At 43.3% G+C, this 57,671-nt stretch carries 52 protein-coding genes (2 of these 52 cut by a window edge); 23 read left to right on the top strand and 29 right to left on the bottom strand.

All coding sequences use genetic code 11. From position 1 onward, the window contains the following. Window positions 1–463: the 5' portion of a mechanosensitive ion channel family protein gene (locus AB8613_RS00410; RefSeq protein ID WP_372384177.1), read on the bottom strand. The gene continues 425 nt to the left of window position 1, outside the view; only the first 463 of its 888 coding nucleotides appear in the window; the start codon lies at window positions 461–463; the stop codon falls past the left edge of the window. Window position 464: 1 nt separating this feature from the next. Next, window positions 465–2,810 carry an ATP-binding protein gene (locus AB8613_RS00405; protein WP_285954922.1) on the bottom strand — a complete coding sequence of 782 codons (2,346 nt, stop codon included), beginning with the start codon at window positions 2,808–2,810 and terminating at the stop codon, window positions 465–467. Between the two features lie 451 nt (window positions 2,811–3,261). Here AB8613_RS00405 and AB8613_RS00400 point away from each other — a divergent pair, with 451 nt between their 5' ends. Further along, entirely contained in the window at window positions 3,262–4,845 is a 1,584-nt protein-coding gene (locus AB8613_RS00400) for an ABC-F family ATPase (RefSeq protein ID WP_086711529.1), read from the top strand. A gap of 133 nt (window positions 4,846–4,978) precedes the next feature. Here the strand turns inward: AB8613_RS00400 and AB8613_RS00395 are convergent, their stop codons facing one another. Continuing rightward, a complete protein-coding gene (locus AB8613_RS00395) occupies window positions 4,979–6,868 on the bottom strand; it encodes a methyl-accepting chemotaxis protein (protein ID WP_372384176.1) in 1,890 nt (629 codons plus the stop codon). A 297-nt stretch (window positions 6,869–7,165) separates the two neighbouring features. Continuing rightward, window positions 7,166–8,005, bottom strand: coding sequence for a formate dehydrogenase accessory sulfurtransferase FdhD (gene fdhD, locus AB8613_RS00390; protein WP_285954920.1), 840 nt, complete (start codon window positions 8,003–8,005; stop codon window positions 7,166–7,168). Window positions 8,006–8,375: 370 nt separating this feature from the next. Between fdhD and AB8613_RS00385 the strand changes: the two genes are divergently transcribed. The 11 genes from AB8613_RS00385 (at window position 8,376) to cobB (ending at window position 19,979) form a co-directional block, all read left to right on the top strand. Next, window positions 8,376–8,840: a DUF3305 domain-containing protein gene (locus AB8613_RS00385; RefSeq protein ID WP_372384175.1), complete on the top strand. Its 465-nt coding sequence runs from the start codon at window positions 8,376–8,378 to the stop codon at window positions 8,838–8,840. Further along, the gene (locus tag AB8613_RS00380) at window positions 8,830–9,528 is read left to right on the top strand and encodes a DUF3306 domain-containing protein (protein ID WP_372384174.1); all 699 of its coding nucleotides are present in this window, start codon (window positions 8,830–8,832) and stop codon (window positions 9,526–9,528) included. The genes AB8613_RS00385 and AB8613_RS00380 overlap by 11 nt, the downstream gene beginning before the upstream one ends. A gap of 301 nt (window positions 9,529–9,829) precedes the next feature. Next, window positions 9,830–11,491, top strand: coding sequence for a 4Fe-4S dicluster domain-containing protein (locus tag AB8613_RS00375; protein ID WP_372384173.1), 1,662 nt, complete (start codon window positions 9,830–9,832; stop codon window positions 11,489–11,491). A 9-nt stretch (window positions 11,492–11,500) separates the two neighbouring features. Beyond that, window positions 11,501–12,139 carry a molecular chaperone gene (locus AB8613_RS00370; protein WP_372384172.1) on the top strand — a complete coding sequence of 213 codons (639 nt, stop codon included), beginning with the start codon at window positions 11,501–11,503 and terminating at the stop codon, window positions 12,137–12,139. Window positions 12,140–12,215: 76 nt separating this feature from the next. Beyond that, window positions 12,216–12,416: a twin-arginine translocation signal domain-containing protein gene (locus AB8613_RS00365; RefSeq protein ID WP_004733728.1), complete on the top strand. Its 201-nt coding sequence runs from the start codon at window positions 12,216–12,218 to the stop codon at window positions 12,414–12,416. 10 nt (window positions 12,417–12,426) lie between these two features. Then, window positions 12,427–15,282: a formate dehydrogenase subunit alpha gene (locus AB8613_RS00360; RefSeq protein WP_372384171.1), complete on the top strand. Its 2,856-nt coding sequence runs from the start codon at window positions 12,427–12,429 to the stop codon at window positions 15,280–15,282. Window positions 15,283–15,293: 11 nt separating this feature from the next. Then, entirely contained in the window at window positions 15,294–15,902 is a 609-nt protein-coding gene (fdh3B, locus tag AB8613_RS00355) for a formate dehydrogenase FDH3 subunit beta (RefSeq protein WP_048658735.1), read from the top strand. Between the two features lie 13 nt (window positions 15,903–15,915). Next, window positions 15,916–16,989 carry a formate dehydrogenase subunit gamma gene (locus tag AB8613_RS00350; RefSeq protein WP_012603931.1) on the top strand — a complete coding sequence of 358 codons (1,074 nt, stop codon included), beginning with the start codon at window positions 15,916–15,918 and terminating at the stop codon, window positions 16,987–16,989. Further along, the gene (locus AB8613_RS00345; RefSeq protein ID WP_048658737.1) at window positions 16,973–17,389 is read left to right on the top strand and encodes a hypothetical protein; all 417 of its coding nucleotides are present in this window, start codon (window positions 16,973–16,975) and stop codon (window positions 17,387–17,389) included. The genes AB8613_RS00350 and AB8613_RS00345 overlap by 17 nt, the downstream gene beginning before the upstream one ends. Window positions 17,390–17,765: 376 nt before the next feature. Then, window positions 17,766–18,986, top strand: coding sequence for an ammonium transporter (locus tag AB8613_RS00340; RefSeq protein WP_285954914.1), 1,221 nt, complete (start codon window positions 17,766–17,768; stop codon window positions 18,984–18,986). A gap of 258 nt (window positions 18,987–19,244) precedes the next feature. After that, window positions 19,245–19,979 (top strand): Sir2 family NAD+-dependent deacetylase, encoded by a 735-nt coding sequence (gene cobB, locus AB8613_RS00335; protein ID WP_372384170.1) that lies wholly within the window; start codon window positions 19,245–19,247, stop codon window positions 19,977–19,979. Window positions 19,980–20,074: 95 nt separating this feature from the next. Here the strand turns inward: cobB and AB8613_RS00330 are convergent, their stop codons facing one another. From AB8613_RS00330 to potA, 5 genes are all read right to left on the bottom strand, one after another. Further along, on the bottom strand, window positions 20,075–21,112 hold the full coding sequence (locus AB8613_RS00330) for an extracellular solute-binding protein (RefSeq protein WP_008217941.1): 1,038 nt from the start codon (window positions 21,110–21,112) through the stop codon (window positions 20,075–20,077). Between the two features lie 210 nt (window positions 21,113–21,322). Next, window positions 21,323–22,357, bottom strand: a complete 1,035-nt coding sequence (locus AB8613_RS00325; protein ID WP_372384169.1) for an extracellular solute-binding protein — start codon at window positions 22,355–22,357, stop codon at window positions 21,323–21,325. 147 nt (window positions 22,358–22,504) lie between these two features. Then, window positions 22,505–23,275 (bottom strand): spermidine/putrescine ABC transporter permease PotC, encoded by a 771-nt coding sequence (gene potC / locus AB8613_RS00320; RefSeq protein WP_004733706.1) that lies wholly within the window; start codon window positions 23,273–23,275, stop codon window positions 22,505–22,507. Further along, window positions 23,275–24,132, bottom strand: coding sequence for a spermidine/putrescine ABC transporter permease PotB (gene potB, locus AB8613_RS00315; protein WP_017059630.1), 858 nt, complete (start codon window positions 24,130–24,132; stop codon window positions 23,275–23,277). Before potB ends, potC begins: the two co-directional genes overlap by 1 nt. Continuing rightward, window positions 24,116–25,231: a spermidine/putrescine ABC transporter ATP-binding protein PotA gene (gene potA, locus AB8613_RS00310; protein ID WP_017059631.1), complete on the bottom strand. Its 1,116-nt coding sequence runs from the start codon at window positions 25,229–25,231 to the stop codon at window positions 24,116–24,118. Before potA ends, potB begins: the two co-directional genes overlap by 17 nt. A gap of 329 nt (window positions 25,232–25,560) precedes the next feature. Between potA and AB8613_RS00305 the strand changes: the two genes are divergently transcribed. The 4 genes from AB8613_RS00305 (at window position 25,561) to ttcA (ending at window position 29,167) form a co-directional block, all read left to right on the top strand. Continuing rightward, entirely contained in the window at window positions 25,561–26,388 is an 828-nt protein-coding gene (locus AB8613_RS00305) for a hypothetical protein (protein ID WP_285954913.1), read from the top strand. Continuing rightward, window positions 26,381–27,226 (top strand): glucosaminidase domain-containing protein, encoded by an 846-nt coding sequence (locus tag AB8613_RS00300; protein ID WP_372384168.1) that lies wholly within the window; start codon window positions 26,381–26,383, stop codon window positions 27,224–27,226. The genes AB8613_RS00305 and AB8613_RS00300 overlap by 8 nt, the downstream gene beginning before the upstream one ends. Before the next feature lie 122 nt (window positions 27,227–27,348). Beyond that, window positions 27,349–27,999, top strand: coding sequence for a DUF2987 domain-containing protein (locus tag AB8613_RS00295; RefSeq protein ID WP_372384167.1), 651 nt, complete (start codon window positions 27,349–27,351; stop codon window positions 27,997–27,999). A gap of 274 nt (window positions 28,000–28,273) precedes the next feature. Then, on the top strand, window positions 28,274–29,167 hold the full coding sequence (ttcA, locus tag AB8613_RS00290) for a tRNA 2-thiocytidine(32) synthetase TtcA (RefSeq protein WP_017059635.1): 894 nt from the start codon (window positions 28,274–28,276) through the stop codon (window positions 29,165–29,167). 121 nt (window positions 29,168–29,288) lie between these two features. On the opposite strand, the gene uspE is transcribed toward ttcA, so the two are convergent. The 10 genes from uspE to ccoN form a co-directional block, all read right to left on the bottom strand. Beyond that, on the bottom strand, window positions 29,289–30,239 hold the full coding sequence (uspE, locus tag AB8613_RS00285) for a universal stress protein UspE (RefSeq protein WP_372384166.1): 951 nt from the start codon (window positions 30,237–30,239) through the stop codon (window positions 29,289–29,291). A 132-nt stretch (window positions 30,240–30,371) separates the two neighbouring features. After that, the gene (locus AB8613_RS00280; RefSeq protein ID WP_017632474.1) at window positions 30,372–31,118 is read right to left on the bottom strand and encodes an FNR family transcription factor; all 747 of its coding nucleotides are present in this window, start codon (window positions 31,116–31,118) and stop codon (window positions 30,372–30,374) included. Between the two features lie 86 nt (window positions 31,119–31,204). Then, window positions 31,205–31,879 (bottom strand): sulfite exporter TauE/SafE family protein, encoded by a 675-nt coding sequence (locus AB8613_RS00275; protein WP_285954909.1) that lies wholly within the window; start codon window positions 31,877–31,879, stop codon window positions 31,205–31,207. Next, entirely contained in the window at window positions 31,869–32,105 is a 237-nt protein-coding gene (gene ccoS / locus AB8613_RS00270; RefSeq protein ID WP_017059639.1) for a cbb3-type cytochrome oxidase assembly protein CcoS, read from the bottom strand. The genes AB8613_RS00275 and ccoS overlap by 11 nt, the downstream gene beginning before the upstream one ends. Continuing rightward, on the bottom strand, window positions 32,105–34,477 hold the full coding sequence (locus AB8613_RS00265; protein ID WP_372384165.1) for a heavy metal translocating P-type ATPase: 2,373 nt from the start codon (window positions 34,475–34,477) through the stop codon (window positions 32,105–32,107). The genes ccoS and AB8613_RS00265 overlap by 1 nt, the downstream gene beginning before the upstream one ends. 5 nt (window positions 34,478–34,482) lie before the next feature. Continuing rightward, window positions 34,483–34,962: a FixH family protein gene (locus AB8613_RS00260; protein WP_248386558.1), complete on the bottom strand. Its 480-nt coding sequence runs from the start codon at window positions 34,960–34,962 to the stop codon at window positions 34,483–34,485. 85 nt (window positions 34,963–35,047) lie between these two features. Then, complete coding sequence (ccoP, locus tag AB8613_RS00255; RefSeq protein ID WP_086711456.1) at window positions 35,048–36,022, bottom strand: cytochrome-c oxidase, cbb3-type subunit III; 975 nt, start codon at window positions 36,020–36,022, stop codon at window positions 35,048–35,050. Beyond that, a complete protein-coding gene (locus AB8613_RS00250; protein ID WP_004742291.1) occupies window positions 36,022–36,198 on the bottom strand; it encodes a CcoQ/FixQ family Cbb3-type cytochrome c oxidase assembly chaperone in 177 nt (58 codons plus the stop codon). Before AB8613_RS00250 ends, ccoP begins: the two co-directional genes overlap by 1 nt. Window positions 36,199–36,207: 9 nt before the next feature. Beyond that, entirely contained in the window at window positions 36,208–36,828 is a 621-nt protein-coding gene (ccoO, locus tag AB8613_RS00245; protein WP_004742292.1) for a cytochrome-c oxidase, cbb3-type subunit II, read from the bottom strand. An 11-nt stretch (window positions 36,829–36,839) separates the two neighbouring features. Next, window positions 36,840–38,267, bottom strand: coding sequence for a cytochrome-c oxidase, cbb3-type subunit I (ccoN, locus tag AB8613_RS00240; RefSeq protein ID WP_050645360.1), 1,428 nt, complete (start codon window positions 38,265–38,267; stop codon window positions 36,840–36,842). Between the two features lie 257 nt (window positions 38,268–38,524). Between ccoN and AB8613_RS00235 the strand changes: the two genes are divergently transcribed. The 5 genes from AB8613_RS00235 (at window position 38,525) to AB8613_RS00215 (ending at window position 45,021) form a co-directional block, all read left to right on the top strand. Continuing rightward, window positions 38,525–38,890 (top strand): hypothetical protein, encoded by a 366-nt coding sequence (locus AB8613_RS00235; protein WP_372384164.1) that lies wholly within the window; start codon window positions 38,525–38,527, stop codon window positions 38,888–38,890. A 111-nt stretch (window positions 38,891–39,001) separates the two neighbouring features. Next, the gene (locus tag AB8613_RS00230) at window positions 39,002–40,186 is read left to right on the top strand and encodes an FIST signal transduction protein (protein WP_372384163.1); all 1,185 of its coding nucleotides are present in this window, start codon (window positions 39,002–39,004) and stop codon (window positions 40,184–40,186) included. Further along, on the top strand, window positions 40,186–41,910 hold the full coding sequence (locus AB8613_RS00225; protein WP_327783802.1) for an ATP-binding protein: 1,725 nt from the start codon (window positions 40,186–40,188) through the stop codon (window positions 41,908–41,910). The genes AB8613_RS00230 and AB8613_RS00225 overlap by 1 nt, the downstream gene beginning before the upstream one ends. A 282-nt stretch (window positions 41,911–42,192) precedes the next feature. Then, window positions 42,193–43,539, top strand: a complete 1,347-nt coding sequence (locus tag AB8613_RS00220) for an ISNCY family transposase (RefSeq protein ID WP_372384832.1) — start codon at window positions 42,193–42,195, stop codon at window positions 43,537–43,539. A gap of 879 nt (window positions 43,540–44,418) precedes the next feature. Next, on the top strand, window positions 44,419–45,021 hold the full coding sequence (locus AB8613_RS00215; RefSeq protein WP_146489729.1) for a DUF2971 domain-containing protein: 603 nt from the start codon (window positions 44,419–44,421) through the stop codon (window positions 45,019–45,021). A 95-nt stretch (window positions 45,022–45,116) separates the two neighbouring features. Here the strand turns inward: AB8613_RS00215 and AB8613_RS00210 are convergent, their stop codons facing one another. The 4 genes from AB8613_RS00210 to matP form a co-directional block, all read right to left on the bottom strand. Further along, complete coding sequence (locus AB8613_RS00210; RefSeq protein ID WP_146489728.1) at window positions 45,117–46,337, bottom strand: hypothetical protein; 1,221 nt, start codon at window positions 46,335–46,337, stop codon at window positions 45,117–45,119. Between the two features lie 141 nt (window positions 46,338–46,478). Beyond that, a complete protein-coding gene (locus AB8613_RS00205) occupies window positions 46,479–46,790 on the bottom strand; it encodes a hypothetical protein (RefSeq protein WP_146489727.1) in 312 nt (103 codons plus the stop codon). A 104-nt stretch (window positions 46,791–46,894) separates the two neighbouring features. Next, a complete protein-coding gene (locus AB8613_RS00200) occupies window positions 46,895–47,203 on the bottom strand; it encodes a DUF3634 family protein (RefSeq protein WP_017059672.1) in 309 nt (102 codons plus the stop codon). Window positions 47,204–47,226: 23 nt separating this feature from the next. Continuing rightward, on the bottom strand, window positions 47,227–47,682 hold the full coding sequence (gene matP, locus AB8613_RS00195; protein ID WP_372384162.1) for a macrodomain Ter protein MatP: 456 nt from the start codon (window positions 47,680–47,682) through the stop codon (window positions 47,227–47,229). 189 nt (window positions 47,683–47,871) lie between these two features. Here matP and AB8613_RS00190 point away from each other — a divergent pair, with 189 nt between their 5' ends. Together AB8613_RS00190 and fabA are read left to right on the top strand one after the other, a co-directional pair. Beyond that, window positions 47,872–49,524 carry an AAA family ATPase gene (locus tag AB8613_RS00190; protein WP_372384161.1) on the top strand — a complete coding sequence of 551 codons (1,653 nt, stop codon included), beginning with the start codon at window positions 47,872–47,874 and terminating at the stop codon, window positions 49,522–49,524. Window positions 49,525–49,594: 70 nt separating this feature from the next. Beyond that, window positions 49,595–50,110 (top strand): bifunctional 3-hydroxydecanoyl-ACP dehydratase/trans-2-decenoyl-ACP isomerase, encoded by a 516-nt coding sequence (fabA, locus tag AB8613_RS00185; protein WP_017059675.1) that lies wholly within the window; start codon window positions 49,595–49,597, stop codon window positions 50,108–50,110. A gap of 250 nt (window positions 50,111–50,360) precedes the next feature. On the opposite strand, the gene rmf is transcribed toward fabA, so the two are convergent. The 6 genes from rmf to AB8613_RS00155 form a co-directional block, all read right to left on the bottom strand. Further along, window positions 50,361–50,534, bottom strand: a complete 174-nt coding sequence (gene rmf / locus AB8613_RS00180; protein ID WP_017059676.1) for a ribosome modulation factor — start codon at window positions 50,532–50,534, stop codon at window positions 50,361–50,363. A gap of 161 nt (window positions 50,535–50,695) precedes the next feature. Beyond that, window positions 50,696–52,432 carry a DUF3466 family protein gene (locus AB8613_RS00175; protein ID WP_372384160.1) on the bottom strand — a complete coding sequence of 579 codons (1,737 nt, stop codon included), beginning with the start codon at window positions 52,430–52,432 and terminating at the stop codon, window positions 50,696–50,698. A 9-nt stretch (window positions 52,433–52,441) separates the two neighbouring features. Then, window positions 52,442–54,358: an ABC transporter ATP-binding protein gene (locus AB8613_RS00170; protein ID WP_372384159.1), complete on the bottom strand. Its 1,917-nt coding sequence runs from the start codon at window positions 54,356–54,358 to the stop codon at window positions 52,442–52,444. Next, entirely contained in the window at window positions 54,336–54,554 is a 219-nt protein-coding gene (locus AB8613_RS00165) for a glutaredoxin family protein (protein ID WP_017057231.1), read from the bottom strand. Before AB8613_RS00165 ends, AB8613_RS00170 begins: the two co-directional genes overlap by 23 nt. Window positions 54,555–54,621: 67 nt before the next feature. Continuing rightward, the gene (rlmKL, locus tag AB8613_RS00160) at window positions 54,622–56,742 is read right to left on the bottom strand and encodes a bifunctional 23S rRNA (guanine(2069)-N(7))-methyltransferase RlmK/23S rRNA (guanine(2445)-N(2))-methyltransferase RlmL (protein WP_372384158.1); all 2,121 of its coding nucleotides are present in this window, start codon (window positions 56,740–56,742) and stop codon (window positions 54,622–54,624) included. Between the two features lie 507 nt (window positions 56,743–57,249). Next, window positions 57,250–57,671: the 3' portion of a cell division protein ZapC gene (locus tag AB8613_RS00155; protein WP_285955041.1), read on the bottom strand. 127 nt of this gene lie beyond the right edge of the window; the window shows 422 of its 549 coding nt (coding positions 128–549); the start codon falls outside the window, past its right edge — the gene reads right to left on this strand; its stop codon occupies window positions 57,250–57,252.

Raw genomic sequence — 57,671 nt, 5'->3', positions numbered from 1 at the left:
TACCTTCGAACGTGACGCGGTCACCAACTTGGAAAGGTCTATCGATCATCACGGTGATACCTGCGATGAATGACGCTGCCAAGTCTTTAAGCGCAAAGCCAACGGATACAGCGAGGGTACCACCAATCAAAGCCAGAATTTGATCGTTGATTCTAAAACTCATCATGAACACGATAAGACCGGTGCTCACGTAAATGAAGAACTGAGTAAACGACTGCAGTTTCTGTAGCAACATTCGATATTGCACAAACTGACTACCAAAACTGGTCACCATTGAGTTGATGAACTTGAGCAATAACCACATTGCAGCAATAACAATCATGGAGAAGAACACGCCGCTCCACCGCACAAGGCTAGCTATCTTTGAGATGTTTTCCACATTGGCTAACTCTTCCGTCGCAAAGGTCGGGAAGCTGACAGCACTTACCAAGCCAACAAATAGTAGGATAAATAACTTCTTCATTTTACTTCACCAGTAGATGTTGACGGTCGAGAACGTTCGTAATATGGCGGAACCAGTGCTCAGAAATCCGAGCCTTTTCTTCATGCCAACCAATATAACCACGGCTTTCAAAGTAACGCAGAATCCCCGTTATTTCTGCCGTGCTCAGTTGTGTACATTCAGATAAAACTTCCGGAGATGCGATTTCCAATTGCACGATAGAGCGCAATACAGCCAACATCGGTTTCGGCATATTCTCCAGTTCCTGCGCTTCCGGAACATGGAACAAACGCACCACGGCTTGATCTGTCTCTTTATTTCGGTTCAAAGAGAGTCGGAAGAAACGCAACGCAACGGTAGGGTTACCATCAGAGTAGTGCCACAAGATTCGATAGAAACCTTGGCGTGCACGTTCTTCTTCACTCATATCATCTTGGTCCCATTGCTTAGGAACCACTAAGCCATCAAACGACAACGGCTTTTCAAGCTCCTTGTTAATACGGCTATTCAAAAGCTCACCAACTTGTTTTTCTGTCCAACGAGGAAGGAAACACACCAAGTCAAACAACAGGCGTTCGCCACGCGCTCTATCAACAAACCGCCAGCTCGATTTGGCAATCGATATCACGACACGGTGGTTCTTTTTTGAGCGACGCAGAAGGTTGGTTAAACGAATCAAATCCGACAAGCCACCGACCATTGGTTTCACCAGTCGTTGTGCGTTATCAATCGCAATAAGGTAAGTCGTATTGCTCTTACGCAAATGCGCCAAGATCTGAATCTCAGTGGCTTCTTCTTCCAAACCAATACTAACGGCAAGATGCGCTAAAAGTTCTTGGTAACCGGCATAAGGACAGCTCACATAAACGGGCTCTGCGTTAGAGACTTTGTGCAATAAAGTATAAAGCAGCGTCGTCGCGCCAACACCACGTTCGCCTGACACAATACAGATAGCAGGGCTGTCCGACATCAAGTAGCGAGACAGTTGCTTAATTTCGTCACCCGCATAATCAATTAGCGTGCTGTCGATATTACCCGGCAGAATGTATTCATAGGTTTGATCGCCTTTGATTCGAACCAAGTTTTGCTGATTTTTATCAAGATCAGACTGCTTAGCCACTTCGATTCTAAACAGATACGCCAAGGCTTGGCTAAACAGCGTGTAATTGGATAGCAATGCCATGATGCGGTGTTGGAAGTTGTAAACACTCAACCATACGATGCCAATTGCTGTCGCGAGTATATTCAGTAGGAAGGTATCTTTTCGGTTCACCGCCCAATTCACCCATACCGGACGATCGGAGATGTGTTGCAGAGTATCAAAGACTTTCGCTCGCCATAATCTGAGTACCGAAATGGTAACCAGTACAAACCAGAAAAACAGAGCGCTGTAGATCCAACTATAGATAGTGCCTTTGCCTAACGTAATACTCGAAATTTGCAGAGTCACACCCGCAACAATGAAGCTCCATACATAACGGCGAATAGTCGATAGACGAAGCGCTATCACTTCTTTATTAGATGTACGACCCAAGCGGTAGGCCAGTTCAAGAATAAAGCTGATGGCAATCGAACCACCTAGAATCCACCACGTGAAGATCTCGAGGAAAATCAGATGCTGTAGACTAGGGATACTCGAAAGTACCCTGAGTGAAAGGGTAATCGCAATGAGCCAAGCAATCGCACGATCAGCGCGACTGATATACCAGATTACCCTTACTAAAAAAGGAGGGTTCGTTTTCGCTTCAAGAAAATTAATTCTAAACAACTCGATCAAACGGGTGCTGTTGGCAAGCCACCACACTAAACCAAAGTAGATGAATAGCACTTTTAACGATGCACCAATCACAGGCACTGGCGAAATGAAGATGTCTTTAACAAGCGCTTTAAAGCTACGAATTTGGAAGTAAACAAGATACTCAATATTGAGCTTGGTTAATTCCCACTCTTGCTTAAATTGGGTGACACCATAAGGGCCAAAACCTGTTAAGCGATCTTTGTTTGCAGAGTTTGTCTGTTCTAACAGGTGCTGCTTACTCACGTTCAAGCTATTCAAAGTGACGTAACTGGTTTGAACGGCAAACCATTGATCGACGTCGCTGTTATCTCGGTAAGCTTTTATCTGTTGCTCGAAGGTTTTGATCTCTTGCTTTTGGACTCGCAGAACTTCGGCAAGCAAAATGTTGACCTGACGTCTATCCGACGCTTCCATAAATAGAGGGTCGGGTAACGAATCAATTCGCTCATCAAGGGCAACAGCAGAATCGGATACCTGCGGCTGAGATTGTAAGTCATATTCCAAGTTGGCATGACTAGGCCAAGAGAGAATGGCCAAAGTGAGGATTAAGAAGCGCGATAGTGAACGCATAAAAGTCTCTTAGAATTATGAGGTTAGGATTACTATAGTTAGTTAATCTGACTTTGTGAAATCCAATCCGGTATCGGGGGCGAGTACTTTATTCCTGTTTCGACCGATTTTGTCATGAAATTGTCAGGGATTAGGCTAGTCTTGCCTATGTCTGCTGTTGCTTTGGTCAGGTTAGTTTCACTGCGACCAATCAGCATACGATATATTCAATGGTTGGCATGATTTAGGACGTTATATACCGCCCATTATAGGTCGCTGTTCGATATTTTGTTTCCCCTGAAAATCGACGGATTTTAGGCAGCAAATTGAAAATCAAAAGTGTGAGTTAGCTCAAACTATGATTTGGCTGGGTTATCACTCACTTAATAGCGGGTAAATGCAATCAATACTTGCAGTTAAAGCCCTGAACAAGTAACGTTGCGACGTTTTTCACATTAAGAAGGTAATGGCATTGATCTCCACAGCAAATATCACCCAACAATTCGGCGCTAAGCCACTTTTCGAAAATATTTCAGTTAAGTTCGGCGAAGGCAACCGCTACGGTTTAATCGGCGCGAATGGCTGTGGTAAATCGACGTTCATGAAGATCCTATCGGGTGAACTAGAGCCGACTTCTGGTAACGTAAGCTACGATCCAAACGAGCGCGTCGCTAAGCTAAACCAAGACCAATTTGCTTACGAAGAATTCACGGTAATTGATACGGTTATCATGGGTCACAAAGAGCTTTGGGCTATTAAGCAAGAGCGTGACCGCATTTACTCTTTGCCAGAAATGAGCGAAGAAGACGGCATGAAGGTGGCTGACCTTGAAGTTCAGTTCGCTGAAATGGACGGCTACATGGCAGAAGCTAAAGCCGGTGAGCTTCTTCTTGCTGTAGGTATTGAAGAGTCAATGCACTTCGGTCTGATGAGCGAAGTGGCACCGGGTTGGAAACTTCGTGTTCTATTGTCTCAAGTACTGTTTGCAGACCCGCATATCATGCTTCTTGACGAACCAACGAACAACTTGGACATGGACACCATCAAGTGGTTGGAAGATACGCTAAACCAACGTAACTGCACAATGATCATCATTTCGCACGACCGTCACTTCCTAAACTCGGTTTGTACACACATGGCTGACCTTGATTACGGCGAACTTCGTCTATTCCCAGGTAACTACGATGAGTACATGACGGCTGCGACTCAAGCTCGTGAACGTCTACTGTCTGACAACGCTAAGAAGAAAGCACAAATTGCTGAACTTCAAACGTTCGTTTCTCGTTTCTCTGCTAACGCATCTAAAGCGAAGCAAGCAACGTCTCGTGCTAAGCAAATCGACAAGATTCAACTAGACGAAGTTAAAGCGTCTAGCCGTCAAAACCCATTCATCCGTTTCGAACAGTCTAAAGAGCTATTCCGTAACGCACTTGTGGTTGAAAACCTATCTCAAGGTTTTGAAGAAGATCTTTACAACAAGTTCGATGCCATCTTCGAAGTAGGTGAGCGTGTTGCTATCATCGGTGAAAACGGTGTAGGTAAAACAACACTACTTAACACACTAGCTGGCGCACTAGAACCTCGCACTGGTGAGTACAAGTGGTCTGAAAACTCAAACATCGGTTACTACGCTCAAGATCACGCACACGATTTCGAGACAGACATGAACCTGTTTGATTGGATGAGCCAATGGCGCCAAGAAGGCGAAGACGAGCAAGTTGTTCGTGGCTTCCTAGGTCGTATGCTGTTTGGCCAAGACGACATCAAGAAATCTGTAAAGGTTATCTCTGGTGGTGAGCAAGGTCGTATGCTTCTTGGCAAGATCATGATGCACAAGCCAAACATCCTTCTTATGGATGAACCAACGAACCACATGGATATGGAATCTATCGAAGCGCTTAACTTGGCTCTTGAGAACTACAAAGGCACATTGTTCTTCGTATCTCACGACCGTGTATTCGTAGACTCTCTAGCAACTCGTATCCTTGAAATCAAAGATGGCAAGATCAACGATTTCCGCGGTACTTACGCTGAATTCTTAAAAGCACGCGGCTAATGTCGTGTAGCGAGAGTTAATACGTAGCAACACGTTAGTACGTATTCAAAATTAGAAAGGCCTCTATCTTAGCAATAAGAGAGAGGCCTTTTGTTTTTTCATACTACATAAATTAACTAGTTTGCGCTAATCACTAGTACTTAAACTGCGCGACAATCTTCTCTAGCTTCACACTCACACTCGAGACTTGTTCACTACAACGCACGGATCCAGAAACCACGGTATAGGTATCACTGGCAAGATGAGCGATATCCGTAATGTTTCGGTCAATCTCTACTGAAACCATCGATTGCTCTTCGGACGCTGTTGAGATCTGACTGTTTAAGTCGAACATCTCGCCAACTTGGAAGTGTATGCCTTCTATCGCATTCACCACGTCTTTGGTTTGGCTTTTCACCAGCTCAGTTTGCTCTAAGCTCGCTGTCATCTTGGCGACGGTCTTGTCTATTCCAGTGGTTAAACCATGAATCGTGGATTCTATTTGATGGGTTGAGTCGTTGGTCATTAGTGAAAGCTCTCTGACTTCGGATGCAACCACAGCGAAACCTCGTCCATGATCGCCAGCACGCGCCGCTTCAATCGCAGCATTGAGTGCTAATAGGTTAGTTTGCTCAGCAATACCTTGAATGGTAGTGACCACCTGATTGATTTCACGACTCTGTTCTTCAAGTTGAACGATGAGATCCTGAGATTCTGCAATGTTTTCTACCAAGACATGAATACTATCGTTGGTTGACTGTGTCTTTTGCAGCGCTTGATGGGCGTTCTCTTTTATCTTCTCGGCATTGGTTGCCGCATTTTCGATGTTCGCCGTCACTTCATTACTCGTCATGACTAATTCATTGACTGCCGTCGCTACCGATTCAGATTGCTGCTTTTGTTTCTCGGCATTGCTCATGCTTTTAATTGCCGCTTCTTCAGAGCTGCATGAGCTGTCGGTCAACACAGTCATCACGCCAGACAGCTCTTTAATATTGCCATGCAGTTTATTGATGAAGGTATCGAAGGAGTGCGCCAACTGAGCAAGTTCATCATTGCCTTTTGCGTTCATACGCACGGTTAAGTCGCCATCTCCATTCGCAATCGACTCCATCATCACGTTTATCGCTTTGATTCGCGCAAGTATGTTGCGACCGATGAATACCAACAACAAAGAGAGCAGAGCAACGATAGCCGCACCAAAAAGATGCAGCATATTTTTGGTGTGTGTACTTGCCGCTGTAATCGCTTGGCTTATCTGACTTTGTACTTCTTCAATTGCTTGTTCCGTTTGATGAACATTGCTACGCAAGGCGCCTCTAAGCCCCAATTCTGACGACAACCCTAAATTGCTATTAGCAATCAGTAGAGTTTCAACCGCGGCCTTATATTCGGAATACGCTTGCTCTATTGAAATCGATGTTTGGGAGTAGGGTTCAAACTCAACAAGAGCACTAATTAATGCCGCATTTGTTTGGCTATTAATATGTGCAAGATAATGAAAGTCTTTTTCGATCAGTTCTAGCAGCGCAAGTTCCAGTGCCAAACTAGATTCTGATTCGATTGCTGATTTCAGTGCCGTTCTTTTTCCATCGAGTGCCGCCACAAACCCCAAAGGTGCGGTTGTGCGTTCGATGTCGTTAACTTGATTGACGATCTGGTGGAACTGTTTCTGGTACTGATGAAGGGTATCGGAGATCTTAGTCATTTGCTCGGACAGATGAAGATTGTGCGAAGCTAGTGTTTGATTCAAAGTTACCAGCCTCTGATTCAATGTGTCGGCGGTTTTGTCGAAACGCTCTGCGTATTTTTGATCGTGACGGGATAAGAAATCTTTCTCATGCCGTCTCAGAGTTAACAAATCGACCGAGCTTCTAAGGTTTTCGGTCGCAGAACGCTCTAGCGATTCCAATTTATCTAAGCTGAACTGCTCGTAGATCGCATATATCAAAACAGACACAAACAGGGTGAGGTTGATTAAAATAAACTTACTACGAATAGAAAGAGACAGCACACGTTGCTGAGGTTCCAGTGGATTGTTCATGGTTAACTCCCTTTAGCCGATGACGTTTTATATCCATCAATGCTTAATAGTTATTAGATATATTTAAATGATGAATATGTAACTAATAGCTTATAGGGCTCGTAAAGCAAGATTGGTTTCGTATTGAAAGTTAAGGAGATGTAATTGTGTAAAGAAACGGAATTAATAGCCTTATGCGCTTAACTTAAATTGGGCATCATCGTTTCGCGAACCAACGACTTATCCCTACTTAAATAAAAATGCCGTTCATCAACCTTAATGAACGGCATTGTTTATTCACTCGTAGCAGGGGGAGATCTAGTCTTCTGACGACGCTTGCTCACCCTTTACATCAAAATCGATCTTGTCTGCGCCCGTGAAGACTTGGAAGCGTAGACCTTTAGCACGAGCAATCGTGGTGATACCGAACTTCTGCGCCAAATCTAAGCCCATTTGGGTCACGCCAGAACGTGATAGAAGAACAGGGATACCCATCTGCGCAACCTTAATCACCATCTCAGAAGTCAAACGACCTGTAGTGTAAAAGATTTTGTCTTCACCTGACTCCTTGTTAAGCCACATCTCACCAGCCAATGTGTCAACGGCATTGTGACGGCCTACATCCTCCACAAACGACAACACTTGGTCGTCTTTGCAAACAGCACAACCGTGCACCGCGCCTGCTTTCTTGTAGGTATCGTTGTAATGAGTCAACGCTTCAAGCGCTGTGTAGATTTCAGATTGCTTAATCTTGTTTTGAGGCACCTGGTAATCTTCCAACTGCTTCATCACGTTGCCATACATGGTACCTTGACCGCAGCCAGAGGTTACTGTTTTCTTCTTAAGCGCTTGCTCAAGTTGGCTTGTATCTTCTTTGGTGATAACCGCTGCAGAGCTGGTTTCCCAATCGATGATAATAGATTCAACCGCTTCTGGGTCGGAAAGGAAGCTTTGGTTTTTCAAATAGCCCAATACTAATGACTCCGGACGAGAGCCCAATGTCATTAACGTTACGATCTCTTTCCAGTTCAACATAACGGTAAGAGGGCGTTCACAAGCGATCTGTTTGGTTAGCTTCTCACCATATTCATCAAACACTTCAACTTCGATTGTTTGAAGTGGGTTTTCGCTAGTTTTTATTATGTTTGGTTTTACCACAGTCACGTCCTACTTAATGAGATAGCGATTTTAAGAGATAAGAAGTTAACAAGAGGGTCTAATGCCGTTCTTGTTCATCGATTCTTTAACTCATGCTTAAAGCAAATCTTATTCCAAAATAACGGGTATTCAGGAAAACATGAAGCATTCGATTAAAATAGCGCAAAATATGAGAGTTCACCGAGTGGAGTTGTCTGAAATAACCAGTATCGACTAACGTTATAGTGACAACTTGATAACGAACGCTATAGATACGCTCTCGTAGTTAATCCGTATTGGCGTGTTTATTGCTTTATGGGATGTATATGATTGCGCACAGTACAAAATGTCCTAAGTGCATTCAGACCAAAGAAAATCAATTGGGTGAAGTATGTCTGAGATAAAAGAATTCAAAGAACAATATGAAAAAACAGAAGCAGCTTGGCCAATCGGTGTCCAAAGAATAGAAAAAGAGATCAAAACAGGTATCTGGGTAATGACGCAATGGGAATTGACGGGGTTTGAACTGTCGCCAGAAGATGATGCCCAAGACGTTTGTTTACTCCAATTACATAAAGACGAGCGTACAGACTATCGTTTCAACCTAAGCTCTCAGCAACCTAAGCTTTTCTTAGTGATGGATAATGTCGATTCTGGTGTTAAGCCAGTTATTCAGTTACTTACAGCATCACAAACCGTTGCAGGGCAATACATGGACGGTGACAATCAAGTCCTTTCATACGACATTCCTTTGCCCGTACAGGCTTGGATGGAAGCATTCATCGGTCGTCATGGCGAACTACTAGAAGCAAGACGTAAAAAACGTAAAGGCGCGGGTCGATCAAATGGCAACTAACTTTTTTAGCCGTTGGTCTCAACGAAAGCTTGATGAATCAACTGATAAAGCACTTGAAGCGGAACAAACACTTGAGGATACCGAACTTACTTCCTCAAAGGCTTCTTCTGCTGCTTCATCTATAGACGTAGAAACATCGGAATCACTAGAACGTGGGACTTTAGAAAATGAGTCTCCAGAACACAATGAAGATGCTCATGCTGTCGATTCTCAAGCTATCGACTCTCAGGAGATAGCATCAGAAACGACTGAAGACTTGTCTGTTGCTCAATTATTGGTGTCAGAAGCCTCAGAAAGCGTAAAAAAAGCCGCATTGCGTAAATTATTCCTTTCAGAAGAATTCAATGTTCGTGATGGTTTAGATGATTACGACGACGATTACAGTAATTTAAAGTCTCTTTCTGAAGGGGTTGCGGAAACCCTGCGTGATTGGGTTAAAGACAAAACGGAAGAAGAAACCACACTAGAAGAAGAGCAAGTTATTGATAATAAAGATGAAGGTGAAGTTTTAGGGAATTCTGAAAGCGATTTTGAGGTATCTGATAATGAACTTGAAACGTCAGAAAGTGCCGAAATAACCGAACAAGAAAAAGAACTGTATAAAAAAACAGTACCAGATATTAACACTACAATGTCAGACGAAGATGACCTAAAAGAGATGGGACAAAATATACCACACAAAGAATAGGTACATTTTGACTAAACACTCAATGAGCCGCTTGCGACAAAATGTCCCAAGCGGCTTTTTTGTAAGCTTAACAAACTAAAAAACACGCTAATTCATTGAAAATAATGAATTATTAAATTGGCATGGCATTTGCTAAATATCGTTCATTATCGACTTTTTTGTAGATAGCCAGAGTAAAGTTGACTAGATAACGAATAGCTAATGAAACCATTAGTTGTTAACCGATTACTCAGCAAGTTCTCTAACGCTAACTACAATGAAGATTGAACAGATTATCCATGTCCAAAGATGGAACTGAGCAATGCTTAAACAATTATTAAAACAAGCAACTTCAAATAACGCTAAAGCAAGACTGTATGCATTTGAAAATACAGTTGAGTTAACAAATCTGATTCCACCGACAGTAAGTTATGAAAGTGGTGGTAATACGCTAATTATTGGTCCAACTGCGATCATTGAAAGTGCTGCGGCTCAATTACCTCAATTGACGAGCTTAACCTTATTGTCGACAGACGGCGAAAAGGGCAAAAACCCAGAACTGTACTTCGCGAATTCGGTTCAAGTATCCGGTTTCCTTGGTACGTTTGAAGTTGTGATTGAGAGTAAAGGCACATCAAGCAACTTGGCGAAAATCGCGATTAATCACGATTGTTTCGATGTTGTTCTAGACCTATGTCTGAATAGCTGCATGACAGAAGAAGTGCCTGTACCGGGTTATTACCCAGTGGGCCGAGGCTATCCAAAACTGGCCGAAGCACTGGAAGAGATTCCAACGCTAATGGGTACATTTGATAAGCCTAAGTTCTTCCGTTTAGACACTGACCTTTGTGCGCACAGTTCTCGTGGCGTAAAAGGGTGTGAACGTTGTGTTGACGCTTGTCCTGCTGGCGCACTATCAAGTGAAGGCTCAGACAAAACAGGTCACAAGATCGAGATTAACCCTTATCTATGTCAAGGCGTAGGAACTTGTGCAACAAGCTGTCCTACCGAAGCAATTACCTATGCGCTTCCAAACCCTGACGATACTCAAAAGTTCATTGAACGTACGCTAGCTAACTATGAACATGCGGGCGGTCTGGATCCAATCGTACTTATCTGTAGCTCTCGTCATGAGACTTACAATGTAATGGCGCTAAAAGCACTACCAGATAACGTTATTCCAATCGTGGTTGAAGAACTGCCTTCTATTGGTATTGATACTTGGTTTGCAGCGCTAGTGAATGGGGCGACTCAGGTTCTGTTTGCTGCTTCTCGTTTTATGCCAGAGACGATCATTCGTGTTCTGAATAACGAAGTAGGGATTGCTCAAGAGCTACTAGACCAAATCGGTGTTCCAAAAGAAACCATCGATGTCCTGTATTTAGAGTCTCTACGTGAAGGGCCTCCAACACTGTGCGTTGATTCTTTCGACCTTGCACTTGGCGATCTTCAAGGCAACAAACGTCAACGTCTATTCACTGCACTCGATGCTATGTCTTCATCTCGCATTCCTGTCGAGAATATCGTTGAACTTCCTTCGAATGCACCATACGGCACGGTTTCGTGTGAAAGCAAAGATTGTACGTTATGCATGAGTTGTGTTGCGGTTTGTCCTACACGTGCTCTTCATACCGACGGTGCTTCTCCATCACTTAAGTTTGTAGAACAAGACTGTATTCAATGTGGTCTGTGTGAAAAGGCATGCCCTGAGAATGTTCTGACTCTAACGCCTCGTATGAATTGGGTGAAAGAAGAACGTCAACAAGCAGTTGTGATTCATGAGGAGAAAGCAGCGGAATGTTTACGTTGCCATAAGCCATTCGCTCCACAGTCTATGATTGACATGTTACAGAACAAGTTACGCGGTCACTCTCATTTTTCAGATGAAACTGCGATTAATCGTATTGCGATGTGTGAAGACTGTCGTGTAGTGGACATGTTCGACTCAATGGCTCAAGACCCATTGAATCAATTGAAATACTAGGAGTTGGCATTGGAAACTAATTTAGATCAAGAACAAGAACAGACACTAAGAACTGAAATCTATTTGGTTCTTTCTGCATTGTTCCGTAGCGCACCTTCTGAAGAGGTCATTGATTTCCTAAAGACGTTAGACATTGAAGCGTCTGAGAGTGCAATGCAAAAAGCTTGGATTGCCATTCAACAAGCGGCAACGGAATCAAATCGCGAAGCGTTAGAAGATGAATATCAAGATCTGTTCATTGGCATTGGCCGTGGAGAGATTGTTCCATTTGGTTCATGGCATAGAACTGGCGCCATGATGGAAAAACCATTGGCAGAGATTCGTCATGACCTAGAGCTTTTAGGCATTGAGCGTGATGAGCAAGTGAAAGAGCCAGAAGATCACATCGCGGCGCTTTGTGAAGTGATGGCGATGCTAACGGCTGAGGAAGAAGCGCTGCAACAAGCGGTATTCAATAAGCACCTTGGCCCTTGGTTTAACTCTTTCACGCGTCAGCTTGAAGGGGCAGAAAGCGCGAACTTCTACAAATCGGCCGCTCAGCTTTGTGAAGCATTCTTAACGTTAGAACAAGTGCGTTTTAGCGTGAATACAAAAAGCAGTAAGCATAAATTAAAGATTGATGTGAAAAACGTCACTGATTACGAGTAATCGAGCAGTACGCGATTATATCGATAGAGGGGCATTAAGCCTCCAAAAAGATCTACCGTAAGGTAAGGAAGCAATGATGAAAGATAATAAAGAAATAAACACAAGCCGTAGGGACTTACTCAAAGGCTTAACGACTGCAGCCGTAGCTGGTGCCGTTGTCGCTGGTACAACGAAAGTGGCGACTGCTTCAGAAACGGTTGAAATGCCAAAAGAAGACATGAAGAAGACGGGCTATCGTGAAACGCAACATATTCGCGATTACTACGACACGCTTTAGGAGATAACGGATGAAACTTGTCAAACGCTCCGATAGTGTGAGCAAAGAAACCAATCAGCTAGGTGTGTCTCGACGTGCCTTCATGAAAAATACTTCATTAGCCGCTGGTGGCGCAGTGGTAGGCGCAAGTCTATTTGCACCTGGCATGATGAAGAAAGCACAGGCTAAATCAGTCGATCCAGAAGCGAAAACAGAAGTGAAACGTACTATCTGTTCTCACTGTTCTGTGGGTTGTGGTATCTACGCTGAAGTTCAAAACGGTGTTTGGACGGGTCAAGAGCCTGCATTCGATCACCCATTCAACGCTGGTGGACACTGTGCGAAAGGTGCAGCACTTCGTGAGCACGGCCACGGTGAACGTCGTCTTAAGTACCCAATGAAATTGGAAGGCGGTAAGTGGAAGAAGCTTTCTTGGGAACAAGCGATTGAAGAGATCGGTAACAAAGCGCTAGAACTTCGTAAAGAGTCTGGCCCTGATTCGGTTTACTTCCTAGGTAGTGCAAAACACAGTAACGAGCAAGCTTACGCATTCCGTAAGATGGCGTCGCTTTGGGGCACCAACAACGTTGACCACCAGGCGCGTATTTGTCACTCAACCACAGTTGCCGGTGTTGCAAACACTTGGGGTTATGGTGCGATGACAAACTCGTTCAATGACATGCACAACTGTAAATCGATGCTGTTCATTGGTTCAAACCCTGCAGAAGCTCACCCAGTAGCGATGCAGCACATCCTTATCGCGAAAGAGAAGAACAACTGTAAGATCGTTGTTGCGGATCCTCGTCGTACGCGTACTGCTGCGAAATCAGATCACTACGTTTCTCTTCGTCCAGGTTCTGACGTTGCGTTTATCTGGGGTGTGTTATGGCACGTCTTTGCAAACCAATGGGAAGACAAAGAGTTCATTAAACAACGTGTATTCGGCATGGACGAGATCCGTGAAGAAGTAGCGAAATGGAACCCAGCAGAAGTTGAACGTGTAACGGGTGTTAGTGAAAAAGACGTATACCACACAGCGAAACTACTTTCTGAAAACCGTCCGGGTTGTATCGTTTGGTGTATGGGTGGTACTCAGCACACGACTGGTAACAACAACACACGCGCTTACTGTGTACTTGAGCTTGCGCTAGGTAACATCGGTAAATCAGGCGGCGGTGCAAACATCTTCCGTGGTCACGATAACGTACAGGGCGCAACTGACCTTGGCGTACTTTCTGACACACTTCCAGGCTACTACGGCTTGTCTGAAGGTTCTTGGCGTCACTGGTCAAAAGTTTGGGATATCGACTTTGACTGGGTAAAAGGCCGTTTCGACGACAACGCATACGCTGGTCAAAAACCAATGAACAGTGCAGGTATTCCTGTATCTCGTTGGGTAGATGGCGTACTTGAAGACAAAGACAAGATTCGTCAACGCGAAAACATCCGCGCGATGTTCTACTGGGGTCACGCAGTGAACTCTCAGACTCGTGGTCCAGAGATGAAGAAGGCGATGCAGAAGCTGGATATGATGGTTATTGTTGACCCATACCCAACGGTTGCAGCAGTAATGAACGATCGTACCGACGGCGTTTACCTGCTACCAGCAACGACTCAATTTGAAACCTACGGCAGTGTAACGGCATCAAACCGTTCTCTACAATGGCGTGACAAAGTCGTTGAGCCTCTGTTCGAATCTAAACCTGACCACGAAATCATGTACCTGCTTTCTAAGAAGCTTGGTTTCTCTGATCAGCTGTTCAAAAACATTCGAGTTGAGAACAACCAACCTCTGATTGAAGACATTACACGTGAATTCAACAAAGGTATGTGGACGATTGGTTACACAGGTCAAAGCCCTGAACGCTTGAAAGAGCACCAACAGAACTGGCATACGTTCCACAAAACGTCTCTAGAAGCAGAAGGCGGTCCTGCAAATGGCGAGACTTACGGTCTACCTTGGCCATGTTGGGGCACACCAGAGATGAAACACCCTGGTACACACATCCTTTACGATACGTCTAAGACGGTTGCTGAAGGTGGTGGTAACTTCCGTACTCGTTTCGGTGTTGAGTTTGAAGGTCAAAGCCTACTTGCTGAAGACAGCTACTCGAAAGGCTGTGAGATCAAAGATGGTTACCCAGAGTTCAGCGACAAACTACTGAAACAACTGGGTTGGTGGGATGATCTAACTGCAGAAGAGAAAGCGTCTGCTGAAGGCAAAAACTGGAAGACTGACGTTTCAGGTGGTATCCAACGTGTGGCAATTAAACACGGTTGTATCCCATTTGGTAATGCGAAAGCACGTGCGATTGTTTGGACATTCCCAGACCGTGTACCACTGCACCGTGAGCCGCTTTACACGCCACGTCGTGACCTAGTTGCTGATTACCCAACGTGGGATGACAAAGAAGCGATCTTCCGTGTTCCTACGCTTTACAAGTCGATTCAAGAGCAAGACAAATCTGGCGAATACCCGATTATCCTGACCTCTGGTCGTCTGGTTGAGTACGAAGGTGGTGGTGAAGAGACTCGTTCAAACCCATGGCTAGCTGAACTTCAACAAGAAATGTTCGTTGAAGTGAACCCGAAAGACGCAAACGACATTGGCTTTAAAGACGGTGATGATGTTTGGGTTGAAGGTGCAGAGAAGGGCCGTATTAAGGTGAAAGCGATGGTAACACGTCGTGTTAAACCTGGTTTGGCGTTCATCCCATTCCACTTCGGTGGTAAGTTCCAAGGTGAAGATTTGCGTTCTAAGTACCCAGAAGGCACTGATCCTTACGTTATTGGTGAAGCTGCTAACACAGCAACCACCTATGGTTACGACCCTGTCACCTTGATGCAGGAAACGAAAGTAACCCTTTGTAATATTCGTAAAGCGTAAGGAGTCTTAAAATGGCTAGAATGAAATTTCTTTGTGACACCAAGCGTTGTATCGAATGTAACGGTTGTGTCACTGCATGTAAGAATGAAAATGATGATGCTCTGGAATGGGGTATTCAACGTCGTCGCGTTGTAACATTAAACGATGGCGAACCGGGTGAAAACTCAATCTCAGTAGCGTGTATGCACTGTACTGATGCACCATGTATGGCAGTTTGTCCTGCAGACTGTTTTGAACATACAGAAGACGGCATCGTGCTTCACAACAAAGATCTTTGTATCGGTTGTGGTTACTGCTTGTTTGCTTGCCCATTTGGCGCACCTCAATTCCCTAAACAGGAAGCATTTGGTGAGCGCGGTAAGATGGACAAATGTACCTTCTGTGCTGGCGGCCCTGAAACAGAACCAGGTTCTATAGAAGAGCGTCAGAAATACGGTGCGAACCGTATTGCTGAAGGTAAGCTTCCAATGTGTGCTTCGCTTTGTTCAACTAAAGCACTGCTAGCGGGTGACGCAGAGAAAGTTTCTGATGTTTTCCGTCAGCGTGTAGTTGAACGTGGTGCGAAAGGTGCAGGTTGGACAGACGGCAACGACCTTTCTTACGATGCGACTAAGAGCTAAGTAGGAGAGACATATGCTTACAATGTTTAAGCGTCTCTTCCTTGTTGTGCTGCCGATGTTGGCAGCACTAACAATGCTTTCTCCTATGAGTCATGCATCTGAGACGAACTCATCACAAACTCAATCGAGCTCTGCTCAACGAGAAATCACTCAGCTTGCTGGTGCCGATTTTTGGCGACAAGTAAGAAATGGTGAGGAAGGTTACACCACATCTCAATCGGCTGAGCACGGTGTGTTAATCAGTACTCCAGGTCAAACGTGGTACATATTGAAAGAGAAGTGGATGTCACCAGCCGGTGCGGTCGCTATCTTTGGCAGTATTGCTTTTGTGACTTTGATGTACGTTGTGATTGGCCCGCTAATGCTAAGTGCACCAAGAACAGGCCGTAAGATCAAACGTTGGTCTCGACTTGATCGTGCATTGCACTGGAGCATGGCGTTTACCTTCTTAACACTGGCGTTCAGTGGTTTGATGTTGGTTTACGGTAAACACTTCTTGAAACCTTATATCCCAACGGATCTATGGGGCTTCATCGTTCTACTGGCTAAGCAATACCATAACTACATCGGCCCGATTTTCTACGTGCTGTTGATGGCTGTTCTTATCAAGTGGTGGCGCAAGTCTATCTTCAAGATGGTCGATATCCAGTGGTTCATGAAACTGGGTGGTATGGTCGGAAAACATAAAGGTTCTCATCCATCTGCAGAGTTTTCGAACGCAGGTGAAAAAGCACTGTTCTGGCTATTGATTGTTATGGGTAGTGTGGCTGCGATCAGTGGCTTGGTTTTAGACTTCCCAATCTTCGGTCAAACGCGTCGAGATATGGAGCTTTCAAACCTAGTCCACATGTTGGCTGCTTTGATCCTTATCTGTGGTTTCGTGTTCCACATCTACATCGGCTTGTTCGGTATGGAAGGCGCACTTGAAGGCATGGTAACAGGCGAAGTTGATGAGACTTGGGCTAAAGAGCACCATGACCTTTGGTACAAAGAAGTGATGGAACAAGAGAAAAACGGCGTTGAACAAAGCGCAAACGCAGCAACAGAGAAAACGGAAGGGGTGAATAAGAATGAACAAACCTCATAAAGGTATTTGGGTTGCTTACATATTAAGCTGCTTTACGCCATTTACTTGTCTTCTCTCTGGTGTAGTTGCCATCATCTACGCGGGTTATCGTTTGGATAAAGGCGAAGACGGCGAAGTCGTTGATACGCATTACTATGGTTTAATCCGCTCGTTCTTCTTGAACCTAACCTTCTTTGTGGTTCTTATCGTAACGGTAGCAACCTCAAACGGCGTGTTAATCGGTGTGAACGATTATTGGTATCAGAACCATATTATCGATGATATCGCTTACTACATTCCATATGTAGGTATGTTATTCGGTGGTGTTGCGATTGTGGTTTGGTTTATCCGTATGTATCAAGGTATGCAACGTTTAAGTCAAAATCTACCGCAAAACCCGTCTACAGGACCAAACCTGTAACGCAAGTACGCTAGCTAAAGCTCAAAAGCAAAGCCCAGTGATCGATTCACTGGGCTTTTTGTTTTAAGTCTCTCGAACCGTAAATAGTCGCAGCCACTCTCTGGATCAGAACCTAATTATTGACCGCTTCAATATGGTGCAACTCCCTCATTTGGTGCAATTGTCGGTGTGATTTTTTCGATTTTCAAGATCCATAAAAGTGCACCTAAATATTTAGTCGCTAATAATCAGTAACTTAAAAACAAAATCTGTTGCACGAAAATTACCGTTCGCACTTGGAACACATCTTGCGTTCACTGTTGAGTCTTTAATTAATTACGATATTGAATCGCACGATATCAGTGCAAATCAGATAAAGCGAAAGGAGAATGCTTTAATGAGTGAAACGGTGACTCAAGTTCATAGTGCAGTACAAACCCTTACCCAAAGTTCAGACACTTTATTCCTATTACTCGGCGCAATCATGGTCTTCTTGATGCACGCTGGCTTTGCGTTTCTCGAAGTCGGTACCGTTCGAAAGAAGAACCAAGTTAACGCGCTGGTTAAGATCCTTTCCGACTTTGGTGTCTCCGCCATCGCTTATTTCTTTATCGGTTATTGGGTTGCTTACGGCGCTCACTTTTTTGCTGATGCAGAAACATTGTCCCAAGGTAATGGGTACGAATTGGTTAAGTTCTTTTTCTTAATGACCTTCGCAGCAGCAATACCTGCAATCGTTTCTGGTGGTATCGCAGAGCGTGCACGTTTCTATCCAATCCTAATTGCAACGTTATTTACCGTTGGTTTTGTCTACCCATTTTTCGAAGGCATCATTTGGAACGGTAACTTTGGCTTCCAAGATTGGCTAGAAGGTCAATTTGGTTATGGATTCCATGACTTTGCGGGTTCTGTCGTGGTTCACGGCGTTGGTGGTTGGATTGCATTGGTTGCAGTTTACTTCCTCGGCATGCGTAAAGGCCGTATCCGTGCTGGCAAACACACTAACTTCGCGCCATCTAACATTCCTTTCTTAGCGCTTGGTTCGTGGATCTTATGTGTTGGTTGGTTTGGCTTCAACGTGATGTCTGCTCAAGCTATCAATGGCATCAGCGGCCTAGTTGCGATGAACTCACTAATGGCTATGGTCGGCGGTATTCTAGCGGCGCTTGTTGCAGGTAAGAATGACCCGGGCTTTATCCATAATGGTCCTTTGGCTGGCTTAGTAGCGATTTGTGCAGGTTCAGACTTAATGCACCCATTAGGCGCGTTAGTGACTGGCGGCGTGGCAGGCGCATTGTTTGTTTACCTGTTCACGTACATGCAAAACAAAACACAGATTGATGATGTATTAGGTGTGTGGCCTCTACACGGCGTATGTGGGGCTTGGGGTGGCATTGCAGCTGGTATCTTCGGTCAACAAGCTTTCTGGGGCCTAGGCGGCGTGAGCTTTGCTTCTCAGGTAGTTGGTACGTTGGCGGGTATCACCGTGGCTCTAGTTGGTGCACTCATTGTTTATGGTGTATTGAGCAAAATGACTGGCTTGCGTTTAAGCGAAGAAGACGAATTTAATGGTGCAGATCTTTCAATCCATAAGATCTCTTCTATCAATGAAGATTAACACTGGGCACTGCCATTAGTTTTAAGCTCTTCAGTACACATCAGTTAAATCAATACTAGGCGGCTTCGGCCGCTTTTTTGTGTTTATTGAAAGTCAGTCGGAGAGTTTTATTGAAAAGTTAAGTAAACGACTAGCGAGTTATGTCACAAATAGCCAATGAATTCAGTTGCCTAAGACTATGGTCTAATCCCTAAAACTATTGTTGGAATTTGAACAGTGCTAAGCTGTTACAAAGTGACATATTGAAAAGGACGTTGTATGCATTTCCCATATCGAAATATCGTAATTCTTACTGGCGCTGGCATCTCTGCGGAGTCGGGGATACAAACATTCCGAGCACAAGACGGGCTATGGGAAAACCATAAAATCGAAGATGTCGCGACGCCTGAAGGGTTCGTAAAAGATCCAGACCTAGTGCAAGCTTTCTACAACAAACGTCGTCACGGCTTACAAAGCGAAAGTATATTACCTAATGCGGCTCACAAAGCCCTAGGAGAGCTTGAAGACAAACTTGATGGCAACGTTACTATCATCACGCAAAACATCGACAACCTGCACGAGAGAGGCGGTAGCAACAACATTATTCACATGCATGGCGAACTTTTGAAAGCACGTTGCAGTGAATCCAATCAAGTTATCGAGCATAAAGGTGACATCGAAACAGGTGAACTTTGTCACTGCTGCCAAATCCCTGCTCAAATGCGTCCACACATTGTTTGGTTTGGTGAAATGCCATTGAGAATGGGTGACATCTATTCAGCACTCGAAGAAGCCGATCTGTTTATCTCAATAGGTACATCTGGTGTGGTGTATCCAGCAGCTGGCTTTGTTCATGATGCGAGAATGCATGGTGCACATACTATCGAAATAAACCTCGAACCAAGCGCGGTTGAAAGTGAGTTTGAAGAGAAACGTTACGGTAAGGCGAGTATCGAGGTGCCTAAACTCGTCGGGGAATTGTTATGTTCAGAGAAAGGTTCTTTAACGGCCTAAGCCTTGTCTTTAATAAAGCACGTCAGTTTCTGAATCTGAAAAAAATAAAGCGGCTTACGCCGCTTTATTTACTTAACTGATTAACTAACAATAACTTAGTTGTTTACTTTAAGTTTTTGGAAGTACTCGTCATAAATGACGCTCGCTTCGCCAACTTCATCTTGCCAAACGCCGTTATCCATCACTGATTGTGGTGGGAAAACGTTCTTGTCTTCAGCAAATTCTTTTGGAAGAAGAGGGTAAGCGGTTTTCACCGGAGTCGGGTAGCCGATCTCTAGAGCAATTTTCGCTGCGTTCTCTGGGCGAAGAAGGAAATCGATCATCTTATGTGCGGCTTCGATGTTCTTAGCTCCTGATGGAATCGCTAGGCTGTCCATCCAGAAGATAGCGCCTTTCTCTGGCCAGATAATGTCAATCGTTGCGCCTTCTTGGCGTGCCATGTAAGCAGAGCCATTCCAAAGCATACCAAGAGACACTTCACCTGCAAGGTAAGGGTTCGCTGGGAAATCTGAGTTAAATACCAATACGTTTGGCATTAGCTTACGAAGTTCTTCGTAGGCTTCTTTGATCTCTTCAGGGTTAGTTGTGTTTGGAGAGTAACCCAATTTAGATAGTGCGATATGGAAAACCTCACGAGAGTCGTCCATCATCATCAGCTGACCTTCCCACTGTGTATCCCACAGGTCGCCCCAGTTTTTCACTGAAGATTTGTCTAGCATGTCTGAGTTGATACCAATACCCGTCGCACCCCAAATGTATGGGATAGAGTAGTTGTTACTTGGGTCAAATGGCTTATCCAAGTAGTTTGGATCCAAATCAGCAAAGTGGCTTAGCTTGGTTTTATCAAGCTCTTGAAGCATGCCTTCTTTACGCATCTTAGAAACGAAGTAAGTAGAAGGAACAACTAGGTCATAACCCGTACCTTGAGTTTTTAACTTAGCGTACATGCTTTCGTTAGACTCATAAGTAGAGTAATAAACTTTAATGCCCGTCTCTTTTGTGAAGTCTTCTAGCACTTCATTTGGAATATATTCAGACCAGTTGTAAAAATACAATTCTTGGTCAGCTGCGAAAGAGGGTGTAGAAAGTAAAGTAGCAGCACACAATGCGCCGGTATACAGTGTTTTTTTCATTACTGTTCCGTTCATTTGTTTGATTTGGAGCTGGGTAGTGACCCAAAGTAAAAGGATTTCGAAAAATCGCGCTATATTATAGCAGTGAAAAAATAAAATAGGCAGCCTAAGCTGCCTATTCATTGATATTCTTATTTTTAACTTGTTGATTATCTACATCGTCTTGTTAAGTAAACCTGCTACTTACTCGCGGTTAGATAATAAGCTAAGTTACTGGCCTGCTTTAAGTTTCATGAAGTAATCTTCGTACTTCACTGTCTTATCACCAACCGCGGCTTGCCATTCAACACGGTCAAGATCTTCTTGCGATGGGAACAGCGCTGGGCTGTCTTTAAACTTCTTATTAGACGCTTTAACTGCAGTTAGGTAGCCTGTGTCACGAGAAATTTGCTCAGCGATTTCAGGGCGAAGTAGGAAGTCGATCATCTTGTGAGCCGCTTCTACGTTTGTTGCGCCAGAGCTGATTGCAAAGTTATCAACCCAACCGATGCCGCCTTCTTTAGGGAACACCAGTTTAATTGGTAAACCTTCGTTTTGAGCCGCTGCTGCAGAACCGTTCCAAAGCATACCAAGACCGACTTCACCAGACATGTATGGCGCGCCTGGGTTGTCTGAGTTAAATACTAGAACGTTAGGCATTAGCTTTTGTAGCTCAGCGTACGCTTCGTCGATCTCTTTCTCATTGGTTGTGTTACCTGAGTAACCTAACTTACGTAGAGCAATGTGGAACACTTCACGGGTGTCATCCATCATCATTAGTTGACCTTCGAGCTCAGGCTTCCATAGGTCAGCCCAGCTTTGAAAATCTTCTGGATCGTACATGTCAGTGTTAACAGCAAGACCTGTGATCGCAACTACGTGTGGAATAGAGTAGTCGTTACTTGGGTCGTACGGCTTATCCAGGTAGTTAGTATCTAAATTCTTGAAGTTGTCCAACTTAGTTTTGTCGATCTTTTGTAGCATACCTTCGTCGCGCATCTTAGATACGAAGTAAGTCGACGGAACAACCAGGTCATAACCTTTGTTGTGTGTTTTTAGCTTTGCGTACAAGGTTTCGTTCGACTCGTAAGTTGAGTAAATCACCTTGATGCCAGTTTCATCGGTGAACTGTTCTAGGATCTCACTATTGATGTAAGGTCCCCAGTTCATAAATACCAACTCTTTGTTATCTTTTGCAAAAGATGGTGCAGATAACATTGAAAGCGCACATGCACTACCAGCTAATAGAGTAGCCCATTTTTTCATTGACGTTAGCTCCAAACTAAACGTTGCCCGAAGGCAGTAGATAGAAAAACAGAATGGCAATTTACCATTCTGTTTATGATTAACACTTTTTTGAACTTGAAGTTTCTTAACTTCTAATCAAGTCTGTCTCTTTATAGAGTAGGAGACTTACTTGATTTTTTCTCTCGCTAATAACTGAGAAATAATCACCAGTATTAACGACACCACTAACATCACTGTTGCTAGGGCGTTGACCTCAGGAGAGATACCCACTTTAACCATTGAGTAAATCTTCAGTGGTAAGATTTCATACGTTGGCCCTGTTACGAAAGAGCTGATGATCACATCGTCCAAAGACAGAGTGAAGCTCAATAACCAACCCGCAGCAACCGCAGGCTTAGCAAGAGGAAGAATGATCTGTTTTAGAATCGTCCATTCACTTGCACCCAAGTCTTTTGCAGCTTCAAGCATTTTCACATCAAAGCCATTCAAGCGACTGTAAACCGTTACCACAACGAACGGTAGACAGAAGGTAATGTGAGCAGCCAGTAGGGTAAAGAACCCCAGTTGAACACCCATTACCAAGAATAGCGCAAGAAGCGAAATTGCCATTACGATATCTGGTGACATCATTACGATGAACAGCATGCCATTGACGATGCCTTTACCTTTGAATTGGTAACGGAATAGGGCTACTGCTGTTAGGCTGCCGACGATCGTTGCAGCTGTTGCTGAGAACACCGCTACGTTGATCGAGTGCCACGCAGCCTGCATTAGGCTGTCGTTGTTAATAAGCGCGTCATACCATTTAGTGGTGAAACCACCCCATTTCATACCAAACTTATTGGCATTAAACGAGTTCGCAATCAATACGATAATAGGTAGGTATAGAAAGGCGTATACCAACGCCATAAAGCTGAACTTAACTGTGCGACCCATTAGTCTAGCTCCACTTTCTTGTTCAATAGCTTACCTGCTCGGTAGTAGGCATACAGCATCACAGCCATTGCCATGGTCAGTGCGATACTCGTCGCTGCACCAAATGGCCAGTCTCGAGCGTTGAGCACCTGGCTCTTAATCACGTTACCAATCAATAGGTTCTTAGCTCCACCTAATAGGTCAGAGATGTAGAACATGCCCAACGCAGGCAATAGCACCAACAGACAGCCGCCGATAATGCCTGGCATTGTTAGGGGCAGTACGACTTTCAATAGCGTTTGCAGTTTGTTCGCACCTAAATCTTTAGCCGCTTCTAAGTACGTATCGTCCAGTTTTTCAATCGCTGAATACAGCGGAAGAATCATGAACGGAAGTAGGATGTATACCAAACCGATCATTACAGCGGTTTCTGAGTACATGATACGTAGCGGTTTATCAATGATATCTAGCGCTAACAAACTTTTGTTTAAGACACCTTGAGTACCCAGTACAATTTTCAACCCGTAAGTACGAATCAAAGAGTTAGTCCAAAATGGGACAATCACTAGGAACAACATGATTGGACGCCACTTCGCTGGCATTTTTGCCACGATGTAAGCGAACGGGTAACCAATAATTAAACAAAGTAGGGTTGCGACAATTGCCATATAGAAAGAGTGCATCAACACTTTAAAATACAGCGGGTCAGCCAAACGCACGTAGTTATCGAGAGTGAAGGTCATCTCGATCAAGTTCGCTTCATCACGAGTTAAAAAGCTAGTACCGATGATCATGATGTTTGGAATCATCACGAACAGCACTAACCAACCTGTGATTAAAGCAACAATTGCGTTTTGTAAATTAAACTTCTTGCTCATCTTCTAATACCACTTCCCAGCTCTCAACCCAAGTTACTGCAACTTTTTGGCCCAGTGAGTGATCAACATCAGGGTCATCTTCGTTGAAGAATTCGCTAACCATGACACGCATACCAGATTCAAGTTCTACGACTGAATCTAATGTCATACCTTTATAGGTTCGCTCGACAATATGGCCAACAATACCGCGTTGCTCAGACTCTTTAATTTCTTCGATACGAAGATCTTCAGGGCGAAGCAATACTTGCAGTTTTTGACCCGGTGTTACGTCTTTATCATGATAGATAATGGACTCTTCACCTTCGATTGTCGCAACAATGCGTTTTTCATCTTGACGAGATTTCGCTGTCGCTTCGAATACGTTAATTTCACCAATGAAACGCGCTACAAATAGGTTCTTAGGCTCTTCGTAGATCTCTCTTGGTGTTCCATCTTGTTCAATCACGCCATCACGCATAACGATAATGCGGTCAGACATAGACAGCGCTTCTTCTTGGTCATGCGTTACAAAAATGAACGTGATACCAAGTTGGCGTTGTAATTGTTTCAGCTCGATTTGCATCTGTTTACGTAACTTGTAATCAAGAGCAGATAGAGATTCATCCAATAGAAGAACTTTTGGCTTATTAACGACAGCACGAGCGATTGCGATACGTTGCTGTTGGCCACCAGATAGCTGGTGTGGTTTTCGTTGTGCCATTTGTTCTAAGCGCACCATTTTTAAAGCATCCATTACACGAGGCTCAATCTCGCTGTTTGGAACTTTCTGCATGCGTAAGCCAAATGCCACATTGTCGAAAACGGTCATATGTGGGAATAGGGCATAGCTTTGGAATACAGTGTTTACATGCCTTTGTTCAGCAGGAACTTGGGTTACGTTTTGTTCAGCTAATAGTATTTGACCACTATCTGCCGTTTCAAAACCCGCAATCATTCTTAGTACGGTTGTTTTACCACAACCTGATGGGCCTAAGATCGTGAGAAACTCACCATGATTTACGTTTAAATCCAGATTGCCGATGACTTCCTTACCATCGAAACTTTTACTGATGCCAGTTAGCTGTACTACTGGCTTTCCTACTGATTTTTTAGCGTTCAACGTCTGTTTTTCTCCACCTTGGTTCTATTTGAGACCTGTTGCTATACACCTTTAAGGCGCGCATCATAATCACCAAAAACGTGAATTCAAAGCATTTTTTACCTTTCGAAGATAAAAAATTTCGCAGGTAAAAGTAAACATCCTTTACCATACTGTTATTTACTGGGTTTACACCCCGACAAGTGTCTAATTATTAACCATTAAGACGCAAAAGCAAGCCTTGTTACAGATTCATATTTTAGTTTGTATCCGACATATGAGTATAATGAAGGTAATTTTTTATCAATAAGTTAGGTCGCTTAGTTTAATTGGCGCACCTAGGTATCAATATGAACAACGACATCGAAAAAGATTTTAATTTGGGCGGTAGTATCAACCGTGCACTTTCTGGCGATTATGAGCTCAAAGCAACGGCTGTATTCCAAGAAGCTTGGAAACATACGATAAGTCACTTTCTTTCGTTTTCCCCTGCGATTATTGCTTTGATGTTCGTGCAACTGGCCATCTTTTATATCGCACTTAAACTGCAGCTTGGTGATCCCGCGGTTATCTTGGATGCGGTTATTGACCCAGAGTCATTCACGCCACAAATTGTTGAATCGATTTTTATTGCGAACTTTAGCTATGAGGTGATCAGCGCGCCGATCTATGCCGGTATTTGTTTAATGGCAATGAGTCACGCTGCTGGTCTACAAACTAAGGTTCGTCACATCGGAAAAGGTTTGCAGTTTACGGTTCCCGTTATTCTAGTGACTTTGTTTAGCCTAATGCTTCAAGGCATCGCAGGGATGATTCTCCCATTCTTGTCTATCTACTTCTCACTTGCGTTCAGCCATTCGATTCTGCTGATTTGTGATAAGAAAGTGCCGCCAATGCAATCGCTACTGCTTTCATTAAGAGCGGTAAACAAGAAGATCTTCGTAGTCGCGTCTATCTACCTAATGGTTATGTTGATGTTCATCGTGGCTGCAATGATGTATGGCATTGGCTTAATCTTTGTTCTTCCATTCTTCTTCCACGTGAAAGGTATCCTTTACCGTGAGATGTTTGGCATCAAGTTAAAACTGATTGCTTCAGATCGTCCAAAGGGCGATGACGATAACAACGACAGCAATAACGACGACAATAACAAAAACCCACAGGTGTTCGATGCATAAAAACACACAGGCAGGCGCAAGCAAATCACTTGCGCTTAAAGTGACTGCACTGGCTCTTGTTGGCTCTATTTCACTGATTGGTCCTTATATTTACCAAGAAGAACGACGACGTACGACAGAGCAGAGTGCCAATTCAACTGATCAATTTGGCGACTTGACGGCTTCTTCGAGCACACCAAACTTCGCGGCCATCGAAGATGTGAACGAGAAAAAAGAGACGTTCTTTTCGTTCCTACGTCCAAGTATCAATATTGAAAACAAACGTATCAGCAAAGAACGCGCGTTTTTAACTAAGCTCTCTGAATCTGGTTTAAACAGTATTGATTCTGAAGACGCGTCTTATGCGAAAAGGTTAGGGAAGTTATATAGCTTACCGGTGCCGAGTGAAGGTTTGGATCAGGCATGGCTGACAGAGATGCTTAACCGCGTCAATGTACTGCCAGAAGCGCTTGTACTGACACAGGCCGCGAATGAGTCAGCTTGGGGAACGTCGCGTTTCGCCACCAAAGCCAACAACTATTTCGGACACTGGTGTTATACCAAAGGTTGTGGCCTTGTTCCGCTACAACGTAACGAAGGCAGTTCGCATGAAGTCGCTACATTCTCTTCAAGCCAAGAATCCGTTCATCGTTACTTCATGAACCTGAACCGTAATCGTGCTTATGCCGATTTAAGAGCGATTCGAGCAAAACTGGCTGCACAGGGCGACGATTTGTTAACGACCGCATCTGCGACAGAGCTCACCAACGGCTTGCTAAAATATTCTGAGCGAGGTTCCGACTATGTGACTGATTTACAAGCCATGATCCGTCACAACAAGGTATACTGGAAAAAGTAACTCATTTTGATACCAACTTGGTTGCCTTCGATAGTCGGCTTACACCAAGTAATATCACACAAAGAGCAGCTAATGGCTGCTCTTTTTAATTATGAACGCTCAACTTCGACAAGATTATAATAATGAAAAAGACAGTACTCGCTCTATTAGCCTCATTCAGCCTTGGGGTTTCTCTTCCGGCTTCAGCTCAAGAATACATGTTCACGTATTCCAAGCTCTACACACAGCTTAAAAACAACACCAAAGAAGGGCATGATGACGTCAAAGTTGCGGTCTTCTTTGTGGATCAACAAGCTCAAACAATCTGTCACATCAGCAAAGCGTGGATGGAGAAGGAAGAACATTATGAAGAGCTAAAAGTCTCTCCAGCCAATGAACTGCTTCTACCGGTAGATCAAAATCTGCGTTCAGCAAACCCTCTTATCTTTGTACAAACACAAGAACAAGAGTGTGCGTATTCTTTAGTTGTGATGACGCAAGAGCCTTTAGTTGGAACTGTTGAAGTTGCACAGCTAGAAAGCCTATTACCACAGATGCAGGCGATGCTTGAAGATGTCAGCGGTATGTTCTCTGGCTGGTTCACACCAGATATCCAAGGGTTAACGCTGGAGTTCGCTAATAAGCTTGAAAGCAACATCGAGCTTTCAAACGGCAAGCAAATACCAATCAAAAAAGGGCGAGCGAAATTCACCTTAGCGGAGTTGAATGGAAGTGACAGCATCACGTTACCAGAAGCAACAGTGCGCGTATTGCCGTACATTCCCGCGCAATAATTCCCCTAAGTTTTCATGACATGTCTTAAAGCAGCCTCGTCGAATAAGATCAGGCTGCTTTTCATTATCTGCGATACCAACCGAGAGCTTGCGAAGCTGCGTTTCTCTACCGCTTAGGGAGCTTATCGCACAATAAAAGCAGAATCTTTCTAATACTCAGCTTGTTTATCCTACCGTTACTATTTCAACATGAAATAAAAATCCGTATAATCCACGCCCTAAAACAGTCCCACTAGCAATCTACAGTCGGTAATACGACGGTGTGAGAGTCGCAATGAACCAAAACGATAATAGAAAAGAAACACTTGAATTCAACAAACTTCAGAAACGTCTGAGAAGAAATGTTGGAAATGCCATCATCGACTACAACATGATCGAAGAGAATGATGTGGTAATGGCATGTATTAGTGGCGGTAAAGATTCATTTGCGATGCTAGATATTTTGCTACGTTTGCGTGAAGCAGCACCAATCAAATTTGATGTTGTTGCGGTAAACCTAGACCAAAAACAACCTGGGTTCCCTGAGCACATTCTTCCTGAGTACTTTGAAACGCTGAACATTCCTTACTACATCGTAGATAAAGACACGTACTCGGTGGTTAAAGAGAAAGTGCCAGAAGGCAAAACAACGTGTGGCCTATGTTCTCGTCTTCGTCGTGGTACTTTGTACTCATTCGCAGAGAAGATTGGCGCAACTAAGATCGCACTTGGTCACCACCTAGACGACATCGTTGAGACCATGTTCCTTAACATGTTCCACGGCGCTCGTCTTAAGGCTATGCCACCTAAGCTTCGTTCAGATGATGGTCGTAACGTTGTTATTCGTCCACTGACTTACTGCCGTGAAACGGACCTAATCAAATACGCTGAGCACAAAGAGTTCCCAATCATTCCTTGTAACCTATGTGGGTCACAAGAGAATCTACAGCGTCAGAACATTAAAGCGATGCTAATTGATTGGGATAAGAAAACGCCTGGTCGAGTTGAGAAGATCTTCAAGTCAATCCAGAATGTAAGCCCAAGCCAACTGGCTGACCGCGAGCTGTTTGACTTCGTGAACCTTCCTCTAGACCGTAGTGAAGACCGCAAAGCATACGAATTCGAAGAAGCTGAAATCTCATCTTCAAACATTGATGAGTCAATGTTCATCGACGTGACGAATGTTTAGCCATTTGAGTGGATAAAGATGATATTAGCCATTCTGTATTTGGAATGGCGTTACTCTAGATAAACAAAAACGCCTCAAGCAATGTTTGAGGCGTTTTTTATAAGTTAAACTTTTCGCTGACTTAACCTTTCGAAAGGTTAGGGTCTAATGGGCTCACGTAACCAGATGGCTTAAGAGCCAACACATCACAGTTAATCTTGTCGATAACATGTTCCGCTGTATTGCCAATAAACACGGCAGACAAGCCAGTACGACCCGTTGTCCCTAGGATCACCATCGCTGCGTTATTTTCAGAAGCTACACGAGGAATAACATCTTCAGGTAAGCCTTGCTCAACCACAGTTTGCTCTTCACACATACCGTGCTTCTGGCGCAACGCTTTCATGGCTGTTAAGTGATGGCCACGAACCGCGTCGGTATAAGACGTTGGATCAAACTCTGGTAGTTCAATAGTAATATTTGCAGGGGTTACTGGGTAGGCATTGACCAATAACGGTTCAGCATCTAAACGACTCGTGATCTCTAGTAACCTATCGACTATTGTATCGTTAAGCTCTAAGTGAGCTTCTGTTTCCGAACCAACATGAACTGAAGCAAAAATCTTCGCGTGATCTGGCCAGAAATCGTTTTTAACTAATAGTACTGGGCTAGGGCACTTTCTCAACAGATGCCAATCGGTTGGAGTGAAGATGACAGATTCCAAGGTATCGTGCTTGCGCGTACCTTTGATCAAGATATCATGCTCGCCACTATAAACTTCGGCAATGATCGCTTCGTATGGGCGGTTATGCCAAACCACTTGTACATTAAATTCAATAGAATCATCTAGGTAAGGTTCTGCGACTTTATTCATCCAGATTTCACGCTGGTGAATCACGCCTTTACGCATTGCGTCTCTCTCATCGACAGAGAGCATAGATGTCATTTCATACGAGAAGTCGTATATCGACAAAAAGAAAGTGATGTGGCTTGTTGAGGTGCTTTTCTTGGCAAGTTGGATAGCACGAACTAGAGCAGGTTGCTCATCGTGATTAATGTCTGCGACAACTAAAATTTTGTTATAGATACTCATAACTAAGCCTACTTTTCAGACCGAACATATAAATAATGTAGCGTAGTTATGGAGAGATTAAGAGAAATATAAGAGGTTTTAAGAGAGAAACATGATGTAGCTCATTATTGAACTACATCATTGATATCTAGACTATTCTTTTGAAACGCCAGCAAGTTCCATCAACGCATCGTGATCTTCGATAGTGATGTATTTACCTTTAACGCTCAAGATGTCTGCTTTTTGGAAACGACCTAAAAGACGACTAATTGTTTCAACAGTCAACCCAAGGTAGTTACCAATATCGCCACGAGTCATCGTTAGACGGAACTCACGCGGGCTGAAACCACGTTGAGAGAAGCGAGTAGAAAGGTTGTAAAGGAATGCAGCAAGACGCTCTTCCGCGTTCTTCTTTGAAAGAAGCAGAATCATTTCTTGGTCACCTTTAATCTCGTTGCTCATCAGGCGCATGATTTGCTGACGCAATTTAGGCATTTTTCCTGATAGGTCATCAAGAATCTCATATGGAATTTCACATACCATAGAAGTTTCTAGCGCTTGTGCGAAACTAGGGTGTAGGTCACCAGTAATCGCATCGAAGCCAACAAGATCGCCCGCTAGGTGGAATGCAGTAATTTGCTCATCACCTTGCTCGGTAATCGTGTAGCTCTTGATCGTTCCAGAGCGAATAGCATATAGAGATTTAAGCTCGTCACCGGCTTTAAATAACTCTTGGCCTTTTTGAATAGGCTTTTTTCTCTCAATGATCTGATCAAGTTGATCGAGTTCAGATTCATTCAAAGTAAACGGAATACAGAGCTGGCTAATACTACAATCCTGGCAATGGATCGCACAGCCACCAGACTGAACACGTTTCGTCACAGGCTTTTCAGAAATCATAACAATCTTTCACTATTTGATATACGTCAATATTTTAGCATTCCTTAATCCTAAAGGGTAGTAAAAAAACCGGATTTAAAGAACAGCTATACGGTATAAATAATGAGCTGCAATGCCATATAACCAGTATAGAAACCGTAAATGAGGATTAAAATTGCGCCTAATTGACGAAATAAGTCAGCTTGTTGCAGTTTTTTGAGGATATTAGCGCCCATACCCACTGTGAGCATTGCTGGAAGCGTACCTAAACCGAAAGCAAGCATGATACCAGCACCGTTGTACCAACTCCCTGATACTGCTGCCCATGTAAGCATCGAATAAACGAGACCACACGGAAGCCAACCCCAGATAAAGCCAAACGGCAAAGCGTGGCTAGGGTGCTTCAATGGTAAAAATGATTTACCTAAAGGAGAGATATAACGCCATAGTTTCTGTCCGACTTTTTCAAAGAACAGCAAGCCAAACCACCATTTACCAATATACAAACCTAGTATGATCATAAAGCCAGCAGCAAACAAACGCAGCCAACCCAGCAGAGCATTAAAATCGCTGAGCTGGCCAATCGAAGAAATTGCACCACCAATCACGCCGCCAATCACGGCATAACTGAGCAAGCGCCCTAGGTTATAAAGTAGGGGAATAACAGGGGAAGGTTTACTGTTGCCAATTGACAGAAGCGACGCAATACCACCACACATTCCCATGCAGTGGCCTGCGCCGATCAATCCAACAACAAAGGCTCCGATCCAATCAGGCGTCATCGTTCTTTTTGTCTACGTTAGTTTGGCTTTCGCTGTTAGCTTTCTCATTCTTAACAGGTTTGCTATCAGAATGGTTGTGAGCCTTTTCGTCTTCATCAAACAGAATATTGTGACCTTGGCGTTCGAGGTCTTCAAACTGTTCGCTCTTAACGGCCCATAGAAAGATACCGACAGCGATACACACAAGTACGATCGCGATTGGAATGAGTATGTATAAACTTTCCATTATTTACCTTGCTCTTTTAAAAGCCTTAACGAGTTAGACACAACAATAATAGAGCTAGCAGACATGCCAACAACGGCAATGTAAGGAGCAACCAAACCTGCGACAGCCAATGGAAGAATAAGTAAGTTATATCCTAATGACCACGCCAAGTTTTCACGGATTATCTTACGCGTTTTTAGCGCCAATGTACGGGACTTAAGTAATCTATCAAGCTTATCACCCAGTAACACCATATCTGCAGAGGCTTTCGCCACATCGGTACCGCCGCCCATAGCAACGGAAAGGTGGGCACCCGCAAGAATAGGAGCATCATTAATGCCATCGCCAACCATCATGGTAATGTCACTTGCATCTCGAGAGTTCAGGTAAGCAAGCTTATCTTCAGGTTTCGCGTTAGCAACAATGTCTGTAATACCGATCTCTTCAGCAACAGGCTTCGCGTTAATCAAAGAATCGCCAGTAAGCAGTGTCGTTTTGATTCCCGCATCTTTAAATTGCTTAATAAACTCGATGCTTTCTTTGCGAATGGGATCTTCATATGTAAACGTTGCAATATGACGGCCCGCCATCGACAAGTAAATACCGTTACTTTCCGATCGTTGAGCTTGACCTAAAATGAATTCACTACTACCGATAGCGACTTCATCGCCATTCCATTCACCAGTGATGCCTGAACCAATCACGTTATTGACTGATTCTACTTGGATATCATCAGAAATATGAGTCTTGAACGCTTTCGCAATAGGGTGGTTAGCATGTTGTTCTAAGCTCGCCGCTACTTTGAGACAGGTGTCTTTATCAAGTTCAGCGAAGGTTTCAACTTGGCTGATACGAATATCACCCTCAGTCAATGTGCCAGTTTTATCAATGATCAAGTGATTCACTTTGCACAAGGTTTCGAATACATGGCCTTTGCGCAGCAAAATACCGAAGTTACCCATGCGAGAAGTTGAACAGGTTATTGCAGTCGGTGTTGCAAGCGATAGAGCACAAGGACATGTCGCAACAAGTACCGAAAGCATAATCCAGAAAGCATCTTCTGGGCGTGTTTGGTGCCAGTAGAACCAAGTACCAAAAGAAATGATCAGGATAACCGCAACAAAGTATCGAGCCACCACATCAGCGATTTCAGCAATTCTAGGCTTAGAAAGTTGCGCTTCATCTTGCAGACGAACGATATTGGAAATCACCGAATCCGCTTTTGATGTCATCACTTCCAGTTCAAACGACTCGTCACCATTCAATGTACCAGCGAAGACAGTATCACCCTCGTTTTTCACTACGTGGATAGATTCACCAGTCAGCATCGATTCATCAATATGAACTCGACCAGACAATACTTTGCCATCGGCAGGAATGTGTTCACCAGGAAGAACGCGTATTTGGTCGCCAACTTTTAAGGTCTTTACCGGAACTTGTTCGCCATCTAACGTTGTTGCCATCGCAGGAACAAGCTTAAGCAGATTACCGCTAGCGGCGGCTGCTTTACGACGAGCACGCATTTCAAGAAAGCGACCAAGCAATAGGAAGAAAGTGAACATCGAGATAGACTCAAAGAACACTTCACCTTTCTCTGTGACCGTCGCCACCAAACTAGCAACGTAAGCAAACAACAGAGCAATCGAAACGGGCACATCCATGCCTAATGTTCGACCTTTGATACTTCGCCACGCATTAATATAGAAAGGCAATGCAGAGTAGAGCAGAACCGGCGTCGCGAAGATCAAGCTGACCCAACGGAAGTAGTTTTTAAACTCAGGCTCAAGGTTACCAAACACTTCAAGATATAGAGCCACTGCAAGCATCATGACTTGCATAGTCGCTAGGCCAGCGACACCAAGGCGATACAAGTAGTTCTTCATTGAGCGGTGGTAGGCCGCTTCTTGTTGGTCAGCCTCGAAAGGCGCTGCTTTATAGCCAAGGGTATGGATTGCCGATAACAACTCGCTCAGTTTAACTTGCGTGTTGTCCCAGCTAAGTAGGGCACGGTTAGTAGTGGTATTCACACGAATGCTACCAACACCTTGTTTTGAAGAGACTTGCTTCTCAATAAGCCATGCACAGGCGGCACAAGAAACACCTTCTAGTGACAATGTCACTTCAGAGGTGTTTTCAGAGTTACGAACGAACTCTAATTGAACATCTTCATTGTCGTAATGACTGAGTGCCAGCAGTTGCTCTGGCACTAGATCAGCTTTTTCAGCAGGAGCGGTGCGATATTGGTAGTAAGAAACCAAACCGCTATCAACGATTGTCTGGGCTACGGTTTCGCAACCCGGACAACACATCTTACGAGTCGATCCTAAGATCTCTACTTTAAAATCCGTTTCCGCTGGTACATCTTCACCGCAGTGATAACAGGATTCACACATAAGCTTTAGTTCGTTAGTTGAGTAGGAGTTTCAATAGGGAAGTTCATACGACCTTGCACTAGCCATTCTGAATCGTGCGGAGAAAGCTCGATAAACCATGGACCTTGCATTTCGTGGTCTAGAGTCAAGGTGTAGTTGCCTCTCGCATCTGCAGTCAGCAGTTGAGTGAAATCACGGTCAGGCAGCGTTCTGTGAACGAACATCGCGTTAATAGCAGGAAAGTGCTCAAGTTTACCTTTATCTAGAGTAATGATAACCGAGTTACCTTTTTCGTTAACTAAAGCTGACAGACCTAATTCTTTAGCGATGTTTACTTTCGAAATATCGACATTAATGCCTTTTCCTTTTTTATAGTAATCCTCAGTCACTAGGTCTACAGAGTTCTGCGTAAACACAATAACCGTCATGATGGTCCAAATAACTACTGTAGCTGGCAACGCGATTAAGAACCACGGCCAAAACTGTTTATACCAAGGCTTTACCATAAAAAATATCTCAAAAAAGAATAAAAAGAAGGGGTTCTAAAATAAAGGAAAGACAGCCTCTTAGAAAGAGGCTGTTATTGAAATGTTACTTATTATCTGAGTTGCTTAAGCTCCACACGTAAGATGAAACTAGCTGTACTTTGTCTTCGCCTAGAATGTCTTTCCAAGCAGGCATTACACCAGAACGTCCGTACATAACTGTTTCAGTTACATCTGCGCGAGAATCGCCAAACAACCAATCGCGGTCAGTTAGGTCAGGAGCGCCAACAGCAGGGTTACCCTTACCATCAGTACCGTGACACGCAGCACACACTACGAAACGAGCTTTACCAGCTTCTGCTTCACGTGCGTTTACGCTACGACCAGAAAGGCTAAGCGTGTAGCTAACTACTTCTTTTACGCCTTCTTCGCCAAGCGCGTCTTTCCAACCAGGCATTTGACCAACACGACCGTGCATAACTGTTGTTACGATAGCCTCAGGCTCACCGCCATATAGCCATGCATCGTCAGTTAGGTTAGGGAAACCTTTCTGACCACGTGCATCAGAGCCGTGACACTGAGAACAGTTTTGCAAGAATAAACGTTGACCCACTTTGATTGCGTCAGCATCTGATGCAATGTCAGGGATTGAACGTAAACCGTTTTCGTCGTGAGCAAGCTTTCTGAATGCTTCACCGAAGTAGGTGTCTGCATCATCAAGCTCTTTCGCGTACGCATCTAACTGTTTGTTTGCTTGCGCAGCAGCAATTGCAGAGCGAGACTCTTCAATGCTACGCACTTCTTGGTTTGAACTTGTCCAACCTAGTAGACCTTTAAAGTTGCCAAGGCCTGGGTATAGAGCAAGATAAACCGCTGCAAAAACAATCGTACTGATGAAAAGGTATGTCCACCATTTTGGTAGTGGGTTGTTAAGCTCACGAATACCATCGTATTCATGGCCCATATCATGACCTTCTTCAACGCCTGTTTTATCTTTAAAACACCAACGAAGTAAGACAGCACAACCAATTAGGGTACCAATCGTAATCGCACTAACCCAGATACTCCAGAATGTACTCATTACTTTGTCACTCCTTCATTTTTAGAACTTGTTGCTGGCTCGTCGTCAGCAAACACTAGGTTCGCGTCTTCGTCGAAACGTGATTTACGGTTCTTGCCGTATGCCCACCAAACGATGCCGATGAAGCAAGCAAAAACAGTCACAGTCCAAACACTTTGAAATGTAATAATGTCCATAATTATTCCTTATTTCATTGCGTGGCCAAGCGATTGAAGGTAAGCGATGATTGCATCCATCTCTGTTTTTCCTTCAACATCTTGTTTAGCGTTAGCAATTTGTTCATCTGTGTAAGGAACACCAAATTGATTACGGAAGAGTTCAAGCTTCTGTTGAGTCAATTTGCCATCAAGTACATTCTCAGCAAGCCATGGGAAACCAGGCATGTTTGATTCAGGAACAAGTTCACGAGGGTCGATAAGGTGAACACGGTGCCACTCATCAGAGTAACGATCACCAACACGCGCTAGATCAGGACCAGTACGCTTAGAACCCCATAGGAATGGATGTTCCCAAACGCTTTCGCCAGCTACAGAGTAGTGACCGTAACGTTCAGTCTCGGAGCGGAAAGGACGAATCATTTGGCTGTGACATACGTTACAACCTTCACGAATGTAGATATCACGACCTTCCATTTCGAGAGCAGAGTAAACACGTAGGTTTTCTACGGGTTCAGTTGTCTGCTTTTGGAAAATAAGAGGGGTAATTTCTACTAACGCACCAAAACTGATAGCAATAACGATCAAGATCGCTAGTAGGCCAACGTTCTTCTCTACCAACTCATGGCGATTATTTGAATTTGAGCTCATTCTAAATCTCCTTAAGCCGGTTGAGCGATAGCTTTAAGGCTATCTTTAGGTGCAGAAACAGTTTTGTACGTGTTGTATGCCATTAAGAACATACCAGATAGGAAGATGAAACCACCTAAGAAACGTACAAAGTAGAACGGGTAAGACGCTTCTACAGATTCAACGAAGCTGTAAGTTAATGTACCGTCAGAGTTAACTGCACGCCACATCAGACCTTGCATCACACCAGAGATCCACATTGCAACAATGTAGAAAACCGTACCAATCGTTGCCAACCAGAAGTGAACATTGATTAGAGATACAGAGTACATACGCTCTTGACCAAATAGTTTAGGAACTAAGTGGTAAACCGAACCGATAGAAACCATTGCAACCCAACCTAACGCACCAGAGTGAACGTGACCGATAGTCCAGTCCGTGTAGTGAGATAGTGCGTTAACCGTTTTGATTGCCATCATTGGGCCTTCGAAAGTCGACATGCCGTAGAATGATAGAGAAACAATTAGGAAACGTAGGATTGGGTCGTAGCGAAGCTTATGCCACGCACCAGATAGAGTCATAATACCGTTGATCATGCCACCCCAAGATGGAGCAAACAGAACCAAAGACATAACCATACCTAGAGATTGAGTCCAGTCAGGAAGTGCAGTGTAGTGTAGGTGGTGAGGACCAGCCCAGATATACAAAGACACTAGAGCCCAGAAGTGAACAATCGACAAACGGTAAGAGTAAACAGGGCGACCAGCTTGTTTAGGAACGAAGTAATACATCATACCTAGGAAACCAGCTGTCAATAGGAAGCCTACCGCATTGTGTCCGTACCACCATTGCACCATTGCATCGATCGCACCGGAATAAATCGAGTACGATTTAAACGCAGATACAGGAACAGCAAGGCTGTTAACGATGTGCAACACGGCAACCGTGATGATGAAGGCTCCGAAGAACCAGTTTGCTACATAAATGTGCGATGTCTTACGCTTTATCATTGTTCCGAAGAACACGACCGCATAAGCTACCCACACAAGAGTAATAGCAATATCGATTGGCCATTCAAGTTCCGCATATTCTTTACCAGAGGTTAAACCTAACGGTAAAGTAATTGCAGCGGACAGGATAATCGCTTGCCAACCCCAAAAGGTAAAGGCTACGAGAGGGCCACCAAAGAGACGCGTCTGACAGGTACGTTGTACAACATAATATGATGTTGCAAACAGCGCACTTGTACCGAACGCAAAAATAACCGCATTAGTATGCAGGGGACGTAAACGACTGTACGTCAACCACGGCGTATCAAAGTTTAGCTGTGGCCAAACTAATTGAGCGGCAATCAAAACACCAACGCCCATACCGACAATACCCCACAAAATTGTAACTAGGGTAAATTGACGGACGACCGTATAGTTGTAGTTTTGTTCAAGCTGCTTTTCTTGGCTCATTTGCATGCTTCCAATTTCTTATTTACTACACTTTACTTCCAACACGACTCACGTCGTAATGCCACCCAAATTAGAAAAGGAAATTCAGCCTATTCAGGGCTTTATTTCCACTTGCTGATTTTAAAAAAAGTGGCATTTTCAACGCGACACTATACTTGAATTAACAAATCAATGACAGAGTAGTAACCTTACGCTTGGTCTGGAATTGGATTTTTATTTAAAAACTTTGAACTTTGTAACAAGGAGTAAAGATTATAATGGCGGCACAAAAGCTAACAAAAGGCAGGCTTGTTCAAATTATCGTCATGTTGATTATTTTAATAGCTGCATTTACTTGGAGAACAGTAACATACGATAATAACGAAACAATAAGCTGTATAGTTTCAAAACCTTGTGAATTTGGTATTGATAATAATAATGTTTCGATTTCGGGCAATAGTCAGGGGTATTCAATTGAAACATCTAAAACTGGCAAATTTATCATTAACTATGATGGAAGCGGAGTTTTAGAATCGAAAGGGGCTTCATCTTGGCTTTTACAAACCAATGATAAGACTTCCTCAATAACGGTTACATTTCCACAACAGGTCATGACGTATACAGTAAATCTCTCAAAAGAATAAAACTCAAAACTGAGCAACACCTCGCTCTTTAATAGAAATATTGACTAAATCAGTGAAACCTTGCGCATTAAAGTGTTATAAAGACAACATTAATAAAGTTTCCAGAACTCTATGAAATTTCTATCAAAAGTCTCTTATTCTCTAGATGATAAAATCGCCGTAGATGAACTTCTTCTTGGGGTAGAAAACCCCGAGGATATCGCTTGTCTTATTTGCTACTGCACAGAAGAGTACTCGACACTCGCTGTGCAGAGATATTTCGTAGATGCTCTCCCTAATATTCCAATACATGGATGCACGACATGCCATGGGATTATGACTGAAACTGGATTCCATTCAGGGCCTGTGATCGGTGTGCTCATCATTTATGATTCAGGCATCAACGCTTACGGCACGGGCATTGAGCACTTCGGTGACTCCATAGACGCCAGCACCTTCAGCGCGATCGATAAAGCACTCAAGAACGCCAACCGAGAAGGTGAAATTCCCGACCTTATCTTGCTTCATTCCACTCCTGGTAATGAAGAGAAAGTGATGGCGGCTATCGATAAGAAATTCGGCACTGAGGTTCCAATTATCGGTGGCAGTGCTGCAGACAATCAGGTTTCTGGAAATTGGAGTATCTTTACCGAAGAGTCACTCTCAATTAATGGCGTCTCATTAACCGTCTTTTTCTCCTCTCAGTCTATCTATTCATCATTCAGTGCAGGGCACACGCCTACGCGATACTTAGGAACCGTGACCAAAGTAAGAAATAGAATCTTGCTTGAGATAGATCACAGGCCAGCCGCCACGGTTTACAATGAATGGACTAATTTCCATTTAGGTGGCAGTGACGACGGCTATATCTTTGAAAAGTCATCTGTCTATCCACTAGGCAGAAAAGTCGGTACATCTTACAACTATCCGTATTTCAAACTATCTCACTCAATTCGCGAAACGGAGTGCAACGGTATCGAGCTCTTTACGGATATCAGTGAAGGCGACACCATTTATTTGATGCAAGGCTCCAAGCAGCAATTGATCAGCCGCGCCGCGAACATCATTCACTCCTCGTACTACAACGATATGGATCTTGAAGAGAAATTAGGGGCGATCAATATATTTTGTGCCGGTCCAATGTTGAATCTAAAACAAGACATGGAGGAGGTTTGTGAGCAAATAAATCAAGCACTTAACGGGCTTCCTTACATATGTCCATTCACGTTTGGTGAGCAAGGTAGGCTATCTGGCGGTGAGAATGCACACGGGAATTTAATGGTATCGTCTGCAACGTTTTATAGGTTGAGAAAGTAATGGGGTCTGAAGGTCAAGAAGCGCTGCAAGAAGCTCGTATTGAACTGCAAAAACTAAAAGCCCGTGAGCGAAAACTGGCTGAAGAGAACAGGGTGATCTTATCAACCATCTCAGCGATCAGTAAGGCGAGTAATATATCTGAGATATTCTCCAGCCTTGAGTTCGTACTCAAAAAATACATTAAATTTGATGACTTTATAGTGGTATCAAGGGTAGGGAACGAAGGTAGCTTCAAAACTTTGCTAACCAATAACAAAGTCTTCGAACAGATGAATTGGAGTGATTGTGGCAAACTATCGCGAGTCATTAATGGTGAATGTGCCATCCTTTTCGAACCCAAATCTCTTGGGGAATTTAACTCTCTGCATCCCATTATTCTCGACCAAATCAATTCAGTGCTGATTACTGGGATAGATAGTGGTCTAACACAGTCCGTTATCATTTTTATCCACTCAAATACTAAGCACTTTAGTATTGAAACCAAAGCCACACTAAACCGTTTCCGCCCGCTAATAGAGCGCGCTGTTTTCGATATTGAGAACAAAGAAAAGCTTGAAGCGACAGTTAGAGAACGTACTGCAGAACTAGTCACGGCAAGAAAAGACGCAGAAAGAGCTAACAAGGCCAAGTCTGAATTCCTCGCGATGATGAGTCACGAGTTGAGAACACCGCTAAATGCTATCATTGGCTTAATCGACACACTAAAATCCACGTCACTCAACGAAGAACAACAGTCTATAGTTCTTAATATGAGCACGTCATCAGAGCTTCTATTAGCAATTATCAGTGACGTGTTGGACTTTTCTAAAATTGAATCTGGATGTTTCTCTCTAACACCTCAATGGAGCAATGTAAGAGACACTGTAACTTTTGTATTATCTGAACAAAAGAAGACAGCAGACGATAAAGGTTTGGCGCTAACAGTAACAAGCGATATCCCTGAAGGCGAACTTCATTACATAGATCCAAGTCGCCTAGCACAAATCCTATTTAATCTGATTGGCAACGCGATTAAGTTCACTGAACGTGGGCATGTCCACGTTTCTATCAAGTACCAGCAGAGCTCTTTCTATATAACGGTAGAAGACACCGGTATTGGCATTAGCTCGCAACAACTTTCGTCGCTATTCAGTCCATTTGTACAAGCTGATAGCACAATCACACGCAGATTTGGTGGCACTGGTTTAGGTTTGGCAATAACCAAAAGACTAGTTGAGCTGATGCGTGGACGTATATCGGTAGAGAGTGAGCCAGGAAAAGGTTCAAAATTCGAAGTACAGTTGCCAGTGCTTACCAGAGTTAAGAACAATCTGGCCAATAATGAAGACAATAAATGTTCACCCGAGTTAAGAAGCCGTTATTCGGTGTTAGTTGTCGAAGACAATCCAACGAATCAAATGGTCATTAAGTTAATCCTGACGCGACAAGGCCACAAAGTTTTCATCGCCAGCAACGGTGAAGAAGCTATTGGTTTTGTTGAAAAAGCCATTGACTCGATAGACATTATTTTAATGGATATGTCGATGCCAGTGATGGATGGACTAACCACAACCAAGCACATGAGAGATGCCAACATCAAAATACCAATCGTCGCACTAACGGCACACACATCAGTAGAAGACAAATGTTCGTGCTTAGACGTCGGCATGAATGATTTCGTGACCAAGCCAGTAAGAACCAAAGAGATCACAGAAGCAATTGATCGATTAATGCTTGAAGTCTAATAAACGTATTCTTAATCAAAGATTAGGAAATATGTTTATTAGGTATTTTATGGTAAATAGCTTTACTGTTAAATAGAACGTCAATTTGGTAGATAAACAAAAGACAGGGCATCATAGAATGGTACCCGCCTTATAAACATCAAATCCAATTTAACATAACGTACATAATACGCACTTAGGCTGTTAGAGCAATTTAGTAATGTCCGGTTTGAGCCATTTTAAAATGTCCTCCTAAGCTTACCTATATTGGTCTGCTTAGGAGTTATCCGGATGCTTATTACTATGAGTGAAAAAGATATTCATCGATTCAAGGTGCTTACTGACGTACGTGAAAAACGACTACGCCAAGTTGACGCTGCTATCATTTTGAATCTGTCTGCCCGTCATATCCGACGTTTGGTAAACAAACTTGTCTCTCTTGGCGCTCAAAGTCTTACACACGCAGCGCGTGGACGCCCAAGTAATCGACGCTACTCAGAACATTTCAGAATTGAAATACTGAAACTTATCCGTGAGCATTACTCTGACTTCTCACCAACGTTCGCTCTGGAAAAACTGACTGAACGACACAATCTATCCGTCTCTAAAGAAACACTCCGTCAATGGATGATCGCCGACGGACTGTGGCTTCCACATTCACAACGCAAACCTCGAGTCTATCAGCCTCGTTACCGTCGTGATTGCTTGGGGGAACTTATCCAAATTGACGGCTCCCATCATGACTGGTTTGAAGGCCGCAGCGACAAATGCTGCCTATTGGTGTTCATTGATGATGCGACTGGCCGTTTGATGAACCTAAGATTCAGTGAGACAGAATCCGCATTTGACTACATGTTGACCACGCGTGAATACCTCAATGAGCACGGTAAACCCATCGCATTTTACAGCGACAAACACTCCATATTTCGAGTGAATCAGGAGAAACACAAACAAGTTGGCCAAACCCAATACGGGCGCGTGCTGAAAGAGCTGGCGATAGAACTCATTTGTGCCAACAGCTCCCAAGCCAAAAGCCGTGTTGAGCGAGCCAATCTCACGTTGCAAGACCGGCTGGTTAAAGAGATGCGCTTACAAGGCATCAACACCATCGAGCAAGCCAACGCCTGGCTTCCCTACTTCATCGCCGATTTTAACCACCGCTTTGCTAAGCCCGCTCAATACCCGAAAAACATGCATCGTCCGGTTCGAGAGTCCAAGCAAGAACTCAACGATATTTTCAGTTGGCAAGAAACCCGCAAGCTCTCAAAGTCGCTGACATTTCAATACGATAAAGTGGTTTATCTCATTGAACCTACTGAAGAAAACAGCCGACTAGCGCACGAACATGTCAAGATACTCGACTACCCAAACGGTGAAATTGCCATCCAATACGGGCATCGAAAACTCGAATTCAAAACCTTCGACAAACTCGAGCACGTTCAACAAGCCCAAATCGTCGACAACAAACGCCTCGGCCAAGTTTTAAAATTTGCTCAGCAACAACAAGAAGAATTCGAACAACAACAGCAACGAACCCGCAGTAAGAAAGCCCCCAAGCGCCGTGCACAACAAAGAGCCCTTCAAACAGCACCTCGAGCCATCAACCCTGTCCTCACCGAACCATTCAAAGCTTCCAGTCGAAAGACCTAACAAGGGGACATTTCTATTTGGGACAAATGAGGACATTTTAAAATGGGATTGACATAGGCTGTTAGAGCAATTTAGTAATGTCCGGTTTGAGCCACTTTAAAATGTCCGCCTAATCTAACCTGTATTGGTCTACTTAAGCGTTCACCAGCGTTCTCTTAAGATCACAAAAAACAAATAGCTATATATGTGTCCAACGTCTGTACCGTCGAATTTGGTCTCCATTCACACAAACTTTATCAACAGAAAGCTTTTCTCTTCTCGTTTACTGATTCATGCTCTTGTTTGTAGTCATTTTTGCTGTGTTGTGTGTGAATCTTGTGGGCATGCTGTTGTTTTCTTTTCAGATTTCACACAGGCGACCATCTTTATTGATAACACCAAAACGACACCTTTATCAATAGCCAATCAAATTGAGTTATTTTACCTACAACCGTCACCAACTTTTCATGTGGCTTTTCTTCTGACGCCAATGTTCGTGCTAGCATCTAAAACAATTAACATGCGCACGCGTTTCACATGGGTACTTTACGTCACACTTAGTTTACTGGGATATCGTTGGAATCGATCTAGAGAATATATCCGATAGCTTTAAGATATTGACACGAAGCTTATTAAACACAGCAGTCCCTGTTTACCAACCTCATCCTGACAAACTCGAAGTTACGTTGTATCTTATTTTCAACAAGCGAACACTAGCTCGCTATCGCTCAACCACCAGATAAACCACTTAAACAGGCTGCTATTTCGTGTTTAAATTTCGACCTATCAAGCAGTTATATGAATAAATTTGGTGATTAAGCAATCAAATGCAATGCATTCAAGCTATAAAAGCAAATTAAAGTGTTAACATCAGGCAATTTTGTAAACTAGGTGTTTGATATGTTGCCTAAACTTTATAAGTTCAGATCTCTCCATGATAGAAACATACAGTCGATTGCCGAGTGTTCGTTGTGGTTCGACTACGCTAAAACTTTCAATAATCCTTTTGAATCTAACCATATATTCAAGAATGAACTTCAGAACAATTTCAAGGTTATGTGTTTTTCTCAATCTAGCGACCACCCAATACTATGGTCTCAATATGGCGACAACTTTAAAGGCATGTGTATCGAGTATGATCTCAACTGCTATAGCGGCGAGGCCAACCTCAACTGTTTTGAGGTTCAATATGAAGATGAGTTAAACATGTCCCACTTAGAATCATTGAGTGGATTGCAGGCATTAGGGTTAGGTTCCGAAATATTCAAGCTCAAGCATTCTAATTGGCGTTATGAAAAGGAATATCGCTGGGTGTTACCTGATGAGGAGATAACGGGTAATAAGCTCTACCTTAATAGAGAGTGCCTAAGTTCGGTGATCCTCTCTGAGCACGCTCCGGCCGACAGAAAACTGAAAGTTCTGATGACTTGCCAGCGCTTTGGTATACCCGTTAAGCACGCAATAGCCAAACAAGAGTCGTTTACATTCGAAGTCGTCTGTTAAACGGGATAAAGCAAGATTATAACAATAAGTCAGGCTCTCGCATTAAGTTACAGTGCAACAAAAAAGGGGAGCCACATTTAATGTGGCTCCCCTTTTTACATGTTCGTCGTCAGTTTTCCAGGCACCCTATCCTGCATTTGTTCAATTGTCGTTATAGACATTTGAACTGTAGAAAACCAATAAGGTCGATGCTTAACGTTAAATAGTTCGCTGTTATCTAACGCTTCGAAAATAGAAAACTTTCGACCTTGGGCCAGAGCAGCACCATAAACTGTTCGCTCAAGCACGGGGGTATCATTCACTTCCTCTAGAAGAGCCCTCTTTATAAACTGATTACTTGGGCTCCAATCTACAAATTCAACGAGGTTTTTTAGTAACTTCAGCTCTAATTTCTCTACCATCGTTTCGAGAAACTGGGTGTTTGGGAGCACTTCTGCACAAGCATAATATTCATCATGCTTGTCACTGGCATCTCGGTAACCGAGCATAGTTTTTACTAATGCATCTTCAAATATAGAAGAAAAGTGGTTACAAATCAAAAACAAAGGGAGAGTTCTCAATACGCCAAGTAGAATACCAACATTAGGGTCTTTTACCGATGTTTCTTGAAGTCGAATTCGAGTCGCATTTGACGTCACGACCAGGTGCTGCCAAACCTTAGGTGTGATGTGTTTAATGTTGCCATCATTCCATTTAATTAGCTGCTGGCTCATTAACAATGGGAACAATAAACGACAGTTCTCGATACCTATTTGGCGTGCTGCAATTTTTGGATCGAGAATTACCTTGGACTTCTTGCCGTACTTTTCTGTGAACTCACGATTAGAAACAAACTCGATTAAACTTGAGCTCAATGGCCTGCTTTTCGCTGATATTTCATGGAGTTTGGAAAAGTTTAAGGATGGCGAATACGCAGCACTAGCGAATTCATTGTAATCTGGCAGTTCCGAGAACAAAGAACTTATTAGCGTTCCTTGTAGTTTCTCAAGCATAAGCGCAGAAGCGGCATTGCTGACATCGTCTATCACATACCGTAATGTTTGCTGTTTTGCATTTACCTTCTCGCGATGAGCATTGACTCGATCCTGCTCACAGCGCAATAAAATACGTTGGTTGTGAGAGATACGGTCGGATTCATCAAATATGACGCTATCACAATACCTATTTTCCAAACTTAGTAACGTATCTACTGTCGATTGCGCAAGCTTATATTCTGGTGAGATTAACCATCGATTAAAGCGAGCTTCAACATTGATTGTGACCTTCCTTGAGATCTCAATAACTTCGGGGGAGTAACTTTTATTTGCTAACAACAACCGTAACTTTCCTTTGCCCTAATTGCCTTTATCGGCATATGCTGCCTTTATAATAAAACTAATATTAATAGAAATTAGAGATTGGTTCACGAAATTGTTTCAATAAAATTGAGGTTATTTAGTTATAGTGCACTAAACCCGTTAATTTGCGATATGGAGACGAATATACTTTTCTGGGAAACTGTATTTGAACTTTCTCTCCTTTGGTAGGTGCTTTTTAGCCTGTTTACAAACCTTACTATCGCCCGATGTTCTCACCCTCTTAATTCTTGTATAGCCTTTAGAGTGCTTCATCTCAATCATTAGATCGCAATAGCCATCGAAATCAACTTTACTCTTGTTGAAGCCTTTCATAACAGTGACTTTGATCTTTTTGGCTACAGGGTTGACCAATGCATCATCAGGAAATGCGAATGGGGATACAAAACACAACAAGAATATTAGATATCTCATACTGATCTCTCTGTTAGGAAGTGAGAACAGTATGCAGATAGTTAAGGAAAGTGAAGGATTAACTAAGTATGAGGGTTTACCAAGTAAGGCGTATTTCTCAACAATTACGCTTTCTTTGAGCCTTTAGACTTAAAACCATTATGCGGGAACACGTTACGAATACGTTGCTGTACGTTTTTAGGCACATCTTTAGTGAACTTGAGATTATAGCCAGAGCGTTTTGCATACACTTTTAGCTCACCTTTAAAGGTATTATTATGACCAATCTCTTGAAGGTTGTGCTTAAAGCTTGGTGGAAGATGCCCTTTAACTTGTTCGATCGCCCCGTCGCTAAATTTAATTTTCAATACCGGTCGATCGACTGCTACTAACCAAAAAACTAATACCGCACCGATTAAGATTACGTACATCATAATGTCACCACTACTGTTGATGGTTATTTATCGTCAGAAAGGAGTTTGCTTAAGTCTTCTTTAAGACTAGTCACTGTCTTGCTGGCCTGTTCACTACGAGACGCTTCGCTAACCAAATACTCGATGGCGTCAGAAAGCGTACAACCTAGCTCGTTCGCTCGTTGAGATAGCTTTTCCCATACACGATAATCAAGGTCGATTGATTTCTTTTTGGTGTGAACTTGTTCAGCATTGAAGTGGCGTTTTCGCTTAGCTCTGATCGCTTGTTTAAGCTTGTTATCGAGCTCAAGAGACATGTTGTTAGAGATCCACTCAAGAACACCCGTAGGCTGGTGTTCCAGCTTCAATAAGGCTTGAACAGCAACGTCAGCTTCACTTGAATCAATATGGCAAGTAATCGATTCACCTTCTTTCCACTTTTTGACCAGATAGTTCCATTTCCAACCACATTCCAAGTTTTCAAGTTGCTGATATTTCATGTCTAATCTCGAGAGTTAATCCTAGTGACAGCGTAACCCAGAATGGGTTATTTCACAATTATTGTCTTGAAAGAATAGACCAAGATCATACTTATATTAGCTTAGTGATTAGTAACTACCACATAGAGCTACAAGCGAGATCGGTTTTTCTATATACTCCCTACCTCATTATCATAATCAGAAACTTAAATGACTCAAGTAGATTGGCGACATGTTACGCCTCAGTACGACGAATATAGCGCTCAATTAGAGCAATTCCCTGACATCTCGCCTTTCCCGTTTTCAGATATTCAACATAGATTCAAAGATGCGCTAACCCGCTTTGTTCGCTTGTCTAACCTTTCGCGCGTTTTACTGGTAAATGCTCCGGACAATTCAATCTATCGTCAAATGATTGTTGAACCTCTAGTCACTGCTTTAGATGATCACACTCTGCCGGTTATCAAAACTGAGTCTTTAAATGCTGCCTCTCTGTTTGACCAAGTTCAATCGAAAGACGGTAAGGTTATTGCGACAAAACCTGGCCTACTGGCTAGAGCAAACAACGGTTATCTGATCGTTTCAGCAAGCCTGATCTTGGCAAACCCAGGAAGCTGGTTACTGCTTAAATCTGCGCTGCTTGGTGAAGCTGTAGAGCCTATCAGCAGTAACCCTGAACACTTGAATCAGTCGCCAACCTTACCTCTTACTTACAATATTAAGTTAATTGTAGTTGGAGACAGAGCTCAACTAGGTGACCTTGATTACCTAGACAGCGATATTCAAACCGGTTTTTGCCTATTCAGCGAAATTGAACAGGACATTAAGCTCTCAGAAGACACTCTGACTCAATATCTTGGTTACCTTAAGTGGCTTCAACAACGCTATGAATTACCAAACATCACGCAACAAGCGTTGACTGGCATTCTTACTGCCGGAGCAAGAGAAACCGAAGATCAAAGCTATATCCCACTGTGCCCTATTTGGCACAATGCGTTATTGAACGAAGCTTTGATTGAAGCCGACAATGGTGAGATTGATATTCACCATATCCAGCAAGCTCAACAGCACAAATACAACCGTGAATCTTATCTACCAGAACGCGCCCTTGATGATATTCGTGATGGCCAAGTCATTATCGAAACTGAAGGTGAACAAGTTGGTCAAGTTAATGGATTGACGGTCATCGATGTACCGGGACACCCAATATCGTATGGTGAACCTGCACGAATTTCCTGTGTTATTCACTTTGGTGATGGTGATATTGCCGATGTTGAGCGCAAAGCCGAGCTGGGTGGTAATCTTCATGCTAAAGGCATGATGATCATGCAAGCATTTGTGAGCAGCGCACTAAACCTTGAAGATCCATTACCATACGCAGCTTCCGTAGTATTTGAGCAGTCTTACTGCGAAGTAGATGGCGATAGTGCTTCTCTTGCGGAGTTGTGTTCTCTGGTTAGTGCTTTGTCTGAATACCCTATCAATCAACAAATTGCGGTTACTGGTGCAGTGGACCAATTTGGTCGTGTACAAGCGGTTGGTGGGCTAAACGAAAAAATCGAAGGCTTCTACCATGTGTGTAAGCACAATGGCTTAACTGGCGAACAAGGCGTGATCCTTCCAAGATCGAATTTAAGGCACCTTGCACTGAAGCCAGACCTTATTGAAAGCATTAAAAATGAAGAATTCCATATTTGGTCTGTGTCTAATGTAGATGAAGCAATTCCTCTCATTATGAACAAGCCATTTAGAGACGATGAACAAGAAAGCGTTCTGAGCAAAATCGCGGAACGTATTGAAAACTTTGAAAGACATGAGCACCCTATTGGAATTGTTGGACGCATTAAAAACTGGTTTGTCTAGTACTGATCGGACTTGTTTAGCGTACACCTGTTCACTAATATGCACCTATCAAAAATCGGAGTAATTGATAATGCAAAACAAACGTGATTCTTACACTCGCGAAGAGCTTCTAGCATCAAGCCAAGGCGAACTATGGCCACAAGGCCCTCAACTACCAGCACCGAACATGCTAATGATGGATCGCATCACTAAGATGTCTGAAACTGAAGGTGATTACGGTAAAGGTTTAGTTCTTGCTGAGCTGGATATTACTCCTGACCTATGGTTCTTCGATTGTCACTTCCCAGGTGACCCTGTAATGCCGGGTTGTCTAGGCCTTGATGCTATGTGGCAGCTTGTTGGCTTCTACCTTGGTTGGGTTGGCGGCGAAGGTAAAGGTCGTGCTCTAGGGGTTGGCGAAGTGAAATTCACTGGTCAAATTCTGCCTACAGCGAAAAAAGTAACTTACGAGATCCACATGAAGCGTGTTGTTAACCGCCGCCTAGTTATGGGCCTTGCGGATGGTCGCGTACTTGTTGATGGCAAAGAGATCTACGTTGCTAAAGATTTGAAAGTTGGCCTTTTCCAAGATACGTCAGCATTCTAATCTGTTAGTTAGATTTTTAATAAAGCAGCCCATGGCTGCTTTATTTTCACTCCAATAAATTTAGTTATAGTGCATTAAAGTATCACATCTTTATTTGAAACAGAATAAATCCACCAGCGATACGCTTATAATAGCGAAACTAGAATGCTAAAAAGCTCTGGTAATCTTTGTATTGTTCTGAAACTAACAAGGCTCCAGCTGTTGTATCAACAAACAATGGAGCCCTGACCTTTAATTCTTTGCGGCCTATCTATTTATAGAGACCAGATTGCTTATCATCTTTGGCATCACGCCAACCACCTAACCAATAAGACCGAGAATCCATTTGGCTATATGGGCAAGCTTCTTGCGACCTACCATTTAAACCAGCTTTGTAGCCTTGAGATTGTGCTCGTTCTAGTCGATCACGCTTTTGTCTCTTCATAGTGCAGTCCTCATACGGGCGTTCCATTTACTAACATACAATGATTACAACTTTGCGGAGTTTTTGTGACTCCAACTTTAAGAATCGATCAGATTTTCACTTTTCTCAAGGCGAAAAAAAGCCCGAGTTCAGAATTGTGAACTCGGGCTCAAGAGATAAAATTATTTAAATTTTCTGCGGAACCCTAACAGACCAAGCACAGTCAAAGTTAACCAACCTAGGCTACCACCTTGGCGATCAACTTTTTCTGAATCGGCACTACGAGCTTGGATATCAGCTTTAGTAGCACCAGCAATTGGAACCAGTTTAACGGCTACCACCTCTTCTACCGCGTTAGACGCAGCGCCACCACAGTATGAGTTGTGAGAAGTTGTGTCATATGCTTGTGCCTTGCCACCAACCGTACACTTAATTGCGGTTGCAGAGATTACACCAGCATCATTAATATCTGTCGCATCAATAACACGGAAATAGTTGTTAGCATCAGAGTAATCTTGCCCATCTACGTTTGCACCATTTGTTAGATCATCTAGCCACCAAGCCTGACCATTAAAGATGTCTACACGACGAGCTTCAGTTGATGAAGATACGTTATAAGGATATATAAAGCCTCTGTGTCTTCTTTCACTACCATCAACCTCACGAGTGGTTTCTGCATCTATTTGGCCAACAAACTCATTAAAGTTGTTAACTGCTTTAGCTTCACCGCTCGAACCGCCGAAGAAGATACCACCAGACAAATACGTTGCTGTCGGGTTTTTAGCATCAGTTACAACAAAAATCTTGTTACCCGCACTACCACTTTCTGGCACATAACCATTACGCTTAGAATAACCAACAGCAAACAAATTCTGGTTAATATCAGTCGCAACGGAGTTACTGTATCTAGCATCGTCATTCGATGAACCAGACTTAACCTCTGCACCGCTAATCTGTCTAGTTGTCCATGTGTTATTGCTATCAGCTAGGTCCAAAGATTTACTGATGAATACAGAGGCATTCATATCTTGTAGATCACCATTACCATCTGCTGTGTTATAGCCTACACCGTAAAAAACAGAGTTCGACTCGACAATTGAGCGCATACTTCCTTGAGCAAAGTAGTCTCCCTGTTGAGCATTGCCGCTTCGTATCCAATCGATTTGTTTTGTTGTGGTGCCATCCCAAATAGCGGCTTTAGAAGCAAAGGCCTTATCTGGTTCAGATGTATCAGTCGGATCAAACTCTTCAGAGACACTACCTACATTGTAAACTTTGCCGTCACTCGCTTTTATCGCACGCCATGCACGAGTTTCCGAAGAGCCTGCAGGAGCTACTGAATCTGTATGAAGGGCATTATTACGGATACCGCCTTCTGATTTAACACCCAAAGGCTCAACTTCTGTCGCAGATTTGGCATATAGTGAGTTAATGACAGTATTTCGAGTCGTAAATGTCTCACCACCTTCAACAAAGGCTTTGGCATTTACGTAACTCAAGTCATTTCTTTCCTTGCTCCACGTATCATTCCAACGATTTTGAGCCCAACTCTCACAAGTAGAATATCTTAACTCTCGGTAACAATAGTTTTCGAAATCATCAAACTCTTGAATATATTGGAACGGTGCGTCCATTGCGAAAGGAACTTCTTCACGATAACTTACAGCTTCAAGAGTATCGCGAGTTTCACCAGCCAGTTTAAAGTCACCACATGCAACATTACCAACAGTGCCGGTAGTAAAACAACTTTCTGTTCCGGTTACCGTCGCTGGTTGAATTGCCACTCCAAAGGTTTCTGAAGCACCCGTAATTGAACTAGGAGTGGCAACTTCTACTACTTGGTAGAGCGCAGCATTCGCATTAGTTGCAGCAAAGACTAATGCTGCAACTGTTGTTAATTTAAATTTAGTACAAGTCATTATTACTTCTTAACTTTCCTGTTGTAGTGCCTCGAGCTCTTCCCAGCGCTCAAAAGCAACTTCAAGCTCCTGCTCTGCTGCAGATAGCTTATCTAAAACTGGTTGTGTCTGCTCTACAGATTTTGAAAAGAAGCTTGGATCGTTGACTTCTTCCTGAAGAGTTTCAATTTGAGTTTCCAATTCTTCCAAACGCATTGGTAGCGCTTCTAGTTCTCGTTGTAGCTTATACGATAACTTCTTAGGTTTAGCCTTAGCTGGCGCAGTTTTGGGAGTTTCCTCAACTACTTTCTCAGGCTTTGATGGCTTTTCAACCTGTCGGTACTCTAATGCTTGCTTTCTTTGCTGCTGAGCATCGTGATAGCCGCCAACAAATTCTTCAATCACACCGTTACCTTCGAAGATCCAACTTGTCATAACTGTGTTATCAACAAACTGACGATCGTGGCTCACTAAAAGAAGCGTACCCTGATAGTTGGCAAGCAAATCTTCTAAAAGTTCCAAAGTTTCGATATCTAGATCGTTGGTTGGTTCATCAAGAATCAATAAGTTGTTCGACTTAAGGAAGATACGAGCTAATAACAGGCGGTTTTTCTCACCACCAGATAGTGCTTTAACAGGAGTACGAGCACGTTTTGGAGAGAATAAGAAATCTTGTAAGTAGCTTAGTGCATGACGCTCTCGGCCGCCTACAGTGACTTCTTGCTTACCATCCGCTAGGTTATCAATTACAGACTTCTCAGGGTCTAGGATTTCACGGTATTGGTCGAAGTAAGCGACTTCAAGCTTAGTACCGCAATGCAGACGACCTGAATCTGGCTTAAGCTGATCAAGAAGCAGTTTAAGTACCGTACTCTTACCACAACCGTTAGGTCCAATAAGAGCGATACGATCGCCACGCATAATGTTGAAGCTGAAGTCTTTAACAATCTCTTTGCCTTCGAAGCCAAAGTTAATGTTCTCAGCTTCAAATACAATCTTGCCTGAACGCTGGCCATCGTCGATTTGGATGATCGCTTTTCCTTGCACTTCACGACGATTCAAACGTTCTTCACGTAGCTTCTTAAGCGCACGTACACGGCCTTCGTTACGAGTTCGACGAGCTTTAATACCCTGACGAATCCATACTTCTTCCTGAGCGAGCTTCTTATCGAATTCCGCGTTCTGCATCTCTTCAACACGTAGCGCTTCTTCTTTTTCAACTAGGTAGTTTTCGTAATCACCTGGAAACGAGCTTAGTTTGCCGCGATCAAGATCAACAATGCGTGTTGCCATCGATTTGATGAAAGCACGGTCATGCGAGATAAAGATAATTGAACCACGGAAGTCTTTCAGGAAGCCTTCTAACCATTCAATAGTCGCAACATCCAAGTGGTTAGTCGGTTCGTCTAGAAGTAAAACGTCTGGGTCACATACAAGTGCACGAGCAAGGGCCGCTTTACGTTGCCAACCACCAGATAGATCCGTCAGCTTTGTTTCAGCAGTCAGTTTAAGTGCCGCTAATACGTTACTTACGCGATCTTCAAAGCGCCATGCATTCGCATGATCCAGTTGCTCTTGAACGCGAGTAAGACGGTTTAGGTTCTTTTCGCTCGGGTCAGTACCAATGAGATCCAGAAGATCATGATAGATCTTCAACTGTTCACCAATTTCCGCTAGGCCACCAGCAACGTAATCATAAACGGTGCCTTCTTCATTACGCGGTGGATCTTGCTCAAGGCGAGATACAACCACATCTTGTGTTATTTGCATCTTGCCGTCGTCCATGATGATGTTCCCAGACAGGATTTTCATCAATGTAGACTTACCTGCACCATTGCGCCCTACCAAACACACACGTTCGTTTTCTTGCAGCGCAAAGTCCGCACGATCTAATAATGGGTGATCGCCAAACGCTAATTGCCCATTATGAATTGTAAGTAATGCCATTTTTCTTTAACCAATCATTAAGTTCTAACAAGCCAAATGGCCAGTTAAGCTCTGAGCTTTGAGAAAGGTCAGAGCTTTCAAATTTGAGCACAGGAATAGTGACCCCGTAACGGGAAAAGAGCTCATCATCGAATGCAATGTCGACAACGTTGACGTGATGGCTAATATTTAACTGTTCCGTGAGTTGGAATGCCATCTCACATAGATGGCACCCTTCTGTACTGTAGAGAGTCAGCACTATATATCCTTATACAATCTCTTAACTACTTATGAGTAATCAACCAGCAGTTATGAATGTGCTTATTGCGAGAGAAGTCCAATGGAAGCGTCTTAGCTGAGATATTCTGAGCTTTAAGGCCTAACGCTTCTAGACCTTCTAGATCCATTTTGAAGTGACGTTTGTTGTTAGAGAACACAATCGTGCCTTCTTCACGAAGAAGACGCTTGAGGTTTTCCATCAACTGAATGTGATCACGTTGAACATCGAAAGATTGATCCATACGCTTTGAGTTTGAGAACGTAGGTGGATCAATAAAGATCAGGTCGTAAGAACCCTGCTCTTTAACCAACCACTGTAAGCAGTCAGCTTGAACAAACTGATGTTGGCGACCAACTCGGCCATTAAGCTCCATGTTCTGCTTTGCCCACTCAAGGTAGGTATTCGACATATCAACCGTTGTTGTAGAGCGTGCGCCACCGACAGCAGCATGAACAGATGCACTACCTGTGTAAGCGAACAGGTTTAGGAAATCTTTACCTGCAGCCATCTCGCCGATGCGACGACGAGTAATCTTATGATCTAGGAACAAGCCTGTATCTAGGTAATCATGAAGATTAACAATCAGCTTAACGCCGTATTCGTTCACTTCTAGGTTAGACGAGTCTTGAGCCATCTTCTGGTATTGAGAACGGCCTTTCTGCTTCTGACGAACCTTAAGAACCACGTTATTTGCTTCAACGCCTGTTACTTGAATAGAAGCACGGATGATATCGGTTAAGCGACGTTTTGCCTTCTCTTCCGGTACATCTTTAGGCGCTGCATATTCCTGAATCACAAGGTGACCTGGGTATACATCAATCGCTACATTGTATTCAGGTAAGTCAGCATCATAGATACGGTAACAATCTAACTGCTCTTTCTTAGCCCACTTGCCAATTTTACCGATGTTCTTTTTAAGACGGTTCGCGAAATCAGGTGCAATCAATTGTTCTTGTTCGCCTGTTGGGCGCTCTGACATCGGACGATCTGAAATTGAGTAGTTCTTTTGGTGACACGGTAACGCACCGTTATTCAATTTGAACTGTTTGTCTGCACGCATGCGTAAGCAGCTAAGTAGTTCGTCTGAACTAGAGAAGATAGACGCGTTGCAGCCACCAAACTCAGCTTTAAGTTGTGCACCGAATGCCGTGTAAAGTGCAATTAGACCCGGCTCTGTACCGAGACGCTCACCGTAAGGTGGGTTAGAAACAATCACACCATCAGTAAACTCTGTAGGACGCTTAAGTTTTGCAGCATCACCTACTTCGAATTCAATTAACTCTTCAACACCAGCACGGCGAGCGTTATCACGCGCTGTTTTGATCATGCGTTCATCATTATCGTAGCCATAGAACTTACATTCGACTTTCTTAACGCCACGACGGCCTTGAACGTTAGCTTCTGCTTTAACTTCAGCCCAAAGCTCAGGTTCGAAATCTTCTAGTGATTCAAAGCACCATTTCTGACGTTTAACACCTGGTGCTAGGTTTGCAGCCATCATTGCAGCTTCAATCACTAACGTACCTGAACCACACATAGGGTCTAAGAAAGGTTTCGTTGCATCCCAACCACTACGAAGAAGGATTGCAGCAGCTAGCGTTTCACGCAGCGGAGCACGACCTGATTCTGGACGGTAACCACGTTGGTGAAGACCGCTACCCACCATATCAACACCAAGAATCGCTTTATCACGGTGTAGACGAACGTGAATACGAACATCTGGGTTCTCTTTGCTGATAGAAGGACGAGGCAAAGACTTCTTCTCGAAGCAATCGACAACGGCATCTTTTACTTTCATCGCACCGTATTGGCTATTACGGATTTCGTTGTTCGTACCATTGAAGTCAACAACAAAACGCTTAGAGCTATGGAATTGATTTACCCAGTTAACCGCAGTGGTTGATAGGTACAAATCCATGTCGTCCATACAAGTGAATTCAGAAAGGACACGTACAAATCGAGAAGCCAAACGGCTCCACAAACAACAACGATAAATTTGCTCATTGGTCGCTTTGAATTTAACACCTGCTTGAACAGGTTTTGCGTTTGTAATCCCTAGTTGGGTTAGTTCTTCAACTAATAAATTCTCAAGGCCGTTTGAGGTAACCGCTAGATATTGATTCATAGTGTTCTTTTATTGATAAAAATGAGCTCGATTATACCTGAATTTGTAACTAGAGCATCACACTAAACACGTCTTTTCATTGAATCTTTCGACTAACTGGCTAGCAAATGCACAGTCTTGAAGCGATCGCTTACCCACATCCCCTTAGAACACAAGACCTATCAAACCAACTCCATTTCGGACCATTTCTTAACCAAAGTAGCAGTGTGAATTTATATTCACTTTAAAATTGGTATATACCAGTGGTAATTTATGGGTGAAATTTAGCTACAAAAGACCATAAACAGGGAATAAAGACGGGGAATTTACTCTTCTGGTGATGAAAACAGGCAGAAATTAAGGTGAAAAAATAGTCGTAAGTTCACTATTTAAATGGTTAAGCAGTGATGTATTTATCAGGGTGAGGTTTTTTAGGCACAAAAAAATCGGCTATTAAGCCGATTCTGAGGAAGGTTTATACGCTTGTGTGCTGCGATGCGTGGTAGAAATGATGTACTAGATTGGAGGTTAACCCACCATCGCTATGTGTGCTTGATGAAGGATAGCGTTCGCGTCTACCATTCTATCGTGCATCACCTTGATTGAGTCTCCAAATCGCAGCCCTTTTGAAGGCGTTAATAGGAACTCTTCTAGGTCGACAAATGCACATAGGCTCGCACACTCTCCCACTTCTAATACAATGAAATACCCTAAGCTATGCTCGTTATTCATTTGTACAATATCCCCTTCTTGAGGATATTCATGGCCAGTGCCTTGTGAGTCGAAGAACCAACTCTTAGGCTGTACAGGCTTATGGAAGCGCTTTGCTGCCACACAATAGAGTGCAAGTTCAGCTTGGCGAGGCTCAGACAGTTCTAAGCCAGAAATTTGTTCTTTGAAGGTTTGGTATGAAGATGCGTCATCAACGGTGAATTCATTATCTCTAAACG

Source organism: Vibrio sp. BS-M-Sm-2 (assembly GCF_041504345.1).
GTDB classification, from domain to species: Bacteria; Pseudomonadota; Gammaproteobacteria; order Enterobacterales; family Vibrionaceae; genus Vibrio; species Vibrio satsumensis.
Note: the sequence above shows the minus strand (reverse complement) of the source record. Positions and strands in the feature narration are given on the sequence as shown.

Bases quoted from the DNA above. Each gene is read 5' to 3' on its own strand.
- AB8613_RS00205 (WP_146489727.1), bottom strand. From the start codon at position 46,790: ATGAGATATCTAATATTCTTGTTGTGTTTTGTATCCCCATTCGCATTT.
- AB8613_RS00405 (WP_285954922.1), bottom strand. From the start codon at position 2,810: ATGCGTTCACTATCGCGCTTCTTAATCCTCACTTTGGCCATTCTCTCT.
- ccoN (WP_050645360.1), bottom strand. From the start codon at position 38,267: ATGAGCCAAGAAAAGCAGCTTGAACAAAACTACAACTATACGGTCGTC.
- matP (WP_372384162.1), bottom strand. From the start codon at position 47,682: ATGAAATATCAGCAACTTGAAAACTTGGAATGTGGTTGGAAATGGAAC.
- AB8613_RS00345 (WP_048658737.1), top strand. From the start codon at position 16,973: ATGAACAAACCTCATAAAGGTATTTGGGTTGCTTACATATTAAGCTGC.
- AB8613_RS00260 (WP_248386558.1), bottom strand. From the start codon at position 34,962: ATGGTAAAGCCTTGGTATAAACAGTTTTGGCCGTGGTTCTTAATCGCG.
- AB8613_RS00305 (WP_285954913.1), top strand. From the start codon at position 25,561: ATGAACAACGACATCGAAAAAGATTTTAATTTGGGCGGTAGTATCAAC.
- AB8613_RS00175 (WP_372384160.1), bottom strand. From the start codon at position 52,432: ATGACTTGTACTAAATTTAAATTAACAACAGTTGCAGCATTAGTCTTT.
- AB8613_RS00280 (WP_017632474.1), bottom strand. From the start codon at position 31,118: ATGATTTCTGAAAAGCCTGTGACGAAACGTGTTCAGTCTGGTGGCTGT.
- fdh3B (WP_048658735.1), top strand. From the start codon at position 15,294: ATGGCTAGAATGAAATTTCTTTGTGACACCAAGCGTTGTATCGAATGT.
- AB8613_RS00265 (WP_372384165.1), bottom strand. From the start codon at position 34,477: ATGTGTGAATCCTGTTATCACTGCGGTGAAGATGTACCAGCGGAAACG.
- AB8613_RS00365 (WP_004733728.1), top strand. From the start codon at position 12,216: ATGAAAGATAATAAAGAAATAAACACAAGCCGTAGGGACTTACTCAAA.
- AB8613_RS00230 (WP_372384163.1), top strand. From the start codon at position 39,002: ATGAAATTTCTATCAAAAGTCTCTTATTCTCTAGATGATAAAATCGCC.
- AB8613_RS00215 (WP_146489729.1), top strand. From the start codon at position 44,419: ATGTTGCCTAAACTTTATAAGTTCAGATCTCTCCATGATAGAAACATA.
- uspE (WP_372384166.1), bottom strand. From the start codon at position 30,239: ATGAGTATCTATAACAAAATTTTAGTTGTCGCAGACATTAATCACGAT.
- AB8613_RS00220 (WP_372384832.1), top strand. From the start codon at position 42,193: ATGAGTGAAAAAGATATTCATCGATTCAAGGTGCTTACTGACGTACGT.
- AB8613_RS00395 (WP_372384176.1), bottom strand. From the start codon at position 6,868: ATGAACAATCCACTGGAACCTCAGCAACGTGTGCTGTCTCTTTCTATT.
- AB8613_RS00340 (WP_285954914.1), top strand. From the start codon at position 17,766: ATGAGTGAAACGGTGACTCAAGTTCATAGTGCAGTACAAACCCTTACC.
- AB8613_RS00330 (WP_008217941.1), bottom strand. From the start codon at position 21,112: ATGAAAAAAACACTGTATACCGGCGCATTGTGTGCTGCTACTTTACTT.
- AB8613_RS00200 (WP_017059672.1), bottom strand. From the start codon at position 47,203: ATGATGTACGTAATCTTAATCGGTGCGGTATTAGTTTTTTGGTTAGTA.
- potB (WP_017059630.1), bottom strand. From the start codon at position 24,132: ATGAGCAAGAAGTTTAATTTACAAAACGCAATTGTTGCTTTAATCACA.
- ttcA (WP_017059635.1), top strand. From the start codon at position 28,274: ATGAACCAAAACGATAATAGAAAAGAAACACTTGAATTCAACAAACTT.
- AB8613_RS00325 (WP_372384169.1), bottom strand. From the start codon at position 22,357: ATGAAAAAATGGGCTACTCTATTAGCTGGTAGTGCATGTGCGCTTTCA.
- AB8613_RS00225 (WP_327783802.1), top strand. From the start codon at position 40,186: ATGGGGTCTGAAGGTCAAGAAGCGCTGCAAGAAGCTCGTATTGAACTG.
- AB8613_RS00275 (WP_285954909.1), bottom strand. From the start codon at position 31,879: ATGACGCCTGATTGGATCGGAGCCTTTGTTGTTGGATTGATCGGCGCA.
- rmf (WP_017059676.1), bottom strand. From the start codon at position 50,534: ATGAAGAGACAAAAGCGTGATCGACTAGAACGAGCACAATCTCAAGGC.
- AB8613_RS00165 (WP_017057231.1), bottom strand. From the start codon at position 54,554: ATGGCATTCCAACTCACGGAACAGTTAAATATTAGCCATCACGTCAAC.
- potC (WP_004733706.1), bottom strand. From the start codon at position 23,275: ATGGGTCGCACAGTTAAGTTCAGCTTTATGGCGTTGGTATACGCCTTT.
- ccoO (WP_004742292.1), bottom strand. From the start codon at position 36,828: ATGAGCTCAAATTCAAATAATCGCCATGAGTTGGTAGAGAAGAACGTT.
- AB8613_RS00385 (WP_372384175.1), top strand. From the start codon at position 8,376: ATGTCTGAGATAAAAGAATTCAAAGAACAATATGAAAAAACAGAAGCA.
- AB8613_RS00380 (WP_372384174.1), top strand. From the start codon at position 8,830: ATGGCAACTAACTTTTTTAGCCGTTGGTCTCAACGAAAGCTTGATGAA.
- AB8613_RS00350 (WP_012603931.1), top strand. From the start codon at position 15,916: ATGCTTACAATGTTTAAGCGTCTCTTCCTTGTTGTGCTGCCGATGTTG.
- cobB (WP_372384170.1), top strand. From the start codon at position 19,245: ATGCATTTCCCATATCGAAATATCGTAATTCTTACTGGCGCTGGCATC.
- AB8613_RS00170 (WP_372384159.1), bottom strand. From the start codon at position 54,358: ATGGCATTACTTACAATTCATAATGGGCAATTAGCGTTTGGCGATCAC.
- AB8613_RS00295 (WP_372384167.1), top strand. From the start codon at position 27,349: ATGAAAAAGACAGTACTCGCTCTATTAGCCTCATTCAGCCTTGGGGTT.
- AB8613_RS00375 (WP_372384173.1), top strand. From the start codon at position 9,830: ATGCTTAAACAATTATTAAAACAAGCAACTTCAAATAACGCTAAAGCA.
- AB8613_RS00235 (WP_372384164.1), top strand. From the start codon at position 38,525: ATGGCGGCACAAAAGCTAACAAAAGGCAGGCTTGTTCAAATTATCGTC.
- fabA (WP_017059675.1), top strand. From the start codon at position 49,595: ATGCAAAACAAACGTGATTCTTACACTCGCGAAGAGCTTCTAGCATCA.
- AB8613_RS00300 (WP_372384168.1), top strand. From the start codon at position 26,381: ATGCATAAAAACACACAGGCAGGCGCAAGCAAATCACTTGCGCTTAAA.
- ccoP (WP_086711456.1), bottom strand. From the start codon at position 36,022: ATGAGTACATTCTGGAGTATCTGGGTTAGTGCGATTACGATTGGTACC.
- AB8613_RS00190 (WP_372384161.1), top strand. From the start codon at position 47,872: ATGACTCAAGTAGATTGGCGACATGTTACGCCTCAGTACGACGAATAT.
- AB8613_RS00360 (WP_372384171.1), top strand. From the start codon at position 12,427: ATGAAACTTGTCAAACGCTCCGATAGTGTGAGCAAAGAAACCAATCAG.
- rlmKL (WP_372384158.1), bottom strand. From the start codon at position 56,742: ATGAATCAATATCTAGCGGTTACCTCAAACGGCCTTGAGAATTTATTA.
- AB8613_RS00250 (WP_004742291.1), bottom strand. From the start codon at position 36,198: ATGGACATTATTACATTTCAAAGTGTTTGGACTGTGACTGTTTTTGCT.
- ccoS (WP_017059639.1), bottom strand. From the start codon at position 32,105: ATGGAAAGTTTATACATACTCATTCCAATCGCGATCGTACTTGTGTGT.